The sequence below is a fragment of the Klebsiella sp. OBRC7 genome (genome assembly GCF_000293135.1).
In the GTDB taxonomy this organism is placed as follows: domain Bacteria; phylum Pseudomonadota; class Gammaproteobacteria; order Enterobacterales; family Enterobacteriaceae; genus Klebsiella; species Klebsiella michiganensis.
This window is the reverse complement of the sequence record NZ_ALNJ01000027.1, coordinates 57,217-113,509: the sequence shown is the minus strand read 5'-3', so window position 1 is coordinate 113,509 and position 56,293 is coordinate 57,217. Positions and strand designations below refer to the sequence as shown.

The 56,293-nt window shown below is 58.3% G+C and carries 49 protein-coding genes, 3 pseudogenes and 1 riboswitch; of the genes and pseudogenes, 18 read left to right on the top strand and 34 right to left on the bottom strand.

Translation table 11 applies throughout. The features are described 5' to 3' along the window. Positions 1-62: 62 nt before the first annotated feature. The 9 genes from mrdA to HMPREF1144_RS06455 all read right to left on the bottom strand — a co-directional run bounded on the left by mrdA (position 63) and on the right by HMPREF1144_RS06455 (position 12,720). Positions 63-1,982 (bottom strand): penicillin-binding protein 2, encoded by a 1,920-nt coding sequence (mrdA, locus tag HMPREF1144_RS06495; protein ID WP_004850811.1) that lies wholly within the window; start codon positions 1,980-1,982, stop codon positions 63-65. A gap of 184 nt (positions 1,983-2,166) precedes the next feature. Further along, positions 2,167-3,960 carry an allophanate hydrolase gene (atzF, locus tag HMPREF1144_RS06490; RefSeq protein WP_009652182.1) on the bottom strand — a complete coding sequence of 598 codons (1,794 nt, stop codon included), beginning with the start codon at positions 3,958-3,960 and terminating at the stop codon, positions 2,167-2,169. After that, complete coding sequence (uca, locus tag HMPREF1144_RS06485) at positions 3,960-7,565, bottom strand: urea carboxylase (protein WP_009652224.1); 3,606 nt, start codon at positions 7,563-7,565, stop codon at positions 3,960-3,962. The genes atzF and uca overlap by 1 nt, the downstream gene beginning before the upstream one ends. 168 nt (positions 7,566-7,733) lie before the next feature. Then, positions 7,734-8,369, bottom strand: a complete 636-nt coding sequence (locus HMPREF1144_RS06480) for an urea amidolyase associated protein UAAP2 (protein WP_009652130.1) — start codon at positions 8,367-8,369, stop codon at positions 7,734-7,736. A gap of 10 nt (positions 8,370-8,379) precedes the next feature. Next, on the bottom strand, positions 8,380-9,108 hold the full coding sequence (locus tag HMPREF1144_RS06475; protein ID WP_004850803.1) for an urea amidolyase associated protein UAAP1: 729 nt from the start codon (positions 9,106-9,108) through the stop codon (positions 8,380-8,382). Between the two features lie 4 nt (positions 9,109-9,112). Next, positions 9,113-9,889, bottom strand: coding sequence for an ABC transporter ATP-binding protein (locus tag HMPREF1144_RS06470; protein ID WP_009652163.1), 777 nt, complete (start codon positions 9,887-9,889; stop codon positions 9,113-9,115). Further along, positions 9,886-10,701, bottom strand: coding sequence for an ABC transporter permease (locus HMPREF1144_RS06465; RefSeq protein WP_009652192.1), 816 nt, complete (start codon positions 10,699-10,701; stop codon positions 9,886-9,888). Before HMPREF1144_RS06465 ends, HMPREF1144_RS06470 begins: the two co-directional genes overlap by 4 nt. A 24-nt stretch (positions 10,702-10,725) precedes the next feature. Next, a complete protein-coding gene (locus tag HMPREF1144_RS06460) occupies positions 10,726-11,784 on the bottom strand; it encodes a putative urea ABC transporter substrate-binding protein (RefSeq protein WP_004850797.1) in 1,059 nt (352 codons plus the stop codon). A 57-nt stretch (positions 11,785-11,841) separates the two neighbouring features. Then, a riboswitch (guanidine-I (ykkC/yxkD leader) is annotated at positions 11,842-11,940 on the bottom strand. Positions 11,941-12,117: 177 nt separating this feature from the next. Continuing rightward, positions 12,118-12,720 (bottom strand): helix-turn-helix domain-containing protein, encoded by a 603-nt coding sequence (locus tag HMPREF1144_RS06455; protein ID WP_009652235.1) that lies wholly within the window; start codon positions 12,718-12,720, stop codon positions 12,118-12,120. Positions 12,721-12,763: 43 nt separating this feature from the next. Between HMPREF1144_RS06455 and HMPREF1144_RS06450 the strand changes: the two genes are divergently transcribed. After that, positions 12,764-13,456: a B3/4 domain-containing protein gene (locus HMPREF1144_RS06450; RefSeq protein WP_009652173.1), complete on the top strand. Its 693-nt coding sequence runs from the start codon at positions 12,764-12,766 to the stop codon at positions 13,454-13,456. A gap of 46 nt (positions 13,457-13,502) precedes the next feature. Here the strand turns inward: HMPREF1144_RS06450 and HMPREF1144_RS33500 are convergent. From HMPREF1144_RS33500 to HMPREF1144_RS06440, 3 genes and pseudogenes are all read right to left on the bottom strand, one after another. Next, positions 13,503-13,580 (bottom strand): annotated as a pseudogene (locus tag HMPREF1144_RS33500) (LysE family translocator); the annotation flags it as partial. A 15-nt stretch (positions 13,581-13,595) separates the two neighbouring features. Beyond that, entirely contained in the window at positions 13,596-14,063 is a 468-nt protein-coding gene (locus HMPREF1144_RS06445) for a DMT family transporter (RefSeq protein ID WP_042927139.1), read from the bottom strand. Positions 14,064-14,072: 9 nt separating this feature from the next. Beyond that, positions 14,073-14,507 (bottom strand): DMT family transporter, encoded by a 435-nt coding sequence (locus HMPREF1144_RS06440; RefSeq protein WP_009652221.1) that lies wholly within the window; start codon positions 14,505-14,507, stop codon positions 14,073-14,075. Positions 14,508-14,606: 99 nt separating this feature from the next. On the opposite strand from HMPREF1144_RS06440, the gene HMPREF1144_RS06435 reads away from it, so the two are divergent. Both HMPREF1144_RS06435 and katG read left to right on the top strand, forming a co-directional pair. Beyond that, complete coding sequence (locus HMPREF1144_RS06435) at positions 14,607-15,539, top strand: LysR family transcriptional regulator (RefSeq protein ID WP_004850791.1); 933 nt, start codon at positions 14,607-14,609, stop codon at positions 15,537-15,539. Between the two features lie 265 nt (positions 15,540-15,804). Next, on the top strand, positions 15,805-17,988 hold the full coding sequence (katG, locus tag HMPREF1144_RS06430) for a catalase/peroxidase HPI (RefSeq protein WP_009652246.1): 2,184 nt from the start codon (positions 15,805-15,807) through the stop codon (positions 17,986-17,988). A 50-nt stretch (positions 17,989-18,038) separates the two neighbouring features. Here katG and mgtU read toward each other — a convergent pair whose 3' ends face one another. The 5 genes from mgtU to HMPREF1144_RS06415 form a co-directional block, all read right to left on the bottom strand. Beyond that, a complete protein-coding gene (mgtU, locus tag HMPREF1144_RS33870) occupies positions 18,039-18,125 on the bottom strand; it encodes a magnesium transporter protection protein MgtU (protein ID WP_251009858.1) in 87 nt (28 codons plus the stop codon). Positions 18,126-18,138: 13 nt separating this feature from the next. Then, entirely contained in the window at positions 18,139-18,231 is a 93-nt protein-coding gene (gene mgtR, locus HMPREF1144_RS32870; protein WP_004101989.1) for a protein MgtR, read from the bottom strand. Between the two features lie 18 nt (positions 18,232-18,249). Continuing rightward, positions 18,250-20,982 carry a magnesium-translocating P-type ATPase gene (gene mgtA, locus HMPREF1144_RS06425; RefSeq protein ID WP_009652279.1) on the bottom strand — a complete coding sequence of 911 codons (2,733 nt, stop codon included), beginning with the start codon at positions 20,980-20,982 and terminating at the stop codon, positions 18,250-18,252. Between the two features lie 155 nt (positions 20,983-21,137). After that, entirely contained in the window at positions 21,138-21,833 is a 696-nt protein-coding gene (locus HMPREF1144_RS06420) for an MgtC family protein (RefSeq protein ID WP_042927136.1), read from the bottom strand. Positions 21,834-22,245: 412 nt separating this feature from the next. Continuing rightward, positions 22,246-22,767, bottom strand: coding sequence for an anti-virulence regulator CigR family protein (locus HMPREF1144_RS06415; RefSeq protein ID WP_009652251.1), 522 nt, complete (start codon positions 22,765-22,767; stop codon positions 22,246-22,248). 287 nt (positions 22,768-23,054) lie between these two features. Between HMPREF1144_RS06415 and HMPREF1144_RS06410 the strand changes: the two genes are divergently transcribed. Next, on the top strand, positions 23,055-24,464 hold the full coding sequence (locus tag HMPREF1144_RS06410) for an MFS transporter (RefSeq protein ID WP_009652270.1): 1,410 nt from the start codon (positions 23,055-23,057) through the stop codon (positions 24,462-24,464). Positions 24,465-24,481: 17 nt separating this feature from the next. Here the strand turns inward: HMPREF1144_RS06410 and HMPREF1144_RS06405 are convergent, their stop codons facing one another. Then, the gene (locus HMPREF1144_RS06405) at positions 24,482-25,645 is read right to left on the bottom strand and encodes an MFS transporter (RefSeq protein WP_009652190.1); all 1,164 of its coding nucleotides are present in this window, start codon (positions 25,643-25,645) and stop codon (positions 24,482-24,484) included. 104 nt (positions 25,646-25,749) lie between these two features. Between HMPREF1144_RS06405 and HMPREF1144_RS06400 the strand changes: the two genes are divergently transcribed. Next, positions 25,750-26,649 (top strand): LysR family transcriptional regulator, encoded by a 900-nt coding sequence (locus tag HMPREF1144_RS06400; protein ID WP_009652243.1) that lies wholly within the window; start codon positions 25,750-25,752, stop codon positions 26,647-26,649. Here the strand turns inward: HMPREF1144_RS06400 and HMPREF1144_RS06395 are convergent. After that, entirely contained in the window at positions 26,646-27,551 is a 906-nt protein-coding gene (locus tag HMPREF1144_RS06395; RefSeq protein ID WP_004850781.1) for a LysR family transcriptional regulator, read from the bottom strand. The two genes, HMPREF1144_RS06400 and HMPREF1144_RS06395, sit on opposite strands and share 4 nt — an antisense overlap. 156 nt (positions 27,552-27,707) lie before the next feature. Between HMPREF1144_RS06395 and HMPREF1144_RS06390 the strand changes: the two genes are divergently transcribed. Beyond that, entirely contained in the window at positions 27,708-28,508 is an 801-nt protein-coding gene (locus HMPREF1144_RS06390) for an AraC family transcriptional regulator (protein WP_009652170.1), read from the top strand. Positions 28,509-28,593: 85 nt separating this feature from the next. Beyond that, positions 28,594-29,211 carry a LysE family translocator gene (locus tag HMPREF1144_RS06385; protein ID WP_009652278.1) on the top strand — a complete coding sequence of 206 codons (618 nt, stop codon included), beginning with the start codon at positions 28,594-28,596 and terminating at the stop codon, positions 29,209-29,211. Positions 29,212-29,255: 44 nt separating this feature from the next. On the opposite strand, the gene HMPREF1144_RS06380 is transcribed toward HMPREF1144_RS06385, so the two are convergent. The 7 genes from HMPREF1144_RS06380 to HMPREF1144_RS06350 all read right to left on the bottom strand — a co-directional run bounded on the left by HMPREF1144_RS06380 (position 29,256) and on the right by HMPREF1144_RS06350 (position 36,862). Further along, positions 29,256-31,556: an FdhF/YdeP family oxidoreductase gene (locus tag HMPREF1144_RS06380; protein WP_009652148.1), complete on the bottom strand. Its 2,301-nt coding sequence runs from the start codon at positions 31,554-31,556 to the stop codon at positions 29,256-29,258. Between the two features lie 191 nt (positions 31,557-31,747). Beyond that, positions 31,748-32,665: a bestrophin family protein gene (locus tag HMPREF1144_RS06375; RefSeq protein ID WP_009652209.1), complete on the bottom strand. Its 918-nt coding sequence runs from the start codon at positions 32,663-32,665 to the stop codon at positions 31,748-31,750. Positions 32,666-32,874: 209 nt separating this feature from the next. After that, positions 32,875-33,783 (bottom strand): cation diffusion facilitator family transporter, encoded by a 909-nt coding sequence (locus HMPREF1144_RS06370; RefSeq protein WP_009652284.1) that lies wholly within the window; start codon positions 33,781-33,783, stop codon positions 32,875-32,877. 201 nt (positions 33,784-33,984) lie between these two features. Continuing rightward, positions 33,985-34,854, bottom strand: coding sequence for an oxygenase MpaB family protein (locus HMPREF1144_RS06365; protein ID WP_009652272.1), 870 nt, complete (start codon positions 34,852-34,854; stop codon positions 33,985-33,987). Positions 34,855-34,968: 114 nt separating this feature from the next. After that, positions 34,969-35,400 (bottom strand): OsmC family protein, encoded by a 432-nt coding sequence (locus HMPREF1144_RS06360; RefSeq protein ID WP_004138064.1) that lies wholly within the window; start codon positions 35,398-35,400, stop codon positions 34,969-34,971. An 80-nt stretch (positions 35,401-35,480) separates the two neighbouring features. After that, entirely contained in the window at positions 35,481-35,960 is a 480-nt protein-coding gene (locus HMPREF1144_RS06355) for a GNAT family N-acetyltransferase (RefSeq protein WP_009652126.1), read from the bottom strand. Beyond that, a complete protein-coding gene (locus HMPREF1144_RS06350; RefSeq protein WP_004850754.1) occupies positions 35,960-36,862 on the bottom strand; it encodes a LysR family transcriptional regulator in 903 nt (300 codons plus the stop codon). The genes HMPREF1144_RS06355 and HMPREF1144_RS06350 overlap by 1 nt, the downstream gene beginning before the upstream one ends. Positions 36,863-36,976: 114 nt before the next feature. Here HMPREF1144_RS06350 and HMPREF1144_RS06345 point away from each other — a divergent pair, with 114 nt between their 5' ends. The 4 genes from HMPREF1144_RS06345 to HMPREF1144_RS06330 all read left to right on the top strand — a co-directional run bounded on the left by HMPREF1144_RS06345 (position 36,977) and on the right by HMPREF1144_RS06330 (position 42,119). Next, entirely contained in the window at positions 36,977-37,828 is an 852-nt protein-coding gene (locus HMPREF1144_RS06345) for a Vmh family MBL fold metallo-hydrolase (RefSeq protein ID WP_009652263.1), read from the top strand. Between the two features lie 235 nt (positions 37,829-38,063). Further along, positions 38,064-38,204 (top strand): stationary-phase-induced ribosome-associated protein, encoded by a 141-nt coding sequence (gene sra, locus HMPREF1144_RS06340; protein WP_004101955.1) that lies wholly within the window; start codon positions 38,064-38,066, stop codon positions 38,202-38,204. Between the two features lie 183 nt (positions 38,205-38,387). Continuing rightward, entirely contained in the window at positions 38,388-40,085 is a 1,698-nt protein-coding gene (locus HMPREF1144_RS06335; RefSeq protein WP_004850748.1) for an NAD-dependent malic enzyme, read from the top strand. Between the two features lie 321 nt (positions 40,086-40,406). Beyond that, on the top strand, positions 40,407-42,119 hold the full coding sequence (locus tag HMPREF1144_RS06330; protein WP_009652157.1) for an ABC-F family ATP-binding cassette domain-containing protein: 1,713 nt from the start codon (positions 40,407-40,409) through the stop codon (positions 42,117-42,119). A gap of 36 nt (positions 42,120-42,155) precedes the next feature. Here the strand turns inward: HMPREF1144_RS06330 and HMPREF1144_RS06325 are convergent. The 6 genes and pseudogenes from HMPREF1144_RS06325 to HMPREF1144_RS06300 form a co-directional block, all read right to left on the bottom strand. After that, a pseudogene (locus tag HMPREF1144_RS06325) lies at positions 42,156-42,665 on the bottom strand (GNAT family N-acetyltransferase); the annotation flags it as partial. A 74-nt stretch (positions 42,666-42,739) separates the two neighbouring features. Beyond that, a complete protein-coding gene (locus HMPREF1144_RS06320) occupies positions 42,740-43,219 on the bottom strand; it encodes an Hcp family type VI secretion system effector (RefSeq protein WP_004850743.1) in 480 nt (159 codons plus the stop codon). A 54-nt stretch (positions 43,220-43,273) separates the two neighbouring features. Then, positions 43,274-43,462, bottom strand: a complete 189-nt coding sequence (locus tag HMPREF1144_RS33495; protein WP_042927132.1) for a hypothetical protein — start codon at positions 43,460-43,462, stop codon at positions 43,274-43,276. A 2-nt stretch (positions 43,463-43,464) separates the two neighbouring features. Next, a pseudogene (locus tag HMPREF1144_RS06310) lies at positions 43,465-44,157 on the bottom strand (hypothetical protein). Positions 44,158-44,195: 38 nt separating this feature from the next. After that, on the bottom strand, positions 44,196-44,768 hold the full coding sequence (locus HMPREF1144_RS06305) for a recombinase family protein (RefSeq protein WP_009652255.1): 573 nt from the start codon (positions 44,766-44,768) through the stop codon (positions 44,196-44,198). A gap of 260 nt (positions 44,769-45,028) precedes the next feature. Further along, the gene (locus HMPREF1144_RS06300) at positions 45,029-45,628 is read right to left on the bottom strand and encodes an inorganic diphosphatase (RefSeq protein WP_004850736.1); all 600 of its coding nucleotides are present in this window, start codon (positions 45,626-45,628) and stop codon (positions 45,029-45,031) included. A 256-nt stretch (positions 45,629-45,884) separates the two neighbouring features. Here HMPREF1144_RS06300 and adhP point away from each other — a divergent pair, with 256 nt between their 5' ends. Then, positions 45,885-46,895, top strand: a complete 1,011-nt coding sequence (gene adhP, locus HMPREF1144_RS06295) for an alcohol dehydrogenase AdhP (RefSeq protein ID WP_004850734.1) — start codon at positions 45,885-45,887, stop codon at positions 46,893-46,895. Between the two features lie 42 nt (positions 46,896-46,937). On the opposite strand, the gene HMPREF1144_RS06290 is transcribed toward adhP, so the two are convergent. Then, positions 46,938-47,507, bottom strand: a complete 570-nt coding sequence (locus tag HMPREF1144_RS06290; RefSeq protein WP_009652177.1) for a hypothetical protein — start codon at positions 47,505-47,507, stop codon at positions 46,938-46,940. Between the two features lie 207 nt (positions 47,508-47,714). Between HMPREF1144_RS06290 and HMPREF1144_RS06285 the strand changes: the two genes are divergently transcribed. From HMPREF1144_RS06285 to HMPREF1144_RS06260, 6 genes are read left to right on the top strand one after another with little or no spacing between them, the layout of a single operon-like run. Then, positions 47,715-49,337: a TIGR04028 family ABC transporter substrate-binding protein gene (locus tag HMPREF1144_RS06285; RefSeq protein ID WP_004850730.1), complete on the top strand. Its 1,623-nt coding sequence runs from the start codon at positions 47,715-47,717 to the stop codon at positions 49,335-49,337. A gap of 10 nt (positions 49,338-49,347) precedes the next feature. Further along, positions 49,348-50,292: an ABC transporter permease gene (locus HMPREF1144_RS06280; protein WP_009652229.1), complete on the top strand. Its 945-nt coding sequence runs from the start codon at positions 49,348-49,350 to the stop codon at positions 50,290-50,292. Further along, a complete protein-coding gene (locus HMPREF1144_RS06275) occupies positions 50,289-51,140 on the top strand; it encodes an ABC transporter permease (RefSeq protein WP_009652156.1) in 852 nt (283 codons plus the stop codon). The genes HMPREF1144_RS06280 and HMPREF1144_RS06275 overlap by 4 nt, the downstream gene beginning before the upstream one ends. Then, the gene (locus tag HMPREF1144_RS06270; protein WP_009652286.1) at positions 51,137-52,741 is read left to right on the top strand and encodes a dipeptide ABC transporter ATP-binding protein; all 1,605 of its coding nucleotides are present in this window, start codon (positions 51,137-51,139) and stop codon (positions 52,739-52,741) included. Before HMPREF1144_RS06275 ends, HMPREF1144_RS06270 begins: the two co-directional genes overlap by 4 nt. Then, positions 52,738-53,727 (top strand): putative FMN-dependent luciferase-like monooxygenase, encoded by a 990-nt coding sequence (locus HMPREF1144_RS06265; RefSeq protein ID WP_009652145.1) that lies wholly within the window; start codon positions 52,738-52,740, stop codon positions 53,725-53,727. The genes HMPREF1144_RS06270 and HMPREF1144_RS06265 overlap by 4 nt, the downstream gene beginning before the upstream one ends. Positions 53,728-53,736: 9 nt before the next feature. Then, a complete protein-coding gene (locus HMPREF1144_RS06260) occupies positions 53,737-54,828 on the top strand; it encodes an alkylhydroperoxidase domain protein (RefSeq protein ID WP_009652132.1) in 1,092 nt (363 codons plus the stop codon). 16 nt (positions 54,829-54,844) lie between these two features. Here HMPREF1144_RS06260 and araJ read toward each other — a convergent pair whose 3' ends face one another. Then, positions 54,845-55,996 carry an MFS transporter AraJ gene (araJ, locus tag HMPREF1144_RS06255; protein ID WP_009652228.1) on the bottom strand — a complete coding sequence of 384 codons (1,152 nt, stop codon included), beginning with the start codon at positions 55,994-55,996 and terminating at the stop codon, positions 54,845-54,847. Positions 55,997-56,293 lie beyond the last annotated feature (297 nt).

Below are 56,293 nucleotides of genomic sequence, written 5' to 3'. Positions count from 1 at the left end.
CAAAAGCGCCGGCGGCGGCAAATAACCAATCCGCTAACGCTTATGCTCAGAGTGAATAACGTTTACTGCGCGTCGGCGCTCTCCACCTGCGGCACCGTCGACGTCGCGCCCTGTTCCGCCGGCGCGTTGGCCGGGTCGAAAATATGGTCGAGGATGGCGCGCGCCGTCGGTCCCGCAACCACGCCATCGCCGCCGCCATTCTCCAGAATCAGCGCCATCGCCACCTTCGGATGCTGATAGGGGGCAAACAGGGTATAGAAGATATGGTCGCGCAGGCGCACCGGGATCATCTTCGCGTTGTAGGTCTGGTTCTCCTTCAGGCTGAAGACCTGGGACGTCCCGGATTTTGCGGCGATCTGGTACGGCGCGGTATGGAACAGCTTATAGCCGGTGCCGTTTGGCAGGTTCGCCATGCCGTACATGCCGTTGCGCACCACGCCCCAGTACGGCGAATGCGGATCGCCAACCTGCGGCAGATCCTGCGGCGGCTGATAGCGCTCGACCTTATTACCCTGCTTCATGGAGTAAAGCAGATGCGGATTTTGCACTTTGCCGTTGTTAATCAGGGTCGTCAGCGCCTTGACCATCTGGATCGGCGTGGCAATCCAGTATCCCTGTCCGATACCAACGGAAATGGTATCCCCCTGATACCACGGTTTTTTATGCACCCGCTGTTTCCACTCCCGGCTCGGCAGCACCCCGGCATACTCTTCGTTAAGATCGATGCCGGTAGACTGACCGTAGCCAAACTTGCTTAGCCACTCGTGAATGCGGTCGATACCCATCTCAAACGCCACCTGATAGAAGAAGGTATCCGCCGATTCTTCTATCGCTTTGGTGACGTTAAGCATGCCGTGGCCGCTCTTCAGCCAGTCGCGGTAGCGGCGCTGGGTCCCCGGCAGCGTCCAGGTCGGCGCGCCGAAGAAGGAAGTGGTTGGCGTGATAACGCCCGCCGACAGCGCCGACAGCGCCATGTAGGGCTTCACCGTCGACGCGGGCGGATAGAGACCCTGGGTGACCCGGTTAATCAGCGGCCGGTCCGGGTTATCGAGCAGCGAACGGTAGGCCTGATAGCCGATGCCCCTGACAAAGGGATTGGGATCGTAGCTGGGGCTCGATACCATGGCCAGCACGCCGCCATCGCGCGGATCGACGGCTACTACCGCCGCGCGCTGCCCCTTCAGCACCGACTCGATATACTGCTGCAGGTGCAGATCCAGCGTCAGGTAGATGTTCTTCCCGGCCACCGGCGGGACCTCTTTTAGCAGACGCACGACCCGCCCGTGGTTATCCACTTCCACTTCCTGATAGCCGGTGGTGCCGTGCAGCGCTTTCTCGTAGTAGCCTTCAATGCCCTGCTTGCCGATATTGTGGTCGGCGGCGTAGTTCTCTTCTTCCCCGGCTTTGGCCAGCTTTTGCAGATCGCTGTCGTTGATCTTCGAGACATAGCCAACCACGTGCGCCAGTTCGGCGCCGTAGGGGTAAGCGCGCTGCTGATAGCTCTCCACCGTGACGCCGGGGAAATGAAACTCATTGACCGCAAAACGCGCCACTTCAACATCGCTCAGGTCCGATTTTAACGTCACCTCTTTGTAGCGGCTGTTGTGGTGCATATCGTCGCGGAAGTCGGCGATATCCTGCGGGGTTAAATCAACGATCGGCGTCAGCTGCTGCAGCAGCGCCGTCATATCGGCGATTTTGCTCGGGATCACCTGCAAACGGTAGAGGGTAATATTTTGTACCAGCGGGATGCCGTTGCGGTCGAAAATCAGCCCCCGGCTCGGCGCGATGGGCAGCATTTTAATGTCGTTCTGGTTTGAACGCGTCTGATAAAAGTCGTGCTGATCCACCTGCAGGCGATAAAGATTAAGGATCAGGATGGCGAAGCAAATCACCACCAGTAGAAACGCAATGACGGCACGGCGGATAAATAGCATCTTTTCCGCTGAATGGTCGCGAATTTCATCTCTCATTAGGGACATTAGCGGTCATTTACCTGGGTTACAAAGTGCCTGAAAAGGGAAAAGCGGGGAAGAATAGCGTTATCGCAGCGGGAGCCCTACCGAAAGGTTGCTAATGATCTGGCAGAAATGTTTCAGCATGTTAGAAATTTAAGGTGACACTGTCACCAACCCCTCCATCAAAAAGCGATGGAGGGGTTGTAGTTTAGCGTGACAGCCAGGCGCGCCAGCCGCCGTAGGCGGTAATCTCCGTGGCTTCGCCTAATCCATTGGCTTCGCAGATAAAACCCGCTAACCGGCGTCCGTCGGCAAGCTCAACTTTTCCCAGGCCCAGCGGCGCGGGGATGGCTGCCAGCAGCGAACCGACCTCCGCGCTGGGTAGCTCCCACACTTCAACCGCGATCGACGCCCCGCCGCTATCGGCGCGAACCATCGCCGGGCGTTTGCCGTCCGCGAGAGCGTATAAACGATAGTGCGGCGCGCTGCGGGTCGCCTGCAGCAGCCGACCGCCCCGCGCCAGCAGCTGGCCGTTAAGCGGCAGGCCAGAGAGATGAGCGCCGCAAACAACCAGCGCCATTCGGTCATGGCCGGCGACGCGTTCAGGCGGCGGGGTCTCCAGCCGCGCTCCGCCCGCCAGCGGCAGCCGCTCAGCGCGCTGAAACGCATCGGCCAGGCCCAGTAAATACTGGTCGGTAAAGGCCCGGCCAAACAGCGTGACGCCCGAAGGCAATCCGTCCGGCATAAATCCGCACGGCACGCTCACCGCGGCATAGTCCAGCAGGTTCATAAAGTTGGTGTAGTACCCGAGATCGGCGTTGCGCGCGATCGGCTCCGCCTCCAGCTCGTCAAGGGTCACCGGGCGCGGATAGGTTGGCGTCAGCACGCAGTCGAGGGTCTCGAGGATCGCGTCGCACCGGGCTTTGTACTCCTGTAGCTGATAGATCGCCGTAAAGGTCGCCGTGGCGTCGGTGTCCGGCGCTTTTGCCAGCACGTCGCGAATAACCGGCAGTACCGCCTCCGGCTGCCGCGCCATCAGCGGACCGACCACCGCGTAGCGTTCGGCGACCCACGGCCCGTCATACAGCAGCCGGGCTGCCGCCAGAAACGGCGTGAAATCAATCTCAACTGCCACCCCGCCCAGCGCCGTCAGCCGCTGCCGGGCCTGGGTAAACAGGCGTTCGCTTGCGCGGCAGCCGAGGAAATTGAGCTCGCGCGGAACGCCAAAACGAAACCCCGCGGACGGCCTGCCGAACGCCTGACGGCTGTTCCACTGAGGATTACGGCGGCTCCAGGCATCATGCGGATCGCACTGTGCGACGAGCGCCAGCAGCTGGCTGGCCTCGTCGGCGGTGGGGCTGAAAAAGGTCACGCAGTCTAACGTACGACAGGCGGGGACCACCCCTGCAGTGGATATCAGCCCTTTACTGGCCTTCAGACCCACCAGGTTATTCAGCCCTGCCGGGACGCGCCCGCTACCGGCGGTATCCGTGCCCAACGAGAAGCTGGCAACGCCCAGCGCCACCGCCAGCGCGGAACCGGCGCTGGAACCGCCGGAGGGATACTCCGCATGATAGCTATTGCGGCAGCGACCGTACGGCGACCGGGTACCATTCAGGCCGGTGGCGAACTGATCGAGATTGGTTTTACCGACCGGTACGGCGCCCAGCGCAATCAGCTGAGCAACAATCGTCGCGCTCTGCTCCGCCCGGTAAGCAAACGCCGGACAGGCGGCGGTGGTGACAATCTCCGCCAGATCGATATTGTCTTTGATGGCGAACGGCACGCCGTACAGCGGCAGCGCGGCCGGCGAGAGGCCATCCAGCGCCGCCAGAAACGGCTCCTGCTCCTCTTCGCTCAGAATATGGATAAACAACCGGAACTCGGGGTTCAGCGCCTGCGCCCGCTGGCGGATATCCGCCAGCACGCTGCGCGGCGTGGTTTTACCGGTGCGATAACGCTCCGCCAGGGTTGCCAGGCGTAAATCAAACGTCTGCTGCATTATGCCTTCTCCTCAATAATCACCGCCACACGCTGCCCGGCGCGTACCGCGCTGCCCGGCTGCACGTGAACCTGTTGAATAACGCCATCGCAGGGGGCCAGCAGCGGGATCTCCATCTTCATTGACTCCAGCACGACCAGCACATCCCCCGCGCGGACCCGGCTGCCTGCCGCCGTTTGTACTTGCCACAGGTTTCCGGAAATCGGGCTTTCCACCCCCTGTTCGCCCTGCCGCAGCGGCGCATCTCCGCCCTCATCCACGGCGCTCTCCTGGCTGTCAAAATGGGCCTGTCCGCTGGCTATCCAGCGATCGCGTTCGGCGTTAAACGCCTGCTGCTGATGCTCGCGAAACGCGCTGATGCTGCGCGCTTCGCGGCGGAGAAACTGCTGGTATTCCGCCAGCCGCAGCGTGCTGTGCTCAATGCGCAGCGGGTAGCGACCGAGCGGGAAATCGCGGCGAATTTGCAGCAGCTCTTCGGCCGAAACCGGATAGAAACGCAGTTGGTCGAAGAAACGCAGCAGCCAGGGTTTACCGGCAAAATCCGCCACCTCGCGGTAGCGATTCCACATCTGCAGGGTCCGGCCAACGAACTGATAGCCGCCGGGCCCCTCCATGCCGTAGACGCACAGATAGGCCCCGCCGATGCCGACCGAGTTTTCCGCCGTCCAGGTGCGCGCCGGGTTGTACTTGGTGGTAACCAGGCGATGGCGCGGGTCAAGCGGCGTCGCCACCGGCGCGCCGAGATAAACATCGCCCAGCCCCATCACCAGATAGCTGGCGTCAAATACCGTATTCCATACCGCCTGTTCATCGGGCAGATCGTTGATGCGACGGATAAACTCCAGATTACTCGGGCACCAGGGCGCGTCCTGGCGCACGGTGGTCATATATTTATCGATTGCCTTGCGGCAGGCCGGATCGTCCCAGGAGAGCGGCAGATGCACCACGCGCGTCGGCACCTGCAGATCGTCGCTCAGGCAGACCGTGGACCACTCGCTGCGCACCCACGCCAGCAGCGTCTCAAGGGACAACGTTTCCGGCTGAAAATGGATTTGCAGCGAGCGAATCCCCGGGGTGATATCGATCGCGCCGTCCTTTGATTGCGCTTCCAGGGCCTGCATCAGGGCGTGAATGCGGAAACGTAGAACCAGATCCAGCTCCGGCTCCCCGGCTTCCAGCAGCAGGTGCGTGTCGCCGGAGAGTCGCGCCACCAGGCGTTTGTCCGCCTCGCCGCAGGTCATGACGACAGGCGACGTCAGCGGCGCGGGCTGCCAGGCTATCGCCTGGTGACTTAAGGTCGCCAGCTCGGCGCGCCGCCCTTCCGCCAGCCGCCGGGCGGTGGGTAAATCCACCGCCACGAAACGCACCTTATCCCCGGCCTTAAGCTGGCCTAACTGCCAGAGGTCGGCTTCAATCACCGTGACCGGGCAGACAAAACCGCCGAGGCTCGGCCCGTCCGGTCCAAGGATCACCGGCATATCGCCGGTAAAATCGACCGCGCCCACCGCGTAAGGGTTATCGTGAATATTCGACGGATGCAGCCCCGCCTCGCCGCCGCTGTCGCGGGCCCACAGCGGCTTGGGGCCAATCAGGCGCACGCCGGTGCGGCTGGAGTTAAAGTGGACCTCCCACTCTGTATCGAAAAACGTCGCAATGTATTCCGGCGCAAAGAATTCCGGCGCGCCGTGGGGGCCGTAAATCACCCGCAGCGTCCGCACTTCAGCCAGCGCTGTGCGTAGCGCGGCGGGCAGTTGATCCCCGCTTCTGGCGGCGGCGTGCGGTGCCAGATGCAGCACGTCGCCTCCGCGCAGCGCCCGTCCGCCGTGGCCGCCAAACTGGCCGAGGGTAAAGGTGCTTTTACTCCCCAGATAGTCCGGCACCTGAATGCCGCCGCTCAGGCAGAGGTAGCTTCTGACCCCCGCGCCGCTTATCGCGCCCAGCTTCAGGGTCGCCCCCGCCGGAATAGTCAATACGCAGTCCAGCGGCTGGTCTACGCCATCGAGCGTCACCGCCAATGGCGCGCCGCACACTACCGCCTGAACGTCGGTATTAAATTTCAGGGTCGGCCCGTTGAGGGTGATTTCCAGCGCGGCTTCTCCCTCGGCATTACCCAGCAGGCGGTTGCCGAGACGCAGGGCGCGATCGTCCATCGGCCCCGACGGCGGTACGCCCACCGCCCAGTACCCCAAACGTCCCGGATAGTCCTGCACGCTGGTCTGGGTTCCGGCGCTCAGCACCTCCACGGTCGCCGCGCGATAGCGCAGCTGCTCAAGGCAGCGAGTCCAGGGCTCGCCTTCGGTAAAGGGCGCAAAGCCAAGAATTTGTTGCAGGTACACGCGGTTAGTTTCTACGCCGTACAGGCGGGTCTCCGCCAGCGCCTGCGCCAGACCGGCGATAGCCTCATCGCGGCTGGGGCGCCAGGCGATCGCTTTCGCCAGCATCGGATCGAAGAACGGCGGGACTTCGCACCCGGCTTCCACCCAGCGGTCAATACGCAGGGCTGCGCCGTCCGCCGGCGGAAAGAAGACGTCCGTTAACAGTCCGGGAGAGGGCTGGAATTGCCGCCCCGGATCTTCGGCGTAAATTCGCGCCTGAATAGCATGCCCCTGGGGCCGTAACCCGGCGGCCAGCTCAGGTAGCGGAGGCAGTTCCCCCGCCGCCAGCTCAATCATCCAGCGCACCAGGTCAACGCCCCATACCTGCTCCGTGACGCCGTGTTCGACCTGAAGCCGGGTATTTACCTCGAGGAAATAAAACTGCCGCGCCGCGCTGTCATAGACAAACTCCACCGTCCCGGCGCTGCGGTAGCTCACCGCTTTACCCAACGCGATAGCCGCCGCGCATAGCGCCTGCGCCATCCCATCAGGCAGATTCGGCGCGGGCGTCTCTTCAATCACTTTCTGGTTACGCCGCTGGACTGAACAGTCGCGCACGCCGAGCGCGATGACCTCTCCCCGCCCGTCGCCGAAGATTTGTACCTCCAGATGGCGGGCGCGTTCGATATATTTTTCGAGGAATACCCCGCCGTCGCTGAAGTTGTTTTGTCCCAGCCGCTGCACCGCGGCAAACGCCTCAATCAGCTCACGGGCATCGCGACAGACGCGCATGCCAATCCCGCCGCCGCCGGCGGTGCTTTTGAGCATGACCGGATAGCCCACCGCCTCAGCCGCCCGGCAGGCTTCGCCGCTGTCGGCCAGCAGCTCGCTGCCTTCCAGCAGCGGCACGCCCTCGGCTTTGGCTAAGGCGCGAGCGGTATGCTTCAGGCCGAAGGTGCGCAGCTGCTGCGGAGTGGGGCCGACAAACGCCACCCCCGCCGCCTCGCAGGCCTCGGCGAAGGCCGCGTTTTCAGACAGAAAGCCGTAGCCGGGGTGGATCGCTTTGGCGCCGCTCTGCTGCGCGGCGGCAATGATCTTCTCCGTCACCAGATAGGTTTGCGCCGCCGGGCCGTCGCCGAGGCTTAACGCTTCATCCGCGTCGCGAATATGCAGACTACTCAGGTCGGCTTCGGAATAGACGGCGACGCCCTTCACCTGCATCGCGCGCAGGGTGCGCAGAATGCGGCAGGCGATGGCGCCGCGGTTGGCAATCAGTAAGGTATCAAACATAAGCGGAACTCACAGGGTCGCGGGTCGTCCCGCAAGAATTCGATGTTCCCCTGAGGTCGTCCCCGGGGTGAACCGGCGCTTAAGGTTTGCGCGTCGGCGTACTGTTCAGGCGGTCTGCGCGGACGGCGAAGAGCCGAAAGGCCAGCAGACGCCAGCGCTGCCAGCGGGTCAGTTCCATACCAGCACCTCGGCGGGCGTGGGGTTCCAGCCGTTGCAGGGATTATTTAACTGCGGACAGTTGGAAATCAGCACCACGGCGTTGCATTCGGCACGCAGCTCAACGTATTTCCCCGCCGCCGATATCCCGTCCTCAAAGGTCAGACCGCCTTCCGGCGTCACCGGGACGTTCATAAAAAAGTTAATGTTGGCGCCGATATCGCGCTTATGCAGGCGGCCATCGTGCAGGCAGGCGCAGAGGAAATTATCCCGGCAGCTGTGCATATAGCGTTTATCCTGGGCGTAGCGCACGGTGTTGCTCTCCTGGGCACAGGCGCCGCCGAGGGTATCGTGGCGACCGCAGGTGTCGGCAACGATGGTCAGCAGCGGATTGCCCAGATTGGAATAGAGTACGCTGCCGGTAGTCAGATAGGCATTGCCCTGGCGCCGCAGCGTGCGCTGCGGATCGTAGCGTTCTCGGGGGTTATCGGCGTTGTAAAACAGGGTATCAATGGCCTGGTTGCCTTCGAGGTCAAGCAGGCGCAGGGTTTGCCCTTTTTGTACCTCAAACAGCCAGGGCTCCCCTGCCGGGATCACATGGCGATAGACGGCATCTTCGGGACGACGGTTACTGGCGATCAGGGTCATCGCAGCCTCCTTACAGGGCAAAAAGTTGGGTGTTGAGGAACGCGCGCTGGTTTTCATCGCGGGTAAATAGCGCTTCCGCGGCCGTCTGCGCATCATCAGCCTGGTACCAGCTCAGCTGGATCGGCCGCGGAGCGTACTCAGCGGCAGGGTCCTGAGGATGCGGCAGCGCGGTCAGCACCATGAGGACATCCATCGGCGCAAACAGCTCAACGTAATCTCCGGCGCGGCTGTTGGCGGAAATAAACTGAAAACGGCCATCCTCATCGACGGTGACTTTGCTGAAGAAGTTAACCACCATCAGCAGGTCTTCAAGGCCCAGGTCCCACTTGCCCATCTCGACCAGCAGGTTATCGACGCCGTTGCGATAGAAGCCGTTGCGCAGCTCCTGGTAGCGTCCTGCGCCATACTTTTCACGCGTCTCGTCGGCGTTGAGCACACCGCCGAACGGGTCGTGCCAGCCGCAGCTGTCGGCAACAATTCCGGCCAGAACGCGCCCCATGTCGGAGTAGAAACAGTGCCCGGCGGTCAGGCGCGCGGTGTGCTGGCCTTTGAGGGTATCCGGCAGATTCAGGCGCTCGCTCTTCTCGTGGGGATTCAGCATCATCATGCTGACGTTGGCCCCGCCGTCGATATCGGTCAGGCGCAGGATCTGCCCTTTGCGCAAAATCAGCGAGGTGTGCGCCCCGCCGGGTAGCCGCTCTTCGCGCAGGCTTGGGGAGGAGTGAAAAAGTGCGGTCATCAAACTATCTCCTTAATGCGTAAACGTTATTGTCGCTGCCGGTGGTTATCTGCGACATCCGCGCTTCATTGAGCGGAATATCGTAGGTAACGCGCGCCCCCCAGGCGTTGGGCGCCTGCGGATCGATGCGCACTTTGTCGAAAACCAGCAGCCGGGTGCCAAGGTTGAAGCCCTCCGCGAGGTCATGGGTGACCATAAATACCGTCATCCGCGTTTCGCTCCACAGCTGGAGCAGCAGCCCGTGCATATCCTTGCGAATACCGGGATCCAGCGCGCCGAAGGGTTCATCAAGCAGCAGTACGCGCGGCTGCATGACGAAAGCCTGGGCGATCGCCAGCCGCTGCTGCATCCCGCCGGAGAGCTGCGCCGGATATTTATTCAGCGCGTGCCCCAGCCCGACTTTCTCCAGCATCCGCTGCGCCCGTTCGCGCGCGTCGCGTTTCCTGCCGGCAAACAGCCGGCCAAACAGCGGTGACGCCGGGAGTTCCAGGCCAATGGCGACGTTATCCAGCACGTTGAGGTGCGGGAAAACCGAATAACGCTGAAACACCACGCCGCGGCTGCGGTCCGGCTCCGCCGCCAGCGGCTGGCCGTCGAGGGTGATTTCCCCGCGAGTCGGCTTTTCCTGGCCGAGCAGCAGGCGTAAAAACGTCGACTTCCCGCAGCCGGACGCGCCGACCATCGAACAGAACTCGCCCTCTTTCACCTGCAAATTGATGCGCTCCAGCACCACGTGGTCGCCGTACTCCTGCCAGATATTTTTGATGTCGATAAAGCTCATGCCCGGCCTCCTTCCGCCCACGGGAAACAGGCTTTGTGCAGCTGGCGCAGAGCCAGATCCATCAGCCACGCCAGCAGGGTTATCCAGATGACGTAAGGAATAATCACGTCCATCGCCATATAGCGGCGGACGAGGAATATGCGATAGCCGAGACCGGCGGTGGCGGAAATGGCCTCGGCGGAGATCAAAAACAGCCATGCGGAGCCCAGCAGCAGGCGCAGGGAGGTTATCAGCCGCGACAGCAGCTGCGGCAGCACGACCCGCAGCACCACCGTCCAGCTATTTGCGCCGAGGGTTTGCGCTTTGATAAACAGCTCCGCCGGGATTTCCCGCGCCCGCTGTTCAAGGTCGCGCGCCAGCATCGGCGTAATGCCAATGACGATAAGCATCACTTTTGATAGCTCATCCAGGCCGAAGACGATAAACAGCACCGGCAGGATCGCCAGCGGCGGGATCATCGACACCACGGTCATCAGCGGCGACAGCGCCGCGCGGTACATCGGGAACACGCCGGCGGCGATGCCGATGCCCAGGCCAATCAGCGACGAGAGCGCCAGACCAATCAGCAGGCGGCTCATACTAATCAGCGTGTCGGCCCACAGCAGATACTCGCCGCTGCGTTTATCCGGGGTGAAGGCCATCCGGTCGATGGCCGCGATCATCTGCGACAGGCCGGGCAGCAGCTTATCCTGCGGGTTGGCTTCCAGCCGCACCGCCGAACCGATAAACCAGGCGGCGATCATCAGGACGAAGGGCAATAGCATCAGCGTCAGGCGCATACCCTGCCGGGGATAGCGGTTAATGTGGCGCATGGCGTGGACTCCCAAGGTCAATCATTACAGCTGCCCCGCCGCGGCCAGCTTCAGATAGCTGTCGTCAAAGCGCAGTTTGCTGTTGGCGGTATCGCCGACGGTGACGCCGCCGGGAAAGGTCATGCCGATAAAGTCGGCGCTCTGCGCCCCCTCTCCCAGCAGCCCTTTATCAAAAGAGAACTGCGCCACCCGCTGCATGGTTTTTGCCAGTGCCGGCGAGGTGATAAACGTCAGGGTATCGGCAGGCGTCCAGAAGAGATGGGTCGTTTTTAGCTGCGCCCGGTAGCCGGCGAGGTCGGTGCCGGAATCGGCGGCCATTGCGCTTAGCGCCTGCGTATCTCCGGCCTGCATTTTGGCCATCATCTCGAACCAGGCGCCGGTCAGGGCTTTACCCAGCGCCGGGTTATCTTTCAGGGTCTGAGTATTCACCACCATCATGTCGATCAGCTCGCCGGGAACCTGCGAAGAGCTAAAGACCTCCGTGGTTTGCGGCGTCTTTTTGATAACCGAAAGCTGCGGATTCCAGGCCACCGCCGCGCGTACGCCGCTGGTGCCAAAAGCCGAGACGATATCCGCATCCGAGGTATTGACCACTTTGACGTCTTTTTCCTGCAGTCCGGCTTTTTCCAGACCGCGAACCAGCAGGTAGTGCGATACCGAAAGCTCCGGGAGATACACCGCCATGCCTTTCAGATCGCTGAGCTTTTTATCCGCTCCCTTCAGCACCACGCCGTCGTTGCCGTCGGAGTAGCTGCCGGTAATGAGCGCCGTGGTATCAACGCCCCCCGCCGCCGGAATGGTCAGGGCATCCATGTTGGTCATGGTGCAGCCGTCAAACTGGCCCGCGGTGTACTGGTTAATGGATTCGATGTAGTCGTTCAGTTGAACAATATTGATTTTGATACCGTATTTGCTGGCCCATTTATCGATGATCTTTTCGTTGCTGATGGTGCCCCAGGGCATCCATCCGGCATAGATAGTCCAGCAGATGTTGAACTCTTTTTTTACGGCGGCAAACGAGGGGACGCTGGCCAGCAGCGCCAGCGACAGGATAAGAGAGCGGAGGATCGGCGGTGTCTTCATGGTGGACCTCTGGTTAGCACGAGAAACGGGGGCAGCGCGACACCCAACGGTGCTGCTGTCTCCCGGGCTTTTGTCCCGCCGTGTAACCTCGCAGAGGTCGCCAGCTCTCGGACCAGACGTTCACCTGAGTGAACCGGAACCCTAGCCAGCTATTGTGTTATCTCAATTGTCTGTTGCGCTGCCTTCTGACGAGGAGTCTGCAAGGTCTATGCCAGGCGCGCAGCACGCGTAAAATCAGCCCTACGACGGCAGGCGCCGCCGCGGCTCCCAAAAATGGGGAGTGATGATGGGGCATTGCATGGATTTGGTGCGCTCGCCGTCAGGGAGGAGCTACTAACGCGCTTTTTCGCTCACCGTCATGGTGAATCGCGCGATCTTATCCCCGGCGTTAGCGTAGCTATGCGGGGCGTCGGTGCGCGCGACGGCGGAATCCCCCTCTCGAATCAGATAGACCCCGTCGTTAACCGTCAGGGTTAAGGCGCCCTCGGTCACGAAAAGCAGTTCTGTCGTGCCATCGCCGTGCCCCGGCGAAGTAAAAATCTCACCGGGACAGAGACTCCATTGCCAGAGCTCCACCATATCCGGTCCGCTGGTACCGGCAAGCAGCCGTGCATGACCGCCCCGCTCGCCCTGCCATAGGGTGGGAATATCGCTTGCGGCCATCACCTTGACCGGCGGCGCGGCGGCGACATTAACAAAATCGGCCACGGAAACGCCCAGCGCCGAGGCCAGACGGCACAACAGCGCAATGCTTGGATTGGCCCTGCAGGCTTCAATGTCTACCAGCATACCTTTGCTGACGCCCGCGCGTCGGGACAGCTCATCCAGGGAGATCTTCTTTTCCGCCCGGTAGCGCTTAATGCGCGCCGCAACGGCTTCATTGATCATGGCGGCATCGGCGCCCGCGTCGGTCGTTATATTGACTTTATTGGTCATCGGTCGATATTATGCTTTAAAATGGTCGTTACAGGATTATCCAATGAATAGCGTATTACCGTCAATCAGCCCGCAGGTCTCCGCGCTGGCCCCCGGCTTTCGCGCCCTGAGCATTGATGTCGTTTCCGCCGCTGTACGCGCCCCCCTGGTCGGGTCCGATGCGCTCCGCTCCGCCTGCCAGGCGGTTCTCGCCGGCGAGCCGCAGTGGGCGGAGGCTCACCTGCAGGCATGGAATGAAGTGTTCCGCGCCTTTGGCGCAAAACCTAAAAGAACTCCCTGTTCGGCGGAAGCCTTGCGCAAACGGGTGCTGCGCGATGGCGAGATGGCTGCGCTCGATCCCATCGTCGATCTCTATAATGCGGTGAGCCTGCGCTACGCTGTGCCGGTCGGCGGCGAAAACCTGGCGGCGTATGTTGGCGTGCCGCAGCTCAAGATGGCGGACGGCAGCGAACCGTTCGATACAGTTAAAGAAGGACAGACGGTTTACGAATACCCCGACGCGGGAGAAGTGGTCTGGGGCGACGATCGCGGTGTGACCTGTCGACGCTGGAACTGGCGACAGGGAGTTCGTACTCGTCTGAGCGTGGAGAGTCCGCGGATGTGGTTTATTCTTGAAAGCCTGCCGGAAATGCCGCTTAGCGCGCTGCAGGAGGCGGGAGCGATGCTGAGCAACGGCCTGCTGGAGATGATGCCGGAGGCGACGATCCGCTCACAGCTGATAGGGCCAGGGGCCTAAAGCCATTCCCCTGCGCCCGGCAGCGTAGCGCCGCCGGGCGCAGCGATTACTTCCGCGCCTCGAAGGCAATTTTCACCGCCATCCCCGCCAGCACCATCGCCATCAGCCAGCGCTGAAACTGCTGCTCTGAACAGGTGGACTAACTCTCCTTATCTTCAGCTTTTGCCGCCGCGCTGGAGCGGTAAATAAAGAACAGCGCCAGCCCCAGACAGACGATGGCCCCCAGCCGCCCCGCTGAAAAGGCAATGGCGTCGTTATCCAGCCAGCCAAAATTATCGATCAGCAAACTCATGGTCAGTTGGCCAAAAATCACCGCCACCGTGGCCGCCGCGGTACCGATACGCTGCACCGCCACCACCATAATCACAATATAGGGGACGCCGCAAAATGCGCCCAGCAGCTGCCATTTCGGCACATCCAGCAGCGTTGTCGACTGATGGGGGGCAAAATAAAAAATCAGCAGCGCCGTGATCAAGGCGCCCACCGCAAACGTGAGAAACGCGCTGCGAAATACGCCCACCTGGCTGCCCAAACGGCCGTTAATCGCCGCCTGCATACTCAACATCGCGCCGCCGGCCAGCGCCAGCAAAATCATTATGCTACTCATGTTAACTCCTCAGCTTGTGGCGATCAGAATCAGGGCGACGATGATAAACAGCAGCGCGATAACCCGCCGTCTATCGATTTTACGTTTTGCCGAACCAAACAGACCGTAGTGGTCAATCAGCAGGCTTTTGCATACCTGACCGGCCAGAATGCCGATCATCGTCATGGCGATACCGATAACCGGTACGGCGATGGTTAAAATGACGACGTAAATGGGTCCCAGTACGCCCCCGGTAAGCTGCCAGCCCGGTAAGGAGAAGAACGAGGGTCCCTGCCTGGGGCCAAACAGCAGCATCAGCAGAAAGGTTAGCGCGCTCCCGACGCTAAAAATGCTGAATGTGGCCCACAGGTCCCCTACCTGCCCGGCAAGCGGCCCGAGTAGTCCGGCTTCCACGGATAACCCCATGCCGCCGGCAATCACAAGAAAAATAAGTAATAACTGCATCGTTGATATCCGATTATTGATTGGGTGGCAGAGCATAAAGCAGCGAAGTAATGTGAAAAACGATACAATCAGGGAAACACTTTTGCGGATATTGCATTAATGAGCGATGCGGGTAATGTGAATTTTCGGGCGCTACAGCTGTTTATCGCCGTCTATGACAGCCAGAGTTTCTCCGTTGTGGCGAGGCGGGAAGGCGTTTCGCCCTCGATGGTGTCGCGCGTCATTCACCAGCTTGAGGATGCGCTCGGCCAGCAGCTCTTTTATCGTAATACCCGGGCGGTGGTTCCCACCGAAGCGGGACGCCTGTTTGCCGAACATGCCAGAGGGCTCGGCGAACAGTTCAGCGTTGCCAGACGCGACCTGCAGGACCGTCGTCTTGAGCCGGGTGGACTGGTGCGGATCAACGCCCCGGTCTATTTTGGCCAGCGCCATATCGCGCCGTGGCTGCCGGGGCTGACGGCGCGCTATCCAAAGATGCAAATTGCGCTGGCGCTGACCGATGATTTTATCGATCCGCACCGCGAAGCGACCGACCTGATTTTCCGCATCGGCAGCCTGCCGGACTCCAGCGTTCATGCCAGAGTACTGGGTATGCAGCATCACTATCTGGTTGCGGCTCCGGACTATCTGCAGCGCTGCGGCACGCCGGAGAAACCGGAAGATCTTCGCCATCACAGCACGCTGGTCTACAGCGGTTCAAATGGACCTAACCGCTGGCTGTTCCGCCTCGCAGAGGGAGAATGGGTTCACTATCCGCAAACGCCGCGGCTGGCATCAAATAACGCCGATGCGCTGCTGACCGCTGCGCTGGGAGGCATGGGGGTGGTGCTCTTTCCCGACTGGATGGTCAATGAAGCCATGGGGGCTGGAAGGCTGATTCAGCTGATGCCTCACTACAGCGCGGCGATCGGCAGTAGCCCCTCGCCGGTGTCGGCGATCTACCCTCACGCCCGCCATCCTTCGTTAAACGTACGTGCGGTAATTGACTATTTTATCGACGTTTTTGGTACGCCTTTATACTGGCAGCGCTAAGCCATTTTACGCACTAAAATTGTCGTAACTCAAACAATCGGTCTTCGCTGACGGGGATGATGTCTTAACGATTCCTTTACGCGTATGTTACGACTATTGTGGTTGAGTCAGTACTGAACAATTAATCATTGAACAATGATATATGTTCGGTTTTTACAAAGGCATTGAACGGAAATAACTATTAAATCCGTAGACTCATTCAAATATCGCTTATTGGTAGCAGTGTATATCGTAATGGCATTCACAAAAGCAAACGGAGCCTGATATGAGCACGTCAAACGATCCTTCGAATACCCCGTCGGCAGGGAAATGCCCTTTCCACGCCGAGACGGCGACGCCCACCCAGAGCGCGGGCGGTGGTACCGGCAACCGCGACTGGTGGCCAAATCAACTACGGGTGGATCTGCTGAATCAGCACTCCAATCGTTCAAACCCGCTGGGCGAACACTTTAACTACCGCGAAGAGTTTAAGAAGCTCGACTACTCGGCCCTGAAGGCCGATCTGCGCGCCCTGCTCACCGATTCTCAGGAGTGGTGGCCAGCGGACTGGGGTAGCTATATTGGGCTGTTTATTCGTATGGCGTGGCACGGCGCCGGTACCTATCGTACCGTTGACGGGCGCGGCGGCGCGGGCCGCGGCCAGCAGCGTTTCGCACCGCTCAATTCCTGGCCGGATAACGTCAGCCTCGACAAAGCCCGTCGCCTGCTGTGGCCGGTAAAACAAAAATACGGGCAAAAAATCTCCTGGGCCGACCTCTATATGCTGGCAGGCAACGTGGCGCTGGAAAACGCCGGTTTCCGCACCTTTGGCTTCGGGGCCGGTCGTGAAGACGTATGGGAACCGGATCTGGACGTTGACTGGGGTAATGAAACCGAATGGTTGGCCCATCGTCATCCGGAAAGCCTGAATCAGCAGGCCATTGGCGCGACCGAAATGGGGCTGATTTACGTCAACCCTGAAGGCCCCAACGCCAGCGGCGACCCGCTCTCCGCCGCCTCCGCGATTCGCGCGACCTTCGGCAATATGGCAATGAATGATGAAGAGATCGTTGCGCTGATCGCCGGCGGTCATACGCTGGGCAAAACCCACGGTTCCGCGGTGACCAGCCACGTTGGCGCAGAGCCGGAAGCGGCGCCGATTGAAGCGCAGGGACTCGGCTGGGCCAACAGCTACGGCAGCGGCGCGGGCGCCGACGCGATCACCTCCGGTCTGGAAGTGGTCTGGACGCAAACGCCGACCCAGTGGAGCAACTACTTCTTCGAAAACCTGTACAAATATGAGTGGGTGCAAACCCGCAGCCCGGCAGGCGCGATTCAGTTCGAAGCGAAAGACGGCCCGGAAATTATTCCAGACCCGTTTAATCCGGAGAAAAAACGCAAGCCGACCATGCTGGTCACCGACCTGACGCTGCGCTTCGACCCGGAGTTCGACAAGATTTCCCGCCGCTTCCTTAACGACCCGCAGGCCTTTAACGAAGCCTTTGCCCGCGCGTGGTTTAAACTTATCCACCGCGATATGGGGCCGAAGTCCCGCTATATGGGCCCGGAAGTGCCGAAAGAAGATCTGATCTGGCAAGATCCGCTACCGGCGGCGGTCCACGCTCCAACCGCAGAGGATATCGCGACGCTGAAAACCGCCATTGCCGACGCTGGCCTTTCGGTCAGCGAGCTGGTTTCCGTGGCCTGGGCATCGGCCTCCACCTTCCGCGGCGGCGATAAACGCGGCGGCGCCAACGGCGCGCGTCTGGCGCTGGAACCGCAGAAATCCTGGCCGGTAAACGCCATCGCGGCCCGCGTGCTGCCGACCCTGCAGGGGATTCAGCAGGCATCCGGTAAAGCGTCGCTGGCGGATATTATCGTTCTGGCCGGCGTGGTGGGCATTGAGCAGGCTGCCGCGGCGGCGGGCGTTCAGGTTAGCGTTCCTTTCGCCCCTGGCCGCGTCGATGCGCGTCAGGATCAGACCGATGTGGAAGCGATGGATCTGCTGCAGCCGCTGGCCGATGGTTTCCGCAACTATCGTCGCGTTGGCGGCGGCATCTCCACCGAAACGCTGCTGATTGATAAAGCACAGCAGTTAACGCTGACGGCGCCGGAAATGACGGTACTGGTGGGCGGTCTGCGCGTGCTGGGCGCGAACTTCGACGGCAGCCGGCACGGCGTATTTACCGACCGCGTGGGCGTGCTGAGCAATGATTTCTTCGCTAACCTGCTCGATATGGGTACCGTCTGGAAAGCCGCTGACGAGCACGCTGAGCTGTTTATTGGCCGCGATCGTAAGAGCGGCGAAGAGAAATACACCGCGACCCGCGTTGATCTGGTGTTTGGCTCCAACTCCGTCCTGCGCGCCCTGGCTGAAGTGTATGCCTGCAGCGATGCGCGGCAGAAGTTCGTCAGCGACTTTGTCGCCGCATGGACCAAGGTGATGAACCTCGACCGCTTCGATCTGTAATCTTTTCCCCGGCAGAAATGCTAAACCCGGGCCAATGGCCCGGGTTTCTTCTATCTAATCCAGATTGTCAGCAGAATAATGATGGCCGCAATAATCGCCACCTGAATAAAGACTTTATCCAGCGATCCTCTACGCATCGCGCCCCCTTATTCAGAACAGGATTTGCCAGATAGCTAACAGCAGCACCAGCAGACCCATCAGGAAAAATATCAGCGCGATGATAGTGTCCGGAGAACGATTCATCTCTGCGCCTCCTTATCATCAGAACCACTGACCAAAGCGTTTGATATAGAAACGTTTCATGCCCTGCGCGACCACGCAGTAGCTGAGCAGCGTCGCAACCAGCCACGGGAAGTAGCTCAGCGGCAGCGGCTCCAGCCCGACCATCGCCCCCAGCGGCGAGAACGGAATATAGATGCCCATCGCCATAATGACCGCGGTGGTGAGCAGCACCGGCAGCGTCGCCCGACTCTGGATAAACGGAATTTTCTGCGTTCTCAGCATATGCACCACCAGCGTTTGCGACAGCAGCCCTTCAATAAACCACCCGGACTGGAACAACGCCTGGGCTTCGACGTGATTCGCCGCAAACACGTACCACATCAGCGCGAAGGTGGTGATATCAAAAATGGACGACGTCGGGCCAATCCACAGCATAAAGCGGCCGATATTTTTCGCATCCCACTTGCGCGGCTTACGCAGGAATTCCTTATCCATCTTGTCCCACGGCAGCGAGAGCTGAGAGAGATCGTACATCAGGTTCTGGATCAGCAGATGAATCGCCAGCATCGGCAGAAACGGAATAAACGCGCTGGCCACCAGTACCGAGAAGACGTTGCCGAAGTTAGAGCTGGCGGTCATATTCAGGTACTTAATGATATTGCCAAAGGTCTCACGCCCTTTGATCACACCTTCTTCCAGCACCATCAAATCCTTTTCCAGCAGGATGATATCGGATGCCTCTTTGGCGATATCCGCCGCGCTGTCGACGGAAATACCGACGTCCGCATCGCGCAGCGCCGGCGCATCGTTGATGCCATCGCCGAGGAAGCCGACGGTGTGGCCGTTTTTCTGCAGCGTTTTCAGGATTCGCGACTTCTGCAGCGGCGTCAGTTTGGCGAATACCGAACGCATTTCCACTTCGCGCTCCAGTTCGTTATCCGTCATCGCTTCAATCTGCGCGCCGGTCAGAATACCGTGGGCATCAATCCCCACTTCCAGGCAAATACGCGCCGTGACCACCGGGTTATCGCCGGTCAATACTTTGACCGCCACGCCGTTATCGCGCAGCGCGGTAATCGCTTTTCCCGCGCTCTCCTTCGGCGGATCGAGGAAGGTCAGCATCCCTTCGACCGTCAGCCCCTGCTCATCCGCGGCGCACAGCGGGGTTGTCAGGGCAGAGTCATCCAGCTTGCGGGTCGCGACCAGCAGCACGCGGAAACCCTGGGCGTTGTAATCCTGCGTTTTGGCTAACAGCAGATCGCGGCGAGTTTCATCCAGTGCAACCATGCGGTCGCCTTCGCGCAGATGCGTGGCCACCATCAGCATCTCTTCGACCGCGCCTTTGCAGATCAGGCTTTTATCGCCGTGGCGGATATCTTCTACCGACACCGAGACCCGACGGCGGACAAAATCAAACGGCAGTTCATCAAGCTTTACGAAGCGCTCTTTGGTCGCTGGCGCAATCCGCCCCTCGCCAAAGCGCAGCACCGCCCGGTCCATCAGGTTGCGCGCCCCGCTCTGGCTGCTGCTGTTGAGCCACGCCAGCGTCAGCACCCGGTCGCTCTCACTGCCGCTGACGTCAAGATGATGCTCAAGAATGATATTGTCCTGCGTCAGCGTGCCGGTTTTATCGGTGCACAGCACGTCCATGGCGCCAAAGTTCTGAATGGCGTTCAGCCGCTTGACGATCACTTTGCGCCGCGACATAGCGATAGCGCCTTTCGCCAGGTTTGAGCTGACGATCATCGGCAGCATTTCCGGCGTCAGGCCCACCGCGACCGCCAGGGCAAACAGCGATGCCTCAACCCAGTCTCCTTTGCTGAAGCCGTTAATCAGCAGCACAATCGGTACCATCACCAGCATAAAACGGATCAGCAGCCAGCTGACGCTGTTTACCCCACGGTCAAACGCCGTCTGGGTGCGCGTACCGACAATGGACTTCGCCAGCGAACCAAACCAGGTGCGGTTTCCGGTAGCCACCACCACCGCCTGCGCCCTGCCGCTGGTCACGTTGGTGCCCATCAGACAGATATTGCCCATCTCCAGCAGGCTTTTATCTTTGTTCGGCTCGGGAAGCCTGTCGCACCCTTTGCCGGACACGCTGGCCAGAACGTCATACTTTTCCACCGGCAGCGATTCGCCGCTGAGTATCGACTGGCTGACGAACAGGTCCCGGGACTCCAGCAGGCGGACATCCGCCGGAACCAGATCCCCCGCCGCCAGGAAGATGATGTCACCGGGCACCAGTTCCTCAATGGCAATCTCCTCCTGCGCCGGCCCCATGTTACCAGGACCGCGACGCAGCACCGTCGCCGTGGTGCGAACCATGGATTTCAGCGCCTGCGCCGCTTTGTTGGTGCGAAACTCCTGCCAGAAACGCAATAACCCGCTCAGGCTGACCATCGTGACGATAATGATAATCCCGGTCAGATCGGTCTCTTCGCCGTTACGCAGCGGTAGCCAGTAATCGGTCACGAAGCTGACGGCGGCCAGCGCCATCAGGACATAGATAAACGGGTTATTGAATGCCTGCAAAAGCTGGATTAGCGCCGGCGGCGCCTGCTCGTGCGCGACTTCATTGCGGCCATATTCATTCAGCCGTTCAAGGGCATCTTCGGTGGTGAGCCCCTGACGGCTGCTGTTGAGCCGCGCCAGTGTATGATCCGGGCTGTTAAATGCCTCGGTTTCAATGGCGAAGCTTTTTTTATGCTGCTTATCATTTTCTGACGCAGACCGGTTTATTTTCCGGTTTTCTACTTTCATGTCAGTCATGATTATTCCTCAAATTTAAGACGTCGTTATCCCTGCATAATTGACTTATGCATAATTCATTTTTACGTTATTAAACGCTTATTACTTTAATTGCCTGGGAATATCCATCATTCCCTCCTTAGACAAATCATTGCCAGAGTAGAATATCAGGGAGGCTAACTCCCCTCGACGCACCAGCGCACTGACGTAATGTTTTCGTCACCGCCAATTCTTGACATAATAAGATCTCGCGCTTGGCGGGAGTCGGTATTACCGACCAGTTCGATGCGGATTTCTTTATGTCCTTGTTCTTTTGCTGCTATCGACACCAGCCCCTGCAAGCTGAGCGTCATCTCTTTACTGATATTAAGCAATAGCTGACGAATCGCGTTTTCATGTTCGCTATGACAGATAATATTCAGAACGTAGCATTTTTCTTCTTCCGTCGCGCCGGGGATCTGATTAATTCTCTGCGCCGCTTCGCGCAGTAGAATATTAGCGCACAGGATGATCAGCGTTGCCGCCGCCGCTTGCCAGAACTGGCCTAAGCCACACAGTACGCCAATCGCCGCAGAGCACCACAGGGTTGCCGCGGTATTCAGGCCGCGCACGTTCATGCCTTCCCGCATGATGACGCCGGCGCCGAGAAAACCAATTCCGGAAACCACCTGCGCGGCAATACGTCCCGGACTATCCGGCGATGTGGAGATAGAGCTCAGAATAAAAACCGCCGCGCCGGTGGCGACCAGCGCATTGGTGCGCAGGCCAGCCATCCGCTGACGCCACTGTCTTTCGGCGCCAATCAGCGCGCCCAACAGCATCGCAGCGAGTAAATTTGCGATATAAGGAAACATCAACATAGCTTCCTCCATTTTTGCTGGAAGAATTAACTACGTGCTTTATTAAGCACACGACAAATTGTCGCCAGAGAGGTGATTAACGTCGCGTTGACGGTGGAGGGAATAATGTATTTTTAAACATGAACATGACGATTATCCTCGCAGCCATGCTGCGTTATTTTTTATGGGATGCAATCGTCTGGATGAGGAGATTGCTGCCCGCCGGTTGGCAAGCAGCGCAGAAAAAATAGCGTCAGCTTGCCTTGATGTTTAAGTAAGGGTGACTGTCCAACATATTTCTCCTGTGTGAATTTGTGCTCATTATAGTCATTCAATTATTTGAGTAAAGTTAAAATCTCGCTTTAGTGACGATTTGTTTAGAATGACCTTAATGCGCTAAGCCTGCCCGCCAGGATTAACCCCGGCGTGAACCGGGGTTAATTCACTAGTCAAAGACGCCATTAATTATCGACGTCACGATCGCCGTACTCAGCGCGATCAGTACTAAATCCTGGCCCACCACGCGCCATTCATAGCCAGGATAGTAAGGCAGTTCGTTGAGCATCGATGCCGGAACCGCTTTTTTCGCAATCCCCGGAGGTAAGGGTTTACCGCGAGCCAGATTTTTGGCGATTCCCGGCGGCAGCGACTGATAGCCGGTTAAACCGTAGTTTACCGCCAGCGAACGCGCTCTGGAGAAGCTGATATCGGCAGAGACATGATCGGGTTTGCCGTAGTTTTTTCTCTGCCCCGGGTTTCCTTCTTTATGACCCTGGTTGCCCTTATCAACGTTGTTTTTACCGCTATTGCCGTTGTTACCGCTGTTACCGTTATTGCCATGGTTACCGCTATTACCATGATTACCGCCGCCGTTGCCATTACCCGGGTTGGCGAAAACCGGCGTGGCCATCATTGACAGCGAAAGCGCCACCGCCAGCGCTGCCTGTAGGACTTTCTTACTGGACATGATTTTTTCCTGAGTGGGAGTACTCGCTTTGAATGTAGGTGAATAACCTGAGCGCAACAATCTCTCGTTATCTTAAATTTATTTCAGGTCAAACTTAGCGCCCCGATGGTGAATTCCTTCACCCTGCGGCCGGGCCATAGGCGAAAACCAGCACACAACGCCAGCCAAACCACATTGGCATTATTTTGTTCTGCAAATCTCTTTCACCTGATGCGATTAAAAATCTAAAACCATTAACAATCAAATAACATTAGCAGGCAAACATTTTATCTGAGGAAAATAATAATATGTCTACCACCCAGGTTCTGGGCGACGCCGCGTTCGCCTCCCCAGGACATCCCCACTCCAGCCTGACCGCTCGCATCGATGCGCTGCCCGCCTCCGTTGGCCTGTGGTCTTTTATCACCCTCCTGGCGCTGGGCGGCTTCTTTGAGCTGTACGATCTTTTTCAGACCGGCTATATCAGCACCGGGCTGCTGGCAGAGGATATTTTCCATACCGGCGAGCAGGGTATCTTCGGTATCTCCGACCAGGCCGCCTTCGCGTCGTCCACCTTTATGGGGCTGTTTATTGGCGCCAGCCTGCTTGCGCCGCTGGCGGATAAACTGGGCCGCCGCCTGACGTTTATGTTTGCCCTCGCCTGGTACGGCGTATTTTCGCTGATGATGGCCCTGCAAAGCAGCGCCGAAGGGGTTATCTTCTGCCGCTTTCTGGTCGGCGTCGGTCTCGGCATTGAGCTGGTGACCATCGACACCTATTTAAGCGAATGGGTGCCGACGCATCTGCGCAATAAAGCCTTCGCTTTCGCCTTCTTTATTCAGTTTTTATCGGTTCCCGCCGTGGCGCTGATGTCGTGGCTGCTGGTGCCGATTACCCTTTTCGGCCTGACCGGCTGGCGCTGGGTGATCATCTTCGGCGCGCTCTGTTCGCTGATTATCTGGGTTATCCGCAAGAAGCTGCCGGAGTCGGCGCGCTGGCTGGATGAAAAAGGCCGCCACGAGGAAGCCCATAAGGTGATGTGCGAAATGGAACAACGCTGCGGCGTTTCTCCCTCGCCGCGCCACCAGGTTGAGACGCAGGATAACCCGCGCAGGCTGGGAAGCTTTAAAGCGATCTGGGCACCGCAGTACCGCAAACGTACGATCATGCTGATGGTAATGAACTTCTTCCAGGCCATCGGCTTCTTTGGCTTCGGCAACTGGCTACCGGCCCTGCTTTCCGGTCAGGGGGCGAGCATCACCCACAGCCTGCTGTATGCGTTCTTTATTACCCTCGCCTATCCGATTGGCTGTCTGTTCTGCACCCGCTTCGTTCATCGTTTTGAAAACAAATGGCAAATTGTGCTTTCCGCGCTGATGACGGTGGTGTTTGGCACCCTGTTCGCCCTGCAGAACAGCCCGGTGCTGCTGGTGATTTGCGGGTTTATGATCACATGGTCAAACGCCTGGCTGACCATTAGCTATCACGCCTACCAGGCCGAAGTTTTCCCGACCCACATCCGCGCGCGGGCGGTCGGCTTCTGCTACTCCTTTAGCCGGCTGTCGACGGCTATCACCAGCATTTTGATCGGCATTATTTTGCAATACGCCGGTACCCCAGGCGTGATTAGCTTTATCGTCGCCAGCATGCTGATGGTGATGCTGTCGGTGGGCATCTTTGGTCCGAAAACCCGCGGGATCAGCCTGGAGAATATTTGACGGTAGCCGCCGCCGGGCTAGCCGGCGGCGCGCGTAGCTAACCTTTTCTCCTGAACCCGCAGCAGCCACGGCAGCGGCAATGCGCTCAGGGCGCAGAGCAGTAATATCCCCTGCATCGCCCGCTCGCCGTTGCCGTCAACCGCGAGAACCCACGACGAAAGCAGAAAGGCCGCCGCCGTACTTAATGACATCAGGGTATTCTGTAAAAGCGTAAACCCGGACCTGGCGCTATCCGCTGGAAAACGCATTGCTACAACCGATGAGGCCACCAGACGACAGTAGGCGGCGGCCAGAAACAGCACCATAAACAGTGCTCCGCCGCGGTTGCAGGTAAAAGCGATGCTCAGGCTCAGTATAAACAGCAGACTGGCCAGCAGGCTGATGCGGTAGACGCTGTAATGCTGGCATAGCTTGCCGGTGATTTTAGTTGCGCATAATCCTGCCGCGCCTCCGCCGAAAAAGAGCCACGGCAATTCATCGCCGCTGGCCCCCATTTTCACCGTCAGTAACGGTACCAGCAGCGGAATGATTAACATCGGGCTGAACTGCGCGAGCGCGTTGCCGGAGGCGTAAAACAGCACCGATGACGACCAGCGCAAACCCGTCTGACGACTCGCCTTGATGGGTTGTTCCGGCAGCACGAGTTTTATCAGCGGTAACGCGATTAAGCAGAGTCCGCCGATCGTCGCGGGGGCTATCTGCCAGCCGATTCGTTCACTGAGAAATAGCATCATCGGCATGCCGATAATGCTGACCAGCGAGAATGCGGCAATCGTTGAGGCCAACGCCCGAGGGCGCAGCTGCGGCGGCATAATATTGACCAGCAGACTGCTGGCCACGCCCATTGTGGTCCCGCCAACCAGACCGGCAAGAAAACGCCAGAACAACAATCCGTCAAACCGGGTGGTGGTCAGCGTCATCATCGTTAATCCCCCCAACAGGGCCATATTGCAGAGCAAAAAGCGCCGCGGTTTAACGTTACCGACCCATCGCCAGACGCTTACCCCAGCAATGACGGAAGCCAGCGTATAAACGCCGGTGACGTAACCCGCCTGGCTTACCGGCACCTGAAACGTCGGCGCCATCCAGGTAAATAAGGGATTAAAAATCATATATTCAAGGGCGTTGATGAATTGAACAAAGGCCATGATCAACGTTATTCGTACCAGATATCCGGGCATGTAAGACTCCTGACTATGTAATGCGCAGAGTCTAGCGTCTGGCAAAACCGGGCATAAGACGGTAAAAATGACGTTGTTAATTATCAAAATCGGGATAATCGAGAGTGAAAAGATTGGATCTCAACGCCCTGCGGGTCTTCGTCACCGTGGCGGAAAATGGCTCCTTTCGCGCCGGAGCAAAAGCGCTGCAGATGCCCTCATCGAATGTGAGCCGACAGATTTCGCAGCTTGAGGAGAGCCTTCAGCTACGCCTGATACAACGCAGTACCCGACACATGAAGCTGACCCCTGCCGGTCAGACGCTGCTCGCCAGTATGCGACCCGTGCTGGAGCAATTTGCCGCTACGGAAGCTGAACTGACGCAGCAGCAGGCAGAACCCGAAGGGCCGTTACGCTTATGTCTTCCGAACGAAATTGGCCCCTCGCTGTTTGCGCCGCTGATGGCGCAATTTGCCATGCGCTATCCAAAAATAATCGTCAGCTGTACCACCAATCTGGCGGGAATGGAGGTGTTAAAAGAGGATGTGGATATTGCGGTGATTATCACCCGCGGCAAAATGGAAGACGCCAGCGTCATTGCGCGCCCGCTCTTTTCGTTTCCCTGCTGCGTGGTCGCTTCTCCGCAGCTGATTGCCAGAACGGGTATGCCGACACACAGCGAGCAATTAACCGTGCTGCCCTGCATTACCACCGTCAGCGCCCTCGCGGGGCAGGCCTGGCAATTTGCCGCGGCGGACGGTAGCTTTAAAAAGGTTAACGTCAACGGGCACTATCGCGTCAACAGCGGCGAAATGGCGCTGCATGCCGCGCTTGCCGGCGTTGGCTTTGCGATTCTGGGGGAGAAACCCTGCCGCCCGTTTATCGATCGCGGCGAACTCAAGGAAGTCTTGCTGGAGCTGCCGCCGGCGCCGTTACAGCTCTCCGCCCTCTATCGGGAGCGCCACTTTATGCCCGCCAGAACGCGCGTCTGGCTTGAATTTATCCAGTCGCAGATGGCCAGCTAAGCGCCGTCAGCCGACTGGCGTTCGCTAAAAATCACCTGCGCATCGGCGAAGCATTTTTCCGCCAGCGACGACACCGGCTCTTTGTTGCGCATGATCAGCGCCAGCATCGAGTCGACCTCCGTCTCGGCGATCGGCCTGATTTCCAGATTATCGCTTAGCGCTTCGAGGCCGTTGTTCAGCGGCATAATCGCGCAGCAGATCCCGGCCTGCACCGCCTGGATAATCTGAAACGTGGAGTCGCTTTCGAAAACGTATCCTGGCGCCAGCCCCTTGGCCTTAAAGCTCATCTCAATCGATTCGCGGTAGTACATGCCCTTGGTCAAAAAGCCCAGCGGCAGTGCGGCCAGCGTCTCCCAACCGGGGATGGCGTCAGCAAACTGGAAATGGCGCTTATCGTGCAGCAAACCCATCCGGGTATTCGGCAGCCAGACCACGTTGAACAGTTGGCTATCGACGTGGTGCAGATAGCAGATCCCCAGATCCAGCTGGTTGCGACTAACGCCGTCGATAATCTGTTCCGAGGTCATGGACAGCAGACTGAACTGCAGCTCCGGGTATTTATCCGCCAGCGGCTTGATCAGCTGCATCGGATTCAGGCTGGCTAAAGGCACCATCCCGACTCTTAGCTGGCCGACCATCTGCCCGCGACAGATAGCCGCCTCCGCCTCCAGCCCGTCGTGCGCCGCCAGCAGCGCTCGCGCCCAGGCCAGAATACGCTCGCCCTCTGGGGTAAACCCTTCAAACCTCTGCCCGCGCTGAATCAGCGTCAGATTAAGTTCTTCTTCCAGATTGCGGATACGCATCGATAGCGTGGGCTGGGTGATATGGCAGGCCGCCGCGGCCTGGCCGAAATGTCGTGTTCTGTCGAGCGCAATCAGGTACTTAAGCTGTTTAATATCCATTATCATCCACTGTTTGCGCAATCTGCTGGCAGCGCAGCAGGCAAAATGTTAGCTAAATGTTATGTTCTGCGTTGATGAAATTCAAGCGCCGGTCGACCGTTGCTCGTCCCGCGTGCCTGAGGCTACACTCTTGCTATGCCCCGGCAGGAGAAACCGTTGAAAACTCGCCTTCATCACGTTCAGCAGCACCGGCTCGCCATGCCGGGACTGGAAGCCATGTCGTTAGTCACGGAACAGAGTTTTCCGCGCCATTCCCACGACCAGTTCGGCATCGGGATTTTCACTCAGGGCGCGCAGCGTTCGTGGAGCCATCTGGGCAAAATTGAGGCCGCCGCCGGAAATATCATTATGGTTAATCCGGGGGAGATGCACGACGGTATCCCGCTGAATGGCCCACGCAGCTGGCAGATGATCTATCTCGATCCCGAGCGGGTTGCCGCTGAATTTCAGGGGGCGATAAAGGCCGAAGATATTCTCCTGCGCCCGGTGGTCGAAGACACGCAGCTGCGAGGACTGATGCAGCGGCTGTTTAGCGAGATTGTCGCCAACGCCCCCGAGGATACCGCCGTGGAAGAGGCGCTACTGCTCTGCCTGATGCGGGTGAGCCGATACCATCTCTGCGCACGGCGACCTGATAAAAGTGGTACTCCCTCCATCGCGCTGGCCAGGCAATATCTCGATGATGCCCCCGAAGAGAAAATCTCTCTCGAGATGCTTGCTACCCTCTGCGGCCTCAGCCGCTTTCAGCTGATCCGCGGCTTCGCTCGTGAAACCGGCATCACGCCGCACGCTTATCTGGTACAGGCCCGCCTGCGCCTGGCGCGCCGCCTGCTCGCCGAAGGTCACTCCCCCGCAGATACCGCCTTCATGGCCGGCTTTGCCGATCAAAGCCATCTGACCCGCGCGTTTCAAAGGCAGTTCGCCATGACCCCAGGCAGCTATCAGGCGAGCCGCTAGCCGACGTTGTGCAATTTTGTTCAATACCGGCTGTCGGCTTTGCGAAATACTCAGGGCCTCGATTCTCTGCAACAGGAATGACATCATGGCGTTCATCACCCCTGAGTTTCTTTTGACCTCGCTGATTGTGGTCATCGCCCCCGGCACCGGGACGCTTTACACCATTGCCACCGGCCTGGCGGCGGGCAGAGGCATGAGTTTTGCCGCGGCTTTCGGCTGCACGTTGGGCATTATTCCGCATATGCTGGCGGCGATAACCGGGCTGGCGGCCATCCTCCACAGTACCCCCGGCGCCTTCGAGCTGGTGAAGTACGCCGGCGTCGCCTGGCTGCTGTACCTCGCATGGGGCACCCTGACCCAGCGAGGCAGCCTGAGCGTAGAAGGCGTCAAGCAACGCAACCCGCGCCAGGTCATCAGCCACGCGATTCTGATTAATTTGCTTAACCCCAAGCTGCCGCTCTTCTTTCTCGCCTTTCTGCCGCAGTTTATCCAGCGCGGCTCGGCTTCGCCGATCGGGGAAATGCTGATCCTGAGCGCCGTTTTTATGCTGATGACGCTGCTGGTTTTTATGCTCTACGGCGCCTTTTCGGCGGCGATGCGCGGATACGTGCTGTCGCGTCCGCGGGTGTTACAGGGACTGAGAGCCTGCTTTGCCGCCGGTTTTGTCGGGCTGGGGATTAAGCTGATTCTGGCGCAAAGGTAGCGCTTTTGCCCACGACGCGACGATCGCCGCGGGCAAACGGCGCTTTAGCGAAGCCCCGTCAGCGCGCGGATCTCTTTCGAGCGCAGGGTTAAACGGACGGGCGCCGATTTATACGACGGGGTGCCGCTCTCTTTATCGAGATAATCCAGAGGGACCAGCACGTTCGCTTCGGGGTAATAGGCCGCAACGGTGCCCGGCGCGATACTGTAGGCGACCAGCGTGATATCTTCCAGCCGCTGCTGGTGGCCCGGTAGCGCGGAGCTGATATCCACCCGATCGCCGTGTTCGAATCCCTGCTCAGCCATATCCTGCTCGTTCATAAACAGCACGTCGCGACGGCCAAACACGCCGCGGTAGCGGTCGTCCATGGCGTAAATGGTGGTGTTGTACTGATCGTGGCTGCGCAGCGTCACCAGGCGCATCACGTCATGCCCTGCTACCTGCTGGTTTTCGTACACCCCGTGAAAAACGGAAAACATCGCTTTGCCCGTCGGCGTCGGCCAGATACGCTCCGTCGGCGGCAGCGGCATGCGAAAACCGCCGGGATGGCGAATACGCTGGTTGTACTGGTCAAAGCCGGGAACGGTCTGTTCAATTAGATCGCGAATACGATCGTAGTCGGCGACCAGCCACTGCCAGTCGATTTTGCTTTCCGGCAGCGTCGCCCTGGCCATCGCCGCGACAATCGCCGGCTCCGATCGCAGCTCTGGCGAACCGGGTTTCAGCTTGCCCGACGACGCGTGCACCATCGACATCGAATCTTCCACGGTGATTGACTGGCGTCCCGTCTCCTGAATATCGAGTTCGGTTCGGCCAAGGCACGGCAGGATAAAGGTCTCATTGGCCACCAGAAGATGCGAGCGATTCAGCTTGGTGCCAATATGCACGCTCAGATCCAGCCCCCGCATCGCCGGAAAAGCCCGTTCGCTATCCGGCATAGCCACCGCGAAGTTCCCGCCAAGGCAGAGCAGCGCTTTCGATTCGCCGTCGATCATCGCCTGTAGCGCTTTTACCGCATCGTGACCATGCTCCTGCGGCGGCGTAAAACCAAACACCCGCTGCAGGTTGGCGAGAAACTGGGGGCTCGGTTTTTCCGTGATGCCGACGGTACGGTTGCCCTGTACGTTGGAGTGTCCGCGCAGCGGGCAGATCCCGGCTCCCGGCTTGCCGATATTCCCGCGCATCAGCAGCAGGTCGGCTATCAGGCGTACATTAGAGGTGCCCTTATTGTGCTGGGTGATGCCCATGCCGTAGGTGATAATCGTGGCGTTAGATTTAGCGTAAACCGCCGCCACCCGTTCAAGATCGCCGCGCGTCAGGCCCGACTCGCGTTCGATATCCGGCCACGGGGTCGCGTCGACATCTCGCGCAAAGTCGGCAAAGCCCAGGGTATGCTCATCGATAAAGGCCCGATCCAGCACCTCGCCCTGCTCTGCTTCCAGCCGGAGCAGCGCCTTCGCGATACCCTTAAGCGCCGCCGCGTCGCCGCCCGCTTTAACCTGGAAATAGGTCGACGCGATGTTGGTTGAGCTGTAGGTCGCCATTTCAATGACGTTCTGCGGATCGGCGAAACGCTCCAGCGCCCGCTCTTTGAGCGGGTTGAAGACGATTATCGGCACCCCCCGGCGAGCCAGTTCGTGCAGCGTGCCCATCATGCGCGGATGGTTGGTTCCGGGATTGTGGCCGATAGAGATAACCAGCTCGGTCTTATCAAAGTCATCGAGGGAGACCGTCCCTTTACCGATGCCGATGGACTGCGGCAGGCCAACGCTGGTCGACTCGTGGCACATATTGGAGCAGTCCGGAAAGTTGTTGGTGCCGTATTCGCGGGCAAACAGCTGGAACAGGAAGGCCACTTCGTTAGAGGCGCGCCCGGAGGTATAAAACTCGACTTCATTAGGCTGCAGCGTACGGAGAATGGCGCCGATGCGGGTAAACGCCGCTTCCCATGACACCGGACGCAGGGTATCGCTGGCTTTATCGTACGCCAGGGGCTGGGTTAAGCGCCCGTAGCCTTCCAGCTCAAAATCGCTGCGCGCCAGCAGCGACGTCACGGTGTTAGCCGCGAGAAACTCAGCCGTGACCCGTTTACTGGTGGCTTCCCAGGTCACCGCTTTGGCGCCGTTTTCGCAGAACTGAAACGTCGATTTATGTTCTTTGTCGGGCCAGGCGCAACCGGGACAATCAAAGCCATCCGGCTGATTGGTCCGCAGCAGCGTGGCGGGGGCATCGAGCGCATCCATTTGCGTACGAACGGCGATAGCGGTGGCTTTTAAGGCGCCCCAGCCGCCCGCCGGACCATCATAGGGATGGACGCCGGGAACGACGCGTCTTCTGTTACTCATGTTCACTCCTGATGCGCTTTCGGCGGCGTATGGCAGGTGAAAAGCCGCCTGATGTCTTATCAGCCGCTATCCGTCAAAATAGCAGGCATTTTGTTAACGAAAGCATAACAATCAGGGCGGTGGCTGTATAATCAATGTTATCTATCACGCGTTAGATTTAACTTATTTAACGAATAATAAACATACAAAAATCAGGTCAGATTGTAGTGGCGGTCCGGCGCCAGCTTCTCCGGTAAGGGATGCTGGCCGGTCATATCCAGCAGGTTGCGCTCAATGGTGTTACACATCGCGTTCAGCGGCAAATCGTTGGCTGCGGTACCAAACGGATCCTCCAGCTCTTCCGCCAGCGAATCCCACGACAGGAAGGTGTAGGAGATAAACACCGACACGAACGGCGTCATATAGTGAAGATCGCCGACCAGCGCAAACGGCAGCAGCGTACAGAACAGATACACGGTGCGCTGCAAAATGAGCGTGTAGGCAAAGGGCACCGGGGTGCTGGCGAGGCGCTCACAGCCGCCCAGCGCGTGCCCCAGCTCATCAAGCTTATTGTCCATCAGGCTGAAGGTGACATCGCCGATCTTCCCTTCTGCGCGCAGGCGCCCAAGCTCATCGCCTGCCAGCAGCAGAATGCGGTTGGTTGGCATCGAGCTGGCGAGGATTTCCGCCACGCTTTGCGCCGGCAGCAGACGCGCTAAATCGGCGCTCGGATCCGTCTTACGCAGCTGATGCTTCAGGCTCCAGCTAAACGCCACCAGGTAGCTCACCAGGCGTTGATGGGCTGCGCTTTCGGTCGGCAGGATATTCTTCAGCTGGCGCACCAGCGTTCTCTGGGCAATCAGCACCGTTCCCCACAGATTACGCGCTTCAACAAAGCGGTTGTATCCGGCGCTATTGCGAAAGCCAAGAAAAATGGCAATGGCGATCCCCAGCAGGCTAAACGGCGCGACGGTAAGATGGATACCCAGCTGCTCGTACCATTGATAGCTGATGATCGCGATAATCGACATCATCAGGTTAAGCAGCAGGCGAAAGACGATTTTTGACAGCACGGAGCCGTGCCAGTCAAACAAGCGAAGGAACCAGTGTTGTTCTGGCCGGATAATCATTGTTTTACTTCCTGAAGTTTCGAACGAATAATAGAAATAGATACTTTCTATTATCCGATTGCCTTTTTATATTGTTTAAAAACACGACACGGCGTCAGCCGGCTATTTATCAGCGATGAAAGAATAGCCGCTGGATTATGGTCCTTTTTTATTTCACAGGCAATATTATCCGCAGGCTGACATAGCCCTCAAGCGTTCAGGGGAATAACCTAAGCGACAATCGCGTCGCTATCCGCGCGGCAAGGGTCAATATGAATCATCATATGCAGCACGTTTTGGCTGTTTAGCACCCGCGCGCGGGCCAACAGCGCAATTTCGTGCCCTTCCGCCACCGATAAATCTCCCGGCACCTCGATATGTACATCGACCAGGATCCCATCGCCGGCGCGTCGGGTTTTAAGGTCATGCAGCGCCACGACGCCGGGCGTTGCCAGAATAGTGGTGATTATCTGCTGCTCGCTGTCGCTATCCACTGACCGATCCATCAAGTCATGGAGGGCGTCATACGAAAAGGTATAGCCCATGCGGGTGACCAGCGCGCCGACCGCCAGCGCGGCCACCGGATCGAGCCAGGCGAAGCCGGCCAGGTTACCGATGATGCCGACCGCGACCACCACCGACGACGAGGCATCCGAGCGGGCGTGCCAGGCGTTGGCAATCAGCATGGACGACTGAATTTGTTTAGCCGCCCTGAGCATATAGCGGAATAACATCTCTTTGGCGGTCAGCGCGGCGAGCGCCACCCACAGAGCGGTAATATGCACGCTCGGGATAGACGCCGGATGCAGCAGTTTGCCGCAGGCGGACCACAGCATACCCGCGCCAACCAGTAACAGCAGCGCGCCAATCACCAGTGAAGCGCCGTTTTCATAGCGCCGGTGTCCGTAGTGATGATCGCTATCCGACGGTTTGCCGCTTTTTTTATTGGCCAACAGCACGACGAAATCAGCGACTAAATCGGAAAGAGAATGAATACCATCGGCAATTAATCCCTGCGAACCGGAAAAAACGCCCGCCAGAACCTGGGCGCTGGATAAAAAAAGATTGACCACCACGCTAACCAGCGTCGTTTTACGCGCAACCTGGGCGCGCTGACCATCGTCAGTCATATTCGCCATGATGACTTCCCCGCAAAAAAAAGAAATAACGTACGCGATTTGGCTTAATTTTTCCTGAATAATCCGCCGCCGTTAAGAGAATATTTACTTATTTTTATTGCTGTCAAATATATAAATGAGAATAGTTTGTTTTTAAAAAATATAGCCATGACAATAATAGCCATGGCTATATTTTAGGGCGTAAAAACGCAGCCTGAATAATTAAAACTGAGTCATCCGGCGCATTGCGCAATGATACGCGCCGTTACGCACCGACGCGCGCAGTACGCGGGCGACGCCGTGTACCGCAATTCGTGCGCTGTGCCGCTGCAGCGCGCTCATCGGCAAATTGAGCATCGCCTGCGCCCACGGCGGCAGCAGGTCAACCCCGGCGTGCATCATCATTCGCCCGACGGGCTGACTAAGACGCCCCGGCAGGCGGGTCGATAGCAGGACGTCGGCAACCTCCTGCGTTCGCTCATCGCAGCGCAGCGTTGGGCGCATATCCTGCAGGTAGTCGGCAACCTGCCGCGGCGTTAACGGGATATCCCGAGCGCCAAGGCGGCGGGCAATTTCGGCGGCCTCCTGATAATACTGCTCCTGGCGGGCGGCGCTGACCACGGTCCGCTTGTAGCGCAGATGCGAGGCCATAAAGCTGCTGCATTCGGCGACATGAACCCAGGTAAGCAGCGCCGGGTTGCTGGCCTGATAGGGCGTGCCGTCTTTATCCTTGCCGCTCACCCGCAGGTGGATCCCCTGCACTTTTGCAATCAGCCGTTCGGCGTCGGCGGTGGTACCAAAGGTGGTGGCGGAAATAAACTGGCTGGTACGGCGCAGGCGGCCAAAGATATCTTCGCGGAAGTTTGAGTGATCCCAGACGCCCGCCAGCGCCAGAGGATGCAGCATCTGTAACAGCAGCGCGCTGACGCCGCCGCAGAGCATGGAGGTAAAATCGCCATGAACCTGCCAGATGGCCGACTGCGGACCAAATAGCCCCGGCTCGCCTTTGGGGTGTTCAAAATCGATCTCTTTTAGCGCCATGCCGGTTAAGCCCAGAACCTGAGCTTCAATCATTCCGCGTATGCTGGTCATTACCCACCTGCTCTGATCCGTGAGCGAGAAAGATAGCATTTATTAACGCCGGGGGCATTTACCAACGATGGCTTTCAGGGCAGGAGCGCCCGCCGATAGCGGGCGCCAGTGAGCTTATGGATTGAGCTGGTAGTCGAGGCTTATCTCCGCGTTCAGCACCTGCGACACCGGGCAACCGGCTTTGGCTTTTTGAATGATGCCGTCAAACGCATCGGCCTCGATGCCTGGCAGCACAATTTTACTCTGCAGCGCGATTTGGGTGATGGCAAAGCCGCCGCCGGATTTATCCAGCGTCACCACCGCCACGGTATCAATGGAGGTGGCGGTGTAGCCCTCTTCGCTCAGCATTAGCGAGAGCGCCATGGAGAAACAGGCGGCATGGGCGGCCCCGATAAGCTCTTCCGGGTTGGTGCCCTTGACGCCTTCGAAACGGGTATTAAAACCGTAAGGCTGCTGGTTCAGCGCGCCGCTCTCGGTCGAGACGGTTCCTTTTCCGCTTTTCAGATCCCCTTCCCAGTGCGCCTGACCTTTCTTATGGATTGCCATAATATCGCTCCTTTTTTGATATGAAAGGGTTAAGTATAGAACCCTCCAGGGCATTTGGGCGGCGCGCGGCGTTTTTCAGATCAATCCGTCGGGATATTTTTACTCATATTAACGCCGGTAACGCGGAAACCCGCGGCGTTGTAGAGATGGCGCGCGCGCTGATTATCCCCGGCGACGCGCAGTTTAATTTGGCCGATCCCCTGGCTTTTCAGCGCATGCTCAAAAGCCGCCATCGCTTGTCTACCCAGGCCCTGTCCCTGAAACGCCGGATAAATATAAAAATCGCAGATAAAGGCGGAGCGCAATTCTTCGTCAGGCTTGTACCAGAGATAGCCGACCCGCTTTTCTGCGCCGTCACTGTCATCGAATAAGCAGCATAAAACCTGGCCGCGAGTATTCACGCCGTCGGGAAGATCCGCGGCGATTTCGCGCTGCGCCTGGGCTAACGCGGCCGCCGGCGAGAGCGCGTAATTGGCGGAGATTTCCGCCGCGTAGTCGGGGATAAAGTAGTCGAGATACGCGGGGTACTCCGTATCGCGCATTGGGCGAAGCACTATCATTAAAGGGTTCCTTTTATATCGTGAGTTTGCGCCAGTTTCTGCTGAATCTCACCGAGAAACAGCGGCAGCGCGCTTGGCTGATAGTCCCGTGAAAGGTAAATACCATATACGCTTAGCGCTTTTGGCCGCCAGGCCGGTAAAACCTGTTTCAGCGCCCCGCTGTTGAGCGCCCGCTGCGCCTCCAGCTCCGGCAGCATCGCGATGCCGCAGCCGGCGACCGCCGCCTCCATCAGCAGCGAGGAGATCCCGGCGCTAAGGTTGCCGGAAACCGCCACCGCCACGCTGTCGCCGCTGGCGTCGCTAAACTGCCAGGTCTGGCTGGCAAAATGGCTGTAATGCAGACAGTTGTGACGAGTGAGATCTTCCGGCGTTTGCAGTGGACCGTTCTGCTGAAGCCAGCGCGGCGACGCGCACAGCACCGAACGACACACGCCAAGGCGGCGGGCGATAGCCCCGGGCTCCGGATTGTCGGTGATCCGAATCGCCACGTCGATACGCTCGCCGATCAGGCTCACCGGATGATTATTGATATCCAGCTCAAGGCGCAGCTGCGGATAGCGGGCGAGAAAATCGGGTAACAGCGGCGAAATCAGCTGCATCGCCGTAAAGTGAGCGCAGGCGACGCGCAGCGTCCCGCTGGGGATCGCACGCTCGCTTTGCCCGGCGATCTCATCCGACAGCTGCGTCAGGGTGCGCGTTTTTTGCAGCACCTTCTCCCCCGCAGCCGTGAGCGTCAGTTTGCGGGTTGAGCGATGGACCAGCCGGGTTCCCGCCCACTGCTCCATCTGTTCCAGATAGCGGCTGACCATCGGACGCGACATCCCCAGCGCGCGGGCGGCGGCGCTTAAGCTACCCAGTTCACAAATGCGCATATACACCTGCGCGGCAATAACCCGATCCATAACTGATTTCCATCTGCACGTTTTATGAAACTCAGCATCTCTTTTTTCAGGAATTTTCGCAAATCAGGAAATCCGTACAATAGCGCTCATTCACCTGACCAAGAGAAAACGAATATGAAATTATCTGCCCTTGCTATCGCGACCACGCTGTTCAGCACGTCCGTTCTGGCCGCGCCCCTGACGCTGCAAACCTACAACCCGCAGGAGAACGGCATTTTCGCGGTTAACTCCACCCTCGCCTCCGGCCCGCATGAAGCGGTGCTGTTTGACGCTCAATTCAGCGTCAAAGATGGCGAGAAGCTTGTTGAAATGATTAAGAAAAGCGGTAAAAAACTGACCCGCATCGTGATTACCTCCGGCGATCCGGACTTCTATTTCGGCCTCGAGCCGCTGGTGAAGGCTTTCCCGGATGTCAACGTGGTGGCGACCGCGGAAGTGGTTAAACACATTAACGCCACCAAAGCGGCCAAACTGGCCTACTGGGGCCCGCAGATGAAGGACGGCGCGCCGAAGCAGGTTTACGTCCCGCAAGCGCTGACGGCAAACACCTTCACCATCGACGGCGAAAAGGTTGAGATCCGCCAGCCGCAAAATTATGCCGCCTATGTCTGGATCCCGGCGAATAAAGCCATTCTTGGCGGGACCGGCGTGGCGTGGGGGATGCACGTCTGGACCGCGGATACCCAGAGCGTGGCGAGCCGCCAGCAGTGGATGAGTACGCTCGACGAGATGGCCGCGCTGCATCCGCAGCAGGTGATCCCCGGCCATTACCTGGGGACGCCGCCCGCAGGCGACCGCGCGATTACCTTTACCCGCGATTATCTGACCCAGTTCGAGCAGGCGCTCAACGCGCACAAAGATTCCGTCGGCGTTATCAAGGCGATGAAACAGCGCTGGCCGGGACTCGCGGAAGTGAGTTCGCTGGATCTGAGCGCCAAAGTGAATACCGGCGAAATGAAGTGGTAAGACTGGCTAAGGTGCGAATCTTTCTGACGGATGGCGGGTGATCTCCTGTCCGGCCGACGAACCGGGGTCCGCTAAAAAGACTGTTCTTAAACTGCCGACTCAACGTTGCTAATCACGGCAAAATGGGCCACGATGATTATCGCCGCGCTAAAATGCGCGGCGTACTTAAGGGTTAAATTTCGTCCGACACCCGTCGGGCTTGTCCTTGAAACCGAAACAGGATAAAGGAGTAAGAATGAAATCGAACCAACAGGCACGTCATCTTCTCGGTCTGAACTACAAGCTTTCTCAGCAGAAAAAAGTGCTGCTGGAAGGCGATGCGGAAACCACGGTTAACCATGTTCGCGCCACCGGCCGCAAGCGCCGTGGTGGCTAATTTTTCAGCTGAATGATGATAAAAACACCGTCCTTTCTACAGGATGGTGTTTTTTTAACGCTATCGTCCTCTTGTTTACCCTCCTTTGATGCCATCTGCCTTATACTCTGCACGCTGCCATTCCCTGCCAGCCCCCGCCTGTCGCCGCGCCCGGGCTGAAGCGATTATCAAGGAGTTAGTGCGATGCAATTCACTCATAAGAAAAACCGCTCTTTATACATCCCTTACGCCGGCCCCGTGCTGCTTGAATTTCCGCTGCTCAACAAAGGCAGCGCCTTCAGCATGGAAGAGCGCAGCAGCTTCAACCTGCTGGGCCTGCTGCCGGAAGTGGTCGAAACCATCGAAGAACAGGCCGAACGCGCGTGGATCCAGTACCAGGGATTTAAAACCGAGATCGACAAGCACATCTACCTGCGCAATATCCAGGATACCAACGAAACGCTGTTCTACCGCCTGGTCGGCAACCACCTCGACGAAATGATGCCGGTTATCTACACCCCGACCGTCGGCGCCGCCTGTGAACGCTTCTCTGAGATCTATCGTCGCGCCCGCGGCGTGTTTATCTCTTATCAGAACCGCAATAACCTCGACGATATTCTGCAAAACGTACCGAACCACAACGTTAAGGTTATCGTGATGACCGACGGCGAACGTATTCTCGGCCTCGGTGACCAGGGTATCGGCGGGATGGGCATTCCTATCGGCAAACTGTCGCTGTATACCACCTGTGGCGGTATCAGCCCGGCCTATACGCTGCCGGTAGTACTGGACGTCGGTACCAACAACCAGCAGCTGCTGGACGATCCGCTGTATATGGGCTGGCGTCACCCGCGTATTACCGACGAAGAGTACTATCAGTTTGTCGACGACGTTATCCAGGCGATTAAAGCCCGCTGGCCGGACGTACTGCTGCAGTTCGAAGACTTCGCGCAGAAAAACGCCATGCCCCTGCTCAACCGCTATCGCCACGAAGTGTGCTCCTTTAACGATGATATCCAGGGCACCGCTTCGGTCACCGTCGGTACGCTGATCGCCGCCAGCCGCGGCGCGGGCAGCCAGCTGAGCGAGCAGAAAATTGTCTTCCTCGGCGCCGGCTCCGCGGGCTGCGGTATCGCCGAGCAGATCGTCGCCCAGATCCAGCGCGAAGGGTTAAGCGAAGAGGAAGCCCGTAAACGCGTGTTTATGGTTGACCGTTTCGGTCTGCTGACCGACGCCATGCCGAATCTGCTGCCGTTCCAGAGCAAACTGGTGCAAAAGCGTGAGCATCTGCAAGCGTGGGACACCACGAATGATGTGCTGTCGCTGCTCGACGTGGTGCGCAACGTCAAACCGGATATCCTGATCGGCGTTTCCGGCCAGCCGGGTCTGTTCACCGAAGAGATTATCCGCGAGATGCACAAGCACTGCCCGCGGCCAATCGTGATGCCGCTCTCCAACCCGACCTCCCGGGTGGAAGCCACGCCGCAGAATATCCTCAGCTGGACCGACGGCGCGGCGCTGGTCGCCACCGGCAGCCCGTTCGCCCCGGTCACCCTCAAAGGCAAACAGTACGTTATCGCCCAGTGCAATAACTCCTATATCTTCCCGGGAATTGGCCTCGGCGTTATCGCTTCGGGCGCATCGCGCGTGACCGATGAGATGCTGATGGCCGCCAGCGAAACCCTGGCGAAACACTCGCCGCTGGTAAATAACGGTGAAGGCCCGGTTCTGCCGGAGCTGAAGGATATCCAGACCGTCTCGCGGGCGATTGCCTTCGCGGTCGGCAAAGTGGCGCAGGAACAAGGCGTGGCGGTGAAAACCTCAGCTGAAGCACTGCTGCAGGCGATCGCCGATAACTTCTGGCAGCCGGAGTACCGGAACTACCGCCGCACGTCGATTTAACCGGTAGATGAGTCATACAGGGGGCCTGCTTTGCAGGCCTTTTTTTCTTCTCATCTGGTCAAAACCACTTTCTCCCTCTAAACTGCCAGCACCCATCAACTCACTGAATAAAAAAGGAGGATCCCATGTCGTACTGTGAAATGTTTTTTTCACGTGCATTTGGCGATCGCACCTGCTCAAGCGTTATCGGTATCGTGCTGCGATAACTTCAGCTTGAGCGAAGAAACCATAGACTAACTCCCTTCCCTCGGGCTTACCGGGTTATCGTCAGCGATGTTTGACGAGGCATTCACATGCCTGTAACTCTTGAGTAAGTTCACAATGAGCACATTACTAACTGCACAATCTCTTCATGTTGATACGGCGTTTGGCCCGCTGTTCACAAACCTCTCCTTTACCCTGAAAAAAGGCGACCGTATTGGCCTGATTGGCTATAACGGCTGCGGAAAAAGTACCCTGCTACAGGTGCTGGACGGCACGATCGTGCCCAGTTCGGGCAGCGTGGCGCTGGCCAGTCACTGTCTGATGGCGCGTGTGGAACAGCATCTACCCGATACGCTGTTAGCGCAGCCCCTGCTGCAGGTTGTACTGGAGAAACTTCCCGCTCCTGAGCGTGAGAGTCAACGCTGGCAAGCGGAGAGGCTATTGGCAGAGATGGGCTTTACGCCAGATGAGGCCGCGCAGCGGGCGTCAACTTTGAGCGGCGGTCAGCATACCCGGCTACTGCTTGCCAGGGCGTTGATTCAACAGCCGAACCTCCTGCTGCTGGACGAGCCAGGAAACCACCTCGACCTGCCGACCCTCCTGTGGCTGGAAAGCTTCCTGCAAACCTGGCAGGGGAGCTTCGTTCTGGTGTCGCATGATAATATCTTATTGGATGCTGTAACTAATGCCAGTTGGATCCTGCGCGACAGAACGCTGCACGCCTTCTCCCTGCCCTGCAGCGCCGCACGCCGGGCGCTGGAAGAGCAGGACGCCAGCGATGCGCAGCGCCATAAAGCCGAGCAAAAAGAGATCGACCGGGTCGCCGCCAGCGCTAAACGGCTGGCTATCTGGGGCCGGACCTATGACAACGAAGATCTCTCCCGCAAAGCCAAGCAGATGGAGAAGCAGGTTCAACGCCTGAAGGAGAGCCAAACCGAGCTGACCATGGGCACCCCCTGGCGGCTGGCGCTCCACGGCGACATGCTGCGGGCTGACCGACTGCTGGAGATGGAACAGCTCCCCGTTCCCCCCGCGCCCGGTCTGCCGGCCCTGTTTACCGCAGCCCTGGCTCGCCTGAAAAGCGGCGATCGGGTGGCGGTGATGGGCCGTAACGGCGGCGGCAAGTCTTCGCTGCTGCGTCTGCTGTGGCGGCAAATGCAGCAGGAAACGACGGAGAGCGGTTTGCGCCTGCATCCGCGGCTAAAGCCGGGTTATTACGACCAGACCCTGCATCAGCTGGCAGATGACGATACCCTTCTCGACGCACTGGAACCCTTTGAACCAGGCCCGGATGCGCGCAGGCGGGCGCTGATTTCCGCCGGATTCAGCTGGCCGCGTCACGGGCAGAAGGTCGCCACCTTAAGCGGCGGCGAGCGTTCGCGCCTGCTGTTCGTCGGCCTCTCACTGGCGCGCTATAGCCTGCTGCTGCTGGATGAGCCTACCAACCATTTAGATATGGATGGCAAAACGGCGCTGGCGGCTACGCTGCGCGACTATCCCGGCGGCCTGCTGCTGGTGAGCCACGATCGCGAGCTCATTAACCGCAGCTGCAATCGCTTCTGGCTTATCGATGAGCGCGGGCTGAGCGAATGGCACAGCAGCGAAGAAGTGTATGAGATTTTGCGCACCGCCGTTCGTCGTCCGGTGACGCAGGCCGCGACGGTGAACAGTAGCGAACCGGAGGAGGACCAGGATGCGCTGCTGGAGCGGTTAGTCACGCTTGAGCAGCTGCTGGCCGACGATCTGGCGCGCAAACCAAAACATCAAAAACCGCAGCTGCAGGCGCAGTGGCGTAAGGAGATGGCGACGATCAATACGAAATTAAGCTAAAAGAGTTTTCCCGGCGCGGCGATCCGCGCCGGGAGATTATTCCACGCCGGCAGGCGCAGCCGGTTTAACCCGACTAAACTGCTGCTCGGTCATCATCCGCCCCCACTGGTCCCCCTGCCACGCTTTATCAAGCGTAAAGCCGAAGGATTCATATAGCCTGCGGGCGGCGTTCAGCCCGCTGAAGGTCCACAGCCGCACCGCGGCGAAGTTCTGGCTATCGCAAAAGGCCATCGCTTCATTCAGCAGACGTCGGCCAACACCGCTTCCCCGGCAGCTATCGTCGAGGATAAACCAGCGCAGATGCGCTTCATTATTACCAAGATCCTCGCCGTCAATCGCCACCGATCCGACAATCTGCTCACCCTGAACGGCAAGCCAAACCCGGTTTTCCGGTTTCTCAAGACGAGCGGAAAACTCCGCCAGCCCGCTGGCCACTTTGCTCTCGAAAAAGTGACCAAATTCATAATGCTTCGCATAGTACTCGCCGTGCATCTGCGTAATGCGGCCAATCATTCCCGGACGATAGCCGGTAACGATATCAATCCTCGCGGTTAAGTCACTCATTTTAGCTCCTCGCCAGAGCCAAGGGAGACAATGGCCTCCCTTGGTACCCCTTGTCATCAGGCACAACAACGATCGTTCCATGAATCACGATAGACAATATTACCCTCCGTATACTTCCAGGTAATTGCTTCATAACGCAATTCAAGCGTTTCAAGATGAGTACTACTCATACCGTTAGGAGACAGGAATGGTGCGACCGTTGTGAACTTGACGTTTTCAAGAATGATATTGAAATACTCGGCCTCGATGCCCGAATCCAGAATACGGTACATCTTAATTGTAGCCTTTTTCATGGTCCGGCCTTCACAGACCGCACGGTACAGAAGCGGTGTTGTCTGATCAAATTCTTTCACTATCGTTATAGGGCGGTGAACGCGTGTACCTGTAAGTTTTCCCCAGCTCGGGTCAACCGGAATAGTGACACCGTGAGAGAATGATTTTAATTCGATTGAACCCAGGCGAAGTGGCATTAGGCAACTGCCAACAATCGGCGAACCATTTTCATCTTCGAGCCATAAATGTGCGGGTGTAGACATAGCATTTCCTTATAAATAAATTTAAAATAATGCTAAATTTTGATGTTTTGATGATTACCATTTCACGTATCGATAAAAAACAACGATCACAAAAATGCAGAATATGGGAACAGGCCATATTGGTCCGTCAGGGAAAATTTGAAAAAGGACAATTGCAAATAAAAGTGTCAATAAGGCAGGACCGTACATCGATATCAATGACCTGAATATCCGTCTGAAAAACCTTTTAATAAGACTCATCATGATTATCGAATCATCCTGGTGATGATGTCTGCAATCTCACCATCCGATACCCATTGTGCTTTAAACGCCTCAGCTCGTTCAAACAATGGCTCTATCAGAAAGTACATCATTTCCAGCTCTTGTGCATATAGTGCCGAGTAGTACGCTGGACAAGTAATATGAAGACGATGCGCGCTATCTGCTGCTTTCTGCACAACGCCATATAAGCCAACAACCCCAACAACACCTCCCGCTCTTCGCCCTGCCAGAGCACTGAACTCAAGACTTAAATTCATGCCTGCAGCGACAAATGATGCTGTTGCTAAAGCAAATCCTGTATTTGTGAGTGAACTTGCGGCAATATGAATATTTACGGCCATTAACAGTTGTTTGATGTGCTCTAGTTGATCGGACGTTTTGAATCGGAATACTTCTTCAAAGTAAATTCTAAGCATTTCATACACAACATCTCCATGCCTTATAATATGATAAAGACCTTTAGTAAATCGGATATCTTCGGACTTTTGTTTCTGGCATACATCCTGATATTAATCAGTAAAGCAGGATGTATAATACAGCACACGCGTTGCGCCTGCACCGATCCTTTCAATCTGATTTGATACGTCTTTTCCTACACCCTTTAATGCATGGTCGAGTTTTAACGCAAGAATTTTATTAGCCTGCAAATAACTTATAACTTCATTTCTGTAGTACATAGCCGCTCCTTGCTTATTTCATTAAATCCGGTTAACCATTATTTCCCACGGGAAAGCGTCCGATAGACCGTGGGGCGGGAGACGGAGAATAATTCAACCAGATCGCTGATAGAGTACTCGCCGCTTCCGTGCATCCTGCAAAGCTCTTTCTGCTGTTTATCTGACAGCTTCGGCTGCTTCCCCCGCAGTTTTCCTTTAGCCCGGGCGATAGCCATCCCTTCACGCATGCGAAGACGTATCAGGTCGCCTTCAAACTCGGCAAACGTCGCCAGCACATTAAAGAACATCTTACCCATCGGATCTGCAGGGTCGTAGAGGCTATTGCCCAGCGCCAGCTTCACGCCACGGGCCTGAAGTGCATCAGCAATATCTCCTGCATCCGGAACTGAACGGGCTAGCCTGTCCAGTTTCGGTACGACCAGCGTGTCTCCCTGGCGAACTGCCGCCAGAGCCTGAGCCAGACCGGGACGCTGGCGATTTGAACCGGTCAGTCCCTTATCGGTATAAATCCGGTCCGGGGAAACGCCCAGACCGACGAGGGCTTCCTGCTGTGCAGCCAGATCCTGGCGGTCAGTTGAACATCGGGCATAGCCAATGCGTATTTCTGTCATAAATATGTACGTATAAGGGCCGTGAAAGAGATTTATATCGTACCAGTGATATGAGACAACGTCAGCAGTGAGATTGACTTGGACTTATTACCCGTGAAAAAAGCAATTTCGAGCGCATCGTCGCCACGCTGGGGCTGAAGAAAAGGAAGCAGGGTAACGGAAATTTCGGCGGTTCCGGCGTAGTCCCCCGTATTGCCTCACTCTGCGGAAAATAAGGAGAAGAAAAAGCGGCAGGCACCGGGCGATGCCTGTTTTTCCGCTTATTGCGGATTTTTCTCTTTCCAGGCATCCCATGCCGCTTTAATTTCCTGCTTCGCGGCGGCGGCATCGTTAAAGCCGTTCAGCTCCACTTTTTTACGCCCTTCCGGCAGCTGTTTGTAAACGCGGAAGAAAGCCTGCAAACGCTCCTGCTCAATTTTCGGCAGATCGCCGATGGTGTTGATGTCATCGTAGGTTGGGTCGATTTTGCTTGCCGGAACGGCAATGATTTTGTCGTCCTTCTCGCCGCCATCAATCATCTTGAGCACGCCAATCGCGCGCAGCTTAATCAGCGTTCCCGGCGCCATCGGCGCGCGGGTGTAAAACACCACGTCCAGCGGATCGCCATCCCCGGCCAGGGATTGCGTCAGCGAACCGTAGTTAGCCGGATAGGCCACCGGCATTGACTGGAAACGATCGGCGATCAGAAAGCCGGTTTTGGCGTCGGTTTCATATTTAATAATGCCGCCCGCGGGAATTTCGGTCACGGCATAAAACTCTTCAGGATTGTTTTTCGGCTGCGGGAAATCCAGTACGTTCTGCGCCTGAGCGGTAGCGGAAAGCAGAAGGCCTGCGGCAAGGAGTGTTTTTACCAGATGCATTGTCGTGTCGCTCTATCGTTATAAGAAATTGAAAAACAGAACGATAGAGGCCGCAAATGAAGCGTGTATGACGTAACGATGACAGTAATGTGACGTGAATTTCATTAATAAATCTGATTAAAAATTCGGCGCGCCGACCTCACCCCGGCAAGGAATATCTATTATTCCCTTGATTTAATGAAGATTTAAGCTAAACCTTAGCATGCTTAAAAAACAAAATTGTGTTAACAGGCTTATGTTCAATAAGGAGAACAGAATGAAAGCTGCTGTCGTCACGCAAGATCATCAGGTCAATGTTACGGAAAAAACGCTTCGTCCCCTGCAACATGGCGAAGCCCTTTTAAAAATGGATTGCTGCGGCGTATGTCACACCGACCTGCACGTTAAGAACGGCGACTTTGGCGATAAAACCGGGGTCATTCTGGGCCATGAAGGCGTGGGCGTTGTGCAGCAGGTCGGCCCCGGCGTGCATTCTCTGAAGCCGGGCGATCGCGCCAGCGTGGCGTGGTTCTTCGAAGGCTGCGGGCATTGTGAATATTGTAACAGCGGCAACGAAACGCTGTGTCGCTCGGTAAAAAATGCCGGCTACACCGTGGATGGCGGTATGGCGGAAGAGTGTATCGTCGTGGCCGATTATGCGGTCAAAGTGCCGGACGGGCTCGATTCTGCGGCGGCCAGCAGCATCACCTGCGCGGGCGTCACCACCTATAAAGCGGTCAAAGTTTCACATATCAAACCCGGCCAGTGGATTGCCATTTATGGTCTCGGCGGCCTCGGCAATCTGGCGCTGCAGTATGCCAAAAACGTATTTAACGCCAAAGTCATCGCCCTTGACGTTAATGATGAACAGCTGAAGCTGGCCGCGGAAATGGGCGCGGACCTGACCATCAACTCCCGCAGCGAAGACGCGGCCAAAATTATTCATGAGAAAACCGGCGGCGCGCATGCCGCGGTGGTGACCGCCGTCGCCAAAGCGGCGTTTAACTCAGCGGTGGATGCGGTTCGCGCGGGTGGACGCGTGGTGGCGGTAGGCCTGCCTCCGGAAGCGATGAGCCTGGACATTCCGCGTCTGGTCCTCGACGGAATTGAGGTGGTCGGTTCGCTGGTCGGCACCCGTCAGGATCTGACCGAAGCCTTCCAGTTCGCCGCGGAAGGGAAAGTCGTACCGAAAGTCACCCTGCGCCCGCTGGGCGATATCAACGCCATCTTTAAAGAGATGGAACAGGGGCAGATTCGCGGCCGTATGGTCATTGATTTCCGCCGCTAATCTTCGGACCTCTCCCGCTACGGGAGAGGTTTCATTTCCCCTTTACACGCACGGCCCCGTTGCGCAACCGTACATCATCACCAGCGGAAATAGCGGCACCAGCGGAATCAGGGCGATCTCTCCCAGAGGGCTAATGGTCTGCGTTTTATCGTTAATTGACACGACGACGGGTCTGGCAAGCCGATAAGCGTCATCCAGTTCATTGGGATCAACGGTTGACCAGAAACCGGTCGCTTTAAACTGTACGCCAAGATGGTCGTTGTCCAGCGCGGTCGCGTGATACTGGCTGGTTAACAGACTTTGCTGACTGGCATCCAGCCTGCGCTTGTCGAGCACCACCAGATATTCCGCAACAACCTCATGCTGCTTCACGACAAAATTCACCCGTACGCCGGATGCGACCTTATTGAAGCGTTCGTAGAAAGTACTATAACGCTGGTACTCCTGCGGCACCCCTTTACGGAAGAATCGATAGCTGTATTTGTTTGAATTGGCAATGATGCCCGACTCAATAGGTTTAACCTTAATAATGGTATCGGTAGAGGGCAAATTGGGTGCGCTGGTACAGCCTGCCAGCACCGTCATCGCCAACATCAGTAAATACTTCAGCATCGTCGCTATCCCTTTATTACGCTGACTATCTCTCAGTCATTAAATTATCCAGCATGAGTTTCAGCTGAAAGGTATGTAAATACCAGCCCCTAAAAATCGAACCGGGTATAAATGCTTTTTATGCAAATGCTTAGCGTAAATCCTTACTTCCTTTGTTAAAACGCGCGCCCGATGATGACCAAACAAGAGATAACAAAGGAATTCACCATGCACACCCGTTTTCGCCTGCCCGCGCTGGCGGCACTTTTTTTAAGCGGCGCCTTTTCCGCGTGGGCCGCCGATGCGCCGGTTAAAGGCGGCACGTTAATTTATCTGGAGCAGCAGCCGCATACCAATCTTTATCCCCCGGCCGGAGGCTTTTATCCTAACGGCGGTATTCTCAATCAAATAACCGATAAGCTGACCTGGCAAAATCCAAAAACCCTACAAGTCGAACCGTGGATTGCCGAAAGCTGGAGCGCCAACGCGGATAAAACCGAATATACCTTTAAGATTCGCCCTGGCGTCACCTTTTCTGATGGCACCCCGCTTGACGCCAATGCAGTTGCCAAAAACTTTGATACCTACGGTCTCGGCAATAAAGCGCACCGCCTGCCGGTGTCCGAGGTGATTAATAACTACGATCGTAGCGAAGTCATCGATCCGCTGACGGTTAAGTTCTACTTTAAAAAGCCCTCGCCGGGATTTCTGCAGGGCACCGCGACCATCGGCTCCGGGCTGGTTTCCCTGAGCACCCTGGCGCGAAATTTTGAAGAGCTGGGCGACGCCCGCCATATTATTGGCTCCGGGCCTTTTACGGTTAAAGATGAAAAACCGGGGCGTGAACTCGCTCTGGTCGCACGTCAGGATTATCAATGGGGGCCAAAAAGCCTCGCCCAGCAGGGACCAGCCAATCTCGACGGCATAACCTATATTGTCACCCCGGAGGATGGCGTGCGTATTGGCGCGCTGCTGGCGGGACAGGCCGATTTTATCCGCCAGGTACAGGCCTATGATGAAAAGCAGGCAACCGATCGGGGCTTTAAAATCTATGCCGCCCCGACGCGCGGCGTTAACGACAGCCTGAGCTTCCGCCCGGATAATCCGCTGGTTGCCGACCTGCGCGTTCGTCAGGCGCTGCTGTACGCCACCGACGCCAGACAGGTGGTTGAAACCCTGTTCTCCGCCAACTATCCGCAGGCGACCTCCGTCGTCGCCAGCACCGCGGCCGGATACGTTAACCTTAGCGATAAGCTGGCTTTCGATCCGGCCAAAGCGAAACAGCTGCTTGATGAGGCGGGCTGGAAACCGGCCGCCGACGGTATACGGGTCAAAGATGGCCAGCGCCTGGCATTAACCGTCTATGAATCCCTGCCCCAGCCGCAAAACAAAGAGGTACTCCAGCTTGTCGCCCAGCAGTGGCGCCAGGTCGGCGTTGCGCTGGCGGTCAAAGCCGGCGATGCCGGCAGCCGTACGCTGGACAGCCTCGACCCGTTGAAAACGCCGCTTACCGTATCGGAAGTGGGCCGCGCCGACCCTGACGTGGTGAAAAGCATGTTCTTCCCCGCTAACCGCGACGCGCTGCTGCAAAAAGGCGGCTCCAGCGACAAGGTACAACGCTTCCGCGACGATAAGCTCAACGCGCTGCTGACCGCGATCTCAGCCGAAGTCGAGCCGCAAAAACGCCTCCAGCTCACCGGCGACGCCCAGCGCTACCTGCTGGACAACGCTTACGTGATCCCGATATTTGAAGAGCCGCAGGTCTTTGCCGGCGCGCCGTGGGTGAAAGGCGTCAGTTTTGAAGCGGTAGGCCGGCCGTCGTTCTACGGCGCGTGGCTGGAAAAGCACTAAGGAGCCCGCGATGAGCCACTATCTTCTGCGGCGGTCCGGTCAGGGTTTACTGGTGCTATGGGCCGCGTTTACCCTCTCCTTCATCCTGTTACAGGTGCTGCCCGGCGATGCAGTACTGATCAAGTTTCAGAATCCGGATCTGGGGCTCAGCCCTGAGCAGATCGCCGAAATGCGCCTCGCCTACGGGGCCGATAGCCCGCTGTGGAGACAGTACTTCCATACGCTGATGGCCATGCTGCGTGGCGATTTTGGCTATTCGCTGCAGGCCGGGCTGCCGGTCAGCGTGCTTATCGCCAGCAACCTGCCGGAAACATTAAGCCTGGCGCTGCCCGCCTTTGCTCTGGCGGTGGCGCTGGCCTTCGCCCTCGCCTTCGCCTCACGGCTGCCGGGCCTGCGCTGGCTCAGCAACGCGCTGCAATCCCTGCCGGCGCTGTTTATCTCGCTGCCGACGTTCTGGCTCGGCATCGCCCTGATTCAGATTTTCTCCTTTCAGCTGCGCTGGATCCCGGTGATCAATCCCGGGCCAATTGAGGGGCTGATTTTGCCCATTATTGCCGTCGCGGTGCCGATTTCCGCTCCGCTGGCGCAAATCCTGATGCGCAGTCTGGATCAGGTCGCCGCGCAGCCGTTTGTCGCCGTTGCCCGCGCCAAAGGCCTGAGCGAAACCGGCGCCCTCTGGCGGCACGTTACCGGCAACGCCCTGCTGCCGGTGCTCAATATCGCCGGTCTGCTGCTGGGGGAACTGATCGCCGGCGCGCTGATTACCGAAACCGTGTTTGGCCGCGGCGGTCTGGGCCTGCTGACGCAGCAGGCCGTCAATAATCAGGATATTGCGGTACTGCAGGCGGTGGTGATGATCTCTGCCCTCGGTTTCGTGCTGATTAATCTGCTGGTCGACCTGCTGATGCCGCTGTTCGATCCGCGCCTGAAAACCGTTATCGGAGGTGCCGTATGAGCCTGGTGGATTACGCAACCGCCGCGCGCCGCCGCACGTCAAACTGGCGTACGCGACGCGTTCAGCCCGGCCTGCTGCTGGCCTGGGCGGTGATGATCGTTGCCGCGCTGATGGCTATCGCTCCGCAGCTGTTTACCGCCTATAGCCCGCTGGAAGGGTTCCCCGGCACCCAGCGGCTGGCCCCGCAGGCCGGCCACTGGCTGGGAACCGACCAGCTGGGCCGCGATCTGTGGAGCCGCATCGTCTTCGGCGCCGTTCATTCGCTTTCCGCCGCGCTGGCGGCGGTGGCGATCGGCCTGTTTATCGGTACCGCGCTGGGCACGCTGGCCGGCGCGCTGGCGGGACGCGTGGAGTCGGCAATCATGCGCCTGGTCGACGTGCTGCTGGCGATCCCCTCTTTATTGCTGTCGCTGACGGTCATCATTCTGCTCGGTTTCGGCACGCTCAACGCCGCCGTCGCGGTCGGCGCGGCCGCCGTCGCCAGCTTTGCCCGCCTGGCGCGAGCGGAGGTGGTCCGCGTACGCCAGAGCGACTTCGTCGAAGCGGCCTACGGCAGCGGCGGCACCTTTTTCGCCGTTTTCTGGCGGCATATTCTGCCCAACTCGCTCACCGCGGTGCTGGCCTTTGCCACCCTCCAGTTCGGCCAGGCCATTCTGGCGCTCTCGACCCTGAGTTTTCTCGGCTACGGCACGCCGCCGCCGGTCCCGGAGTGGGGTCTGCTGATCGCCGAAGGCCGCAACTATCTCTCCACCGCCTGGTGGCTGACCACCCTACCCGGTATTGCGGTGATTGCGGTCGTGCTCGCCGCCAACCGTATTAGCCGTCAATTTAGCGGAGAATGCCGATGAATGTCTTAAGCGTAGAGCACCTGCGCATCAGCTATCGTTCGCAGCGTGAATGGCGCGAGGTCGTGCACGACGTGAGTTTTCAGGTCAAACGCGGCGAAATGCTGGCGTTTGTTGGTGAATCCGGCTCGGGTAAAACCACCACCGCGCAGGCGATTATTGGCCTGCTGGCGGATAACGCGCGCCGGGACAGCGGGCGTATCTTGATTAATGGCGAAGATATCAGCGGCTGGTCCGCTAAACGCCTCGACGGCCTGCGCGGCGCGCGGATTAGCCTGGTGCCTCAGGATCCGGGCAACTCCCTGAATCCGGTGAAAACCATCGGCGCGCAGGTGGGGGAAATCCTGCGTCTGCATCAAAAAAGCAGCGCCGCGGCGCGTAAAGCGCAGGTGCTGGCGCTGCTGGCCAAAGTTGGGCTGAGCCACCCGGAACAGCGCATCGATCAATATCCCCACCAGCTTTCAGGCGGTATGAAGCAGCGGGTGCTGATTGCTATCGCGATCGCCCTGAAACCCGACTTAATCATTGCCGATGAGCCCACCAGCGCCCTCGACGTGACGGTACAGAAACGGATCCTCGATCTGCTGGATACGCTGCGCCGGGAGTCCGGCACGGCGGTACTGTTCGTCACCCACGATCTGGCGCTGGCGGCGGAACGCGCCGACCGCCTGCTGGTCTTTCGCCACGGCGAGATTCAGGAACAGGGCGCGACCGGCGACGTCATACGTACGCCGCAGCATACCTATACCCGCCAGCTGCTGAGCGATCTCCAGGGTTCGACGCTGACCATTGCCCCGGCCAGCGGGCGCGTGCTGGCGACCCCGGCGATCCGCGTGGAGGGCATCAGCAAGCGCTTTTCATTAGGCCGCGCGCATTTGCAGGCGCTGGACGCCGTGAGCTTCGAGGTGAAGCGCGGCAGCACCCACGCGCTGGTCGGCGAGTCCGGCTCCGGCAAAACGACCCTTGCGCGGATCCTGCTGGGATTCGAAAAGGCCGATAGCGGCCATATCGCTATCGACGGTATCGATGCCGGGCATCTCAGCCGCGAGGCGCTCCGCCAGCTGCGGCGTAAAATTCAGTTCGTTTACCAGAATCCTTTTGCCTCGCTGGACCCGCGGCAAACGCTGTTTGAGATTATCGAAGAGCCGTTAAAAAACTTCGACCGCCTCAACGCCGAAGTGCGGCGCCAGCGCGTCGAAACGGTCTCCGCCCGCGTGGCGCTCGCTCCGGAGCTGCTGTCGCGAACCGCCCGTGAGCTTTCCGGCGGCCAGCGGCAGCGGGTGGCCATCGCCCGCGCCTTAATCCTTGAACCGACGATCCTTGTCCTCGATGAAGCGACTTCGGCGCTGGACGTCACGGTGCAGGCGCAAATTCTCGCGCTGCTGCAGCAGCTTCAGCAGCAGCTGGGGCTGAGCTATCTGTTTATCACTCACGATTTGGCGACGGTGCGCCGTATCGCCCACAGCGTGACGGTGCTGCGGGCGGGCCAGGTGGTTGAACACGGCGACGTCAGCCGACTGTTCAGCGCCCCGCAGCATGACTATACCCGCGAGCTTATCGCCGCGATTCCCCATTTTTCATCCCCGAGCAAGGAGGTTGCATGACGCGTAAACGACTGGGCTTTTTCACCCGTCTGCTGGACCACGCCACGCCTAAAGAGCGCTACCGGCTGGCCACCGAGCAAATTCGCCACGCGGAACGCCTGGGATTCGACAGCGCGTGGATCGCTCAGCACCATTTTCATGAGCACGAAGGCGGCCTGCCGTCACCGCTGGTCTTTCTCGCCCACGCCGCGGCGCACACCGAGCGCATTCGTCTTGGCACCGCCATTATCACCCTGCCGATGGAAAACCCGCTGCGAGTGGCGGAGGATGCGGCGGTGCTGGATCTGCTCGCCGATGGACGGCTCGAGGTGGGCTTTGGCTCCGGCGGCACCCCCACCTCGTTTTTACCCTTCGGGCTGACGATGGACCAGCGCAGCGCGGTGTTTGCTGAACACCTGCATCTGATTCAAAGCGCCTGGCGCGGGGATTCGCTCTCGCACCCGGATAATCATCTGTACCCTCAGGCGCCGCAGCTGGCGGAACGCATCTGGATTGCCACCTTTTCCATTGAAGGGGCGGTTCGCGCGGCTCAGGCCGGGCACGGGCTGATGCTCTCGCGCACGCAGCCGCGTTCGGCCGGACAGTCCACGCTGCCGCTGGACGCTATCCAGAATCCGATTATTGACGCCTATCTCGCCGCGCTGCCGGCGGGGGTCGAGCCAAGGATCCTCGCCTCGCGGACGGCCTTTGTCGCCGATAGCCAGCAGTATGCGCTGCAGGTCGCTGAACCCGGCCTGCGCCAGCAGGCTGCCCAGCATCGCGCCGCAGGTCATGATATTGTTGGTGACACTGTCACTGATTTTTTGCCGCAGCTTGACGCGCACGTTGGCGACCCGCAGCACGTCGCCGCTTCGCTGGCCCGCGATAGCGTCCTGCGGCGGGTTACCGATATTTCGTTTCAGGTGCACTCCGTTGAACCCTCGCACCGCGACACGCTTCGTTCCATTGAGCTGATCGCTCAGCATATTGCCCCGCAGATACGATAAGGAGTCACCATGACGCTCAGTCAGGATATATTGGCCGAACTGGCAGAAATTGCCCCCGATTCCGCCTTAGCGGCGGCGCGAGCCGTGCGCGAGGCGGCCACCCGCCATGCTCAGGGAAGTTATGAAACGCTGTTTGGTCAGCAGGATAACGACTTCCCGCTCGACGAGCGTTTTGCCGTGGCCGCGAGGGTGGCGAAGCTGCATGAGAGCGATGCGCTGGCCGCCCACTACGCCGGCTTTGGCATTGCCGACCCCACATCGCCGCGGCTGGCGCCGGCGCTGGCCTTTGCCCGGCTGTTGACCTTTACGCCCGTGGAGGCCACGCCGTCGGCGCTTGAGGCCTTAATCCGCGCCGGATGGAGCCTGCGCGGCATCGTCACCCTCGCCCAGCTTATCGCGTTTGTCAGCTTCCAGAGCCGGCTGGTCGTCGGGCTGCGCCTGCTTAACGGCAAAAATATCCACGTCGCACAAACCCCGACGGTGGCGGGATTCTGGCATACCTCGCCGCAAACCATCAGCGGTAAGAAGGCGCCGGTGCACTTCACCCGCGATGAACTGCACTGGGAGCCCTGGCTGGCGGCTAAACCGCTGGCGGAATTTACCCCCGACGAGCAGGCGCTGCTGGCGAAATTCGGCCACAGCGATTCGCCCTACTTCCGCCTGCTGGCGCGCAACCTGCCGCTCCTCGAGCAGCGTACGTTAACCGACAAAGGGATCTTTTATACTCCCGGCGGCCTGCCGCGCGCTGAGCGCGAGCTGGCGGCAACGGTGGCGAGCAAAATCAACGGCTGTATTTATTGCGCCTCGGTGCATGCGCGCAAAGCGGCACAGCTGGCTAAAGATGAAACGGCGATAGAGACGCTGCTGGCGGTGACGCCGGGAGAGCAGTTAAGCGACGGGCAGACGCCGGGATGGCAGGCGCAGATCGATTTCGCCGCCGCGATTTCCGTTACCCCTCCCGCTTTGTCCGTTGACCACCTTGCCGCCGTCGAACAGCAGGGGCTGGATACCCTCGCCCGACTGGATTTACTGCAATCGGCGGCTTTCTTTGCCTGGGCCAACCGGTTAATGCTGACCCTCGGCGAGCCGTGGCAGGAATAGCTGCCAGCGGGCTTAATCAGGCCAGACGCCGCTGATGGCGGGCATAAATCAGCAGCGAACTGAGCGCAAGAAACGAAAGCAGCGCGGCCGGTAAGGCAACGAAACGCCAGCCAGGACCGGCCGTAATCATCATCCCGCCGAATAGCGCCCCAATGGCGCTGCCGAGATTAAAGGCGATCTGGCCGCCCGCCGCGCCCAGCATCTCGCCGCCTTTCGCATTTTGCAGCAGCAGAATTTGCAGCGGTGCCGACAGGGCAAACAGGGCCGCGCAGCAAATAAACGCGAGGGTTAATGCGGCGGCTTTATTCTCACCCAGCAGGAACAGAAGTAATAAGGTCACGACAATCACGCCATCCGTCACGGCGGCAATGCGTAACGGGCTATAACGGACGGAGACTTTACCGCTGAATAAATTCCCCAGAACCATCCCCAGCCCCGCCAGCAGCATAATGGCAATGATGGCGCTCTCACCAAAACCGGAGACGTTAATCATAAACGGCTTAATATAGCTAAACCACGCGAATACGCCGGCATTGCCGAACATCGTCGCGGAAAAAATTAACCACGGTGCGGGCGATGTTAAAAAATGAAACTGCGAGCGCAAGCGCGTCGTCGGTTTATCAAACAGCGTGGGCACCCACCAGGCGATGGCGACCAGTACCGCGATGTCAAACACCGCAATCGCCAGAAAGGTATAGCGCCAGCTAAACTGATGGCCAAGCCAGGTTCCGGCGGGAACCCCCAGCAAATTAGCGACCGTCATTCCGGCAATCATTCCCGCCACCGCGGCGGTGACCTTCCCCGGCGGCGCAATTTTCGACAGAACGATCGCCCCCACGCCAAAGAAGGCGCCATGCGGGAAACCGGAGATCAGGCGCCCCAGCGCCAGCATCGAATAGCTGGAAGATAACGTAAAGATGGCATTGCCGATAACGCACAGCGCCACGAGAAACAGCATCACCGATTTTAACGAAAAACGGCTGGAGAACAGCGCCATCACCGGCGCGCCGATGACGACGCCAAGCGCATACCAGGAGATCATATTGCCCGCGGCGGGAATAGATATTCCGACGTCACGGGCAATTTCAGGTAATACGCCCATGATGCCAAATTCCGCCATTCCGAGACCAAAAGTGCCAAGCGCTAACGAAAAAATAGTCTTTTTCATACAACTAATCACTTGTTATAAAACATACCGCCGGCATTATTGTGCATTATTAAACGGCAGACCAGATAAAAACGCCGGGTGGCATATTTATCCATAAAACGGCGTGATTATTTCATAGGCTCACTGGCAGATTGATTATTCAGTTCCTGAGGTAAATATTGAATTTGAAACGTTTATGCTTTGTTCGCCGATGATGACAAACCTTAATAATAAGCCGATCAAGCGCGAAGATTTTATCTGTAACTTAAAAAGCGCCAGAGGCGAAGTTATTTCCGCCATTGACGCCCTTGTCACCAA

What these genes read in the sequence shown, in the direction of transcription:
- mrdA (WP_004850811.1), bottom strand. Translation starts at nt 1,982, where the DNA reads ATGTCCCTAATGAGAGATGAAATTCGCGACCATTCAGCGGAAAAGATG.
- atzF (WP_009652182.1), bottom strand. Translation starts at nt 3,960, where the DNA reads ATGCAGCAGACGTTTGATTTACGCCTGGCAACCCTGGCGGAGCGTTAT.
- uca (WP_009652224.1), bottom strand. Translation starts at nt 7,565, where the DNA reads ATGTTTGATACCTTACTGATTGCCAACCGCGGCGCCATCGCCTGCCGC.
- HMPREF1144_RS06480 (WP_009652130.1), bottom strand. Translation starts at nt 8,369, where the DNA reads ATGACCCTGATCGCCAGTAACCGTCGTCCCGAAGATGCCGTCTATCGC.
- HMPREF1144_RS06475 (WP_004850803.1), bottom strand. Translation starts at nt 9,108, where the DNA reads ATGACCGCACTTTTTCACTCCTCCCCAAGCCTGCGCGAAGAGCGGCTA.
- HMPREF1144_RS06470 (WP_009652163.1), bottom strand. Translation starts at nt 9,889, where the DNA reads ATGAGCTTTATCGACATCAAAAATATCTGGCAGGAGTACGGCGACCAC.
- HMPREF1144_RS06465 (WP_009652192.1), bottom strand. Translation starts at nt 10,701, where the DNA reads ATGCGCCACATTAACCGCTATCCCCGGCAGGGTATGCGCCTGACGCTG.
- HMPREF1144_RS06460 (WP_004850797.1), bottom strand. Translation starts at nt 11,784, where the DNA reads ATGAAGACACCGCCGATCCTCCGCTCTCTTATCCTGTCGCTGGCGCTG.
- HMPREF1144_RS06455 (WP_009652235.1), bottom strand. Translation starts at nt 12,720, where the DNA reads ATGACCAATAAAGTCAATATAACGACCGACGCGGGCGCCGATGCCGCC.
- HMPREF1144_RS06450 (WP_009652173.1), top strand. Translation starts at nt 12,764, where the DNA reads ATGAATAGCGTATTACCGTCAATCAGCCCGCAGGTCTCCGCGCTGGCC.
- HMPREF1144_RS06445 (WP_042927139.1), bottom strand. Translation starts at nt 14,063, where the DNA reads ATGAGTAGCATAATGATTTTGCTGGCGCTGGCCGGCGGCGCGATGTTG.
- HMPREF1144_RS06440 (WP_009652221.1), bottom strand. Translation starts at nt 14,507, where the DNA reads ATGCAGTTATTACTTATTTTTCTTGTGATTGCCGGCGGCATGGGGTTA.
- HMPREF1144_RS06435 (WP_004850791.1), top strand. Translation starts at nt 14,607, where the DNA reads ATGAGCGATGCGGGTAATGTGAATTTTCGGGCGCTACAGCTGTTTATC.
- katG (WP_009652246.1), top strand. Translation starts at nt 15,805, where the DNA reads ATGAGCACGTCAAACGATCCTTCGAATACCCCGTCGGCAGGGAAATGC.
- mgtU (WP_251009858.1), bottom strand. Translation starts at nt 18,125, where the DNA reads ATGCGTAGAGGATCGCTGGATAAAGTCTTTATTCAGGTGGCGATTATT.
- mgtR (WP_004101989.1), bottom strand. Translation starts at nt 18,231, where the DNA reads ATGAATCGTTCTCCGGACACTATCATCGCGCTGATATTTTTCCTGATG.
- mgtA (WP_009652279.1), bottom strand. Translation starts at nt 20,982, where the DNA reads ATGACTGACATGAAAGTAGAAAACCGGAAAATAAACCGGTCTGCGTCA.
- HMPREF1144_RS06420 (WP_042927136.1), bottom strand. Translation starts at nt 21,833, where the DNA reads ATGGAGGAAGCTATGTTGATGTTTCCTTATATCGCAAATTTACTCGCT.
- HMPREF1144_RS06415 (WP_009652251.1), bottom strand. Translation starts at nt 22,767, where the DNA reads ATGTCCAGTAAGAAAGTCCTACAGGCAGCGCTGGCGGTGGCGCTTTCG.
- HMPREF1144_RS06410 (WP_009652270.1), top strand. Translation starts at nt 23,055, where the DNA reads ATGTCTACCACCCAGGTTCTGGGCGACGCCGCGTTCGCCTCCCCAGGA.
- HMPREF1144_RS06405 (WP_009652190.1), bottom strand. Translation starts at nt 25,645, where the DNA reads ATGCCCGGATATCTGGTACGAATAACGTTGATCATGGCCTTTGTTCAA.
- HMPREF1144_RS06395 (WP_004850781.1), bottom strand. Translation starts at nt 27,551, where the DNA reads ATGGATATTAAACAGCTTAAGTACCTGATTGCGCTCGACAGAACACGA.
- HMPREF1144_RS06385 (WP_009652278.1), top strand. Translation starts at nt 28,594, where the DNA reads ATGGCGTTCATCACCCCTGAGTTTCTTTTGACCTCGCTGATTGTGGTC.
- HMPREF1144_RS06380 (WP_009652148.1), bottom strand. Translation starts at nt 31,556, where the DNA reads ATGAGTAACAGAAGACGCGTCGTTCCCGGCGTCCATCCCTATGATGGT.
- HMPREF1144_RS06375 (WP_009652209.1), bottom strand. Translation starts at nt 32,665, where the DNA reads ATGATTATCCGGCCAGAACAACACTGGTTCCTTCGCTTGTTTGACTGG.
- HMPREF1144_RS06370 (WP_009652284.1), bottom strand. Translation starts at nt 33,783, where the DNA reads ATGGCGAATATGACTGACGATGGTCAGCGCGCCCAGGTTGCGCGTAAA.
- HMPREF1144_RS06365 (WP_009652272.1), bottom strand. Translation starts at nt 34,854, where the DNA reads ATGACCAGCATACGCGGAATGATTGAAGCTCAGGTTCTGGGCTTAACC.
- HMPREF1144_RS06360 (WP_004138064.1), bottom strand. Translation starts at nt 35,400, where the DNA reads ATGGCAATCCATAAGAAAGGTCAGGCGCACTGGGAAGGGGATCTGAAA.
- HMPREF1144_RS06355 (WP_009652126.1), bottom strand. Translation starts at nt 35,960, where the DNA reads ATGATAGTGCTTCGCCCAATGCGCGATACGGAGTACCCCGCGTATCTC.
- HMPREF1144_RS06350 (WP_004850754.1), bottom strand. Translation starts at nt 36,862, where the DNA reads ATGGATCGGGTTATTGCCGCGCAGGTGTATATGCGCATTTGTGAACTG.
- HMPREF1144_RS06345 (WP_009652263.1), top strand. Translation starts at nt 36,977, where the DNA reads ATGAAATTATCTGCCCTTGCTATCGCGACCACGCTGTTCAGCACGTCC.
- sra (WP_004101955.1), top strand. Translation starts at nt 38,064, where the DNA reads ATGAAATCGAACCAACAGGCACGTCATCTTCTCGGTCTGAACTACAAG.
- HMPREF1144_RS06335 (WP_004850748.1), top strand. Translation starts at nt 38,388, where the DNA reads ATGCAATTCACTCATAAGAAAAACCGCTCTTTATACATCCCTTACGCC.
- HMPREF1144_RS06330 (WP_009652157.1), top strand. Translation starts at nt 40,407, where the DNA reads ATGAGCACATTACTAACTGCACAATCTCTTCATGTTGATACGGCGTTT.
- HMPREF1144_RS06320 (WP_004850743.1), bottom strand. Translation starts at nt 43,219, where the DNA reads ATGTCTACACCCGCACATTTATGGCTCGAAGATGAAAATGGTTCGCCG.
- HMPREF1144_RS33495 (WP_042927132.1), bottom strand. Translation starts at nt 43,462, where the DNA reads ATGATGAGTCTTATTAAAAGGTTTTTCAGACGGATATTCAGGTCATTG.
- HMPREF1144_RS06305 (WP_009652255.1), bottom strand. Translation starts at nt 44,768, where the DNA reads ATGACAGAAATACGCATTGGCTATGCCCGATGTTCAACTGACCGCCAG.
- HMPREF1144_RS06300 (WP_004850736.1), bottom strand. Translation starts at nt 45,628, where the DNA reads ATGCATCTGGTAAAAACACTCCTTGCCGCAGGCCTTCTGCTTTCCGCT.
- adhP (WP_004850734.1), top strand. Translation starts at nt 45,885, where the DNA reads ATGAAAGCTGCTGTCGTCACGCAAGATCATCAGGTCAATGTTACGGAA.
- HMPREF1144_RS06290 (WP_009652177.1), bottom strand. Translation starts at nt 47,507, where the DNA reads ATGCTGAAGTATTTACTGATGTTGGCGATGACGGTGCTGGCAGGCTGT.
- HMPREF1144_RS06285 (WP_004850730.1), top strand. Translation starts at nt 47,715, where the DNA reads ATGCACACCCGTTTTCGCCTGCCCGCGCTGGCGGCACTTTTTTTAAGC.
- HMPREF1144_RS06280 (WP_009652229.1), top strand. Translation starts at nt 49,348, where the DNA reads ATGAGCCACTATCTTCTGCGGCGGTCCGGTCAGGGTTTACTGGTGCTA.
- HMPREF1144_RS06275 (WP_009652156.1), top strand. Translation starts at nt 50,289, where the DNA reads ATGAGCCTGGTGGATTACGCAACCGCCGCGCGCCGCCGCACGTCAAAC.
- HMPREF1144_RS06270 (WP_009652286.1), top strand. Translation starts at nt 51,137, where the DNA reads ATGAATGTCTTAAGCGTAGAGCACCTGCGCATCAGCTATCGTTCGCAG.
- HMPREF1144_RS06265 (WP_009652145.1), top strand. Translation starts at nt 52,738, where the DNA reads ATGACGCGTAAACGACTGGGCTTTTTCACCCGTCTGCTGGACCACGCC.
- HMPREF1144_RS06260 (WP_009652132.1), top strand. Translation starts at nt 53,737, where the DNA reads ATGACGCTCAGTCAGGATATATTGGCCGAACTGGCAGAAATTGCCCCC.
- araJ (WP_009652228.1), bottom strand. Translation starts at nt 55,996, where the DNA reads ATGAAAAAGACTATTTTTTCGTTAGCGCTTGGCACTTTTGGTCTCGGA.